The sequence below is a fragment of the Vibrio sp. RE86 genome (assembly GCF_013114545.1).
Lineage (GTDB): Bacteria > Pseudomonadota > Gammaproteobacteria > Enterobacterales > Vibrionaceae > Vibrio.
Map to the genome: position 1 here is coordinate 57,672 of NZ_VTXI01000007.1, position 57,671 is coordinate 115,342.

Annotated in this window: 46 protein-coding genes, 2 tRNA genes and 1 pseudogene (2 of these 49 cut by a window edge); 24 read left to right on the forward strand and 25 right to left on the reverse strand. The window is 44.9% G+C overall.

What is annotated here, in order from left to right; translation table 11 throughout:
* Positions 1 to 93, reverse strand: the beginning of a protein-coding gene (locus tag F0231_RS08890; protein WP_171759373.1) for a LysR family transcriptional regulator. The gene continues 810 nt to the left of window position 1, outside the view; the window shows 93 of its 903 coding nt (coding positions 1-93); the start codon lies at positions 91 to 93; its stop codon lies beyond the left edge, outside the window.
* A gap of 84 nt (positions 94 to 177) precedes the next feature.
* On the opposite strand from F0231_RS08890, the gene F0231_RS08895 reads away from it, so the two are divergent.
* The 3 genes and pseudogenes from F0231_RS08895 to F0231_RS08905 all read left to right on the forward strand — a co-directional run bounded on the left by F0231_RS08895 (position 178) and on the right by F0231_RS08905 (position 1,515).
* Positions 178 to 651 (forward strand): luciferase family protein, encoded by a 474-nt coding sequence (locus F0231_RS08895; RefSeq protein WP_171759374.1) that lies wholly within the window; start codon positions 178 to 180, stop codon positions 649 to 651.
* Positions 652 to 793: 142 nt separating this feature from the next.
* A pseudogene (locus tag F0231_RS08900) lies at positions 794 to 919 on the forward strand (HupE/UreJ family protein); the annotation flags it as partial.
* 293 nt (positions 920 to 1,212) lie between these two features.
* Positions 1,213 to 1,515, forward strand: a complete 303-nt coding sequence (locus tag F0231_RS08905) for a Fis family transcriptional regulator (RefSeq protein WP_171759375.1) — start codon at positions 1,213 to 1,215, stop codon at positions 1,513 to 1,515.
* A gap of 134 nt (positions 1,516 to 1,649) precedes the next feature.
* Here the strand turns inward: F0231_RS08905 and F0231_RS08910 are convergent, their stop codons facing one another.
* Positions 1,650 to 2,630: a hypothetical protein gene (locus F0231_RS08910; protein ID WP_171759493.1), complete on the reverse strand. Its 981-nt coding sequence runs from the start codon at positions 2,628 to 2,630 to the stop codon at positions 1,650 to 1,652.
* 405 nt (positions 2,631 to 3,035) lie between these two features.
* On the opposite strand from F0231_RS08910, the gene F0231_RS08915 reads away from it, so the two are divergent.
* On the forward strand, positions 3,036 to 3,995 hold the full coding sequence (locus tag F0231_RS08915) for a hypothetical protein (RefSeq protein WP_253825761.1): 960 nt from the start codon (positions 3,036 to 3,038) through the stop codon (positions 3,993 to 3,995).
* A 65-nt stretch (positions 3,996 to 4,060) separates the two neighbouring features.
* Here F0231_RS08915 and F0231_RS08920 read toward each other — a convergent pair whose 3' ends face one another.
* Positions 4,061 to 4,249, reverse strand: coding sequence for a hypothetical protein (locus tag F0231_RS08920; RefSeq protein ID WP_171759376.1), 189 nt, complete (start codon positions 4,247 to 4,249; stop codon positions 4,061 to 4,063).
* A 41-nt stretch (positions 4,250 to 4,290) separates the two neighbouring features.
* Positions 4,291 to 6,648 carry a fatty acid cis/trans isomerase gene (locus tag F0231_RS08925; protein WP_171759377.1) on the reverse strand — a complete coding sequence of 786 codons (2,358 nt, stop codon included), beginning with the start codon at positions 6,646 to 6,648 and terminating at the stop codon, positions 4,291 to 4,293.
* 189 nt (positions 6,649 to 6,837) lie between these two features.
* Here F0231_RS08925 and F0231_RS08930 point away from each other — a divergent pair, with 189 nt between their 5' ends.
* A complete protein-coding gene (locus tag F0231_RS08930; RefSeq protein ID WP_171759378.1) occupies positions 6,838 to 7,491 on the forward strand; it encodes a M23 family metallopeptidase in 654 nt (217 codons plus the stop codon).
* A 27-nt stretch (positions 7,492 to 7,518) separates the two neighbouring features.
* Here F0231_RS08930 and F0231_RS08935 read toward each other — a convergent pair whose 3' ends face one another.
* The 8 genes from F0231_RS08935 to F0231_RS08970 form a co-directional block, all read right to left on the reverse strand.
* Positions 7,519 to 8,427, reverse strand: a complete 909-nt coding sequence (locus F0231_RS08935) for a siderophore ABC transporter substrate-binding protein (RefSeq protein WP_171759379.1) — start codon at positions 8,425 to 8,427, stop codon at positions 7,519 to 7,521.
* Between the two features lie 14 nt (positions 8,428 to 8,441).
* Positions 8,442 to 10,376: a TonB-dependent receptor gene (locus tag F0231_RS08940; protein WP_171759380.1), complete on the reverse strand. Its 1,935-nt coding sequence runs from the start codon at positions 10,374 to 10,376 to the stop codon at positions 8,442 to 8,444.
* Between the two features lie 171 nt (positions 10,377 to 10,547).
* Positions 10,548 to 11,882, reverse strand: coding sequence for a sensor histidine kinase (locus F0231_RS08945; RefSeq protein ID WP_171759381.1), 1,335 nt, complete (start codon positions 11,880 to 11,882; stop codon positions 10,548 to 10,550).
* Positions 11,879 to 12,631 carry a response regulator transcription factor gene (locus tag F0231_RS08950; RefSeq protein WP_171759382.1) on the reverse strand — a complete coding sequence of 251 codons (753 nt, stop codon included), beginning with the start codon at positions 12,629 to 12,631 and terminating at the stop codon, positions 11,879 to 11,881. The genes F0231_RS08945 and F0231_RS08950 overlap by 4 nt, the downstream gene beginning before the upstream one ends.
* A 95-nt stretch (positions 12,632 to 12,726) precedes the next feature.
* Positions 12,727 to 14,538 carry a diguanylate cyclase gene (locus F0231_RS08955; protein ID WP_171759383.1) on the reverse strand — a complete coding sequence of 604 codons (1,812 nt, stop codon included), beginning with the start codon at positions 14,536 to 14,538 and terminating at the stop codon, positions 12,727 to 12,729.
* 145 nt (positions 14,539 to 14,683) lie between these two features.
* On the reverse strand, positions 14,684 to 16,297 hold the full coding sequence (locus F0231_RS08960) for a VRR-NUC domain-containing protein (RefSeq protein WP_171759384.1): 1,614 nt from the start codon (positions 16,295 to 16,297) through the stop codon (positions 14,684 to 14,686).
* A 71-nt stretch (positions 16,298 to 16,368) separates the two neighbouring features.
* A complete protein-coding gene (locus F0231_RS08965; RefSeq protein WP_171759385.1) occupies positions 16,369 to 17,601 on the reverse strand; it encodes an OFA family MFS transporter in 1,233 nt (410 codons plus the stop codon).
* Positions 17,602 to 17,895: 294 nt separating this feature from the next.
* Entirely contained in the window at positions 17,896 to 19,554 is a 1,659-nt protein-coding gene (locus F0231_RS08970; protein WP_171759386.1) for an electron transfer flavoprotein-ubiquinone oxidoreductase, read from the reverse strand.
* Between the two features lie 106 nt (positions 19,555 to 19,660).
* Here F0231_RS08970 and F0231_RS08975 point away from each other — a divergent pair, with 106 nt between their 5' ends.
* Together F0231_RS08975 and F0231_RS08980 are read left to right on the forward strand one after the other, a co-directional pair.
* Positions 19,661 to 20,413, forward strand: a complete 753-nt coding sequence (locus F0231_RS08975; RefSeq protein ID WP_171759387.1) for an electron transfer flavoprotein subunit beta/FixA family protein — start codon at positions 19,661 to 19,663, stop codon at positions 20,411 to 20,413.
* Positions 20,414 to 20,424: 11 nt separating this feature from the next.
* Positions 20,425 to 21,381, forward strand: coding sequence for an electron transfer flavoprotein subunit alpha/FixB family protein (locus F0231_RS08980; RefSeq protein ID WP_171759388.1), 957 nt, complete (start codon positions 20,425 to 20,427; stop codon positions 21,379 to 21,381).
* 75 nt (positions 21,382 to 21,456) lie between these two features.
* Here the strand turns inward: F0231_RS08980 and F0231_RS08985 are convergent, their stop codons facing one another.
* The 4 genes from F0231_RS08985 to F0231_RS09000 all read right to left on the reverse strand — a co-directional run bounded on the left by F0231_RS08985 (position 21,457) and on the right by F0231_RS09000 (position 26,717).
* Positions 21,457 to 22,602 carry a dihydrolipoamide acetyltransferase family protein gene (locus F0231_RS08985; RefSeq protein WP_171759389.1) on the reverse strand — a complete coding sequence of 382 codons (1,146 nt, stop codon included), beginning with the start codon at positions 22,600 to 22,602 and terminating at the stop codon, positions 21,457 to 21,459.
* A complete protein-coding gene (locus F0231_RS08990; protein WP_171759390.1) occupies positions 22,599 to 23,582 on the reverse strand; it encodes an alpha-ketoacid dehydrogenase subunit beta in 984 nt (327 codons plus the stop codon). The genes F0231_RS08985 and F0231_RS08990 overlap by 4 nt, the downstream gene beginning before the upstream one ends.
* Positions 23,575 to 24,696 carry a pyruvate dehydrogenase (acetyl-transferring) E1 component subunit alpha gene (gene pdhA / locus F0231_RS08995; RefSeq protein ID WP_171759391.1) on the reverse strand — a complete coding sequence of 374 codons (1,122 nt, stop codon included), beginning with the start codon at positions 24,694 to 24,696 and terminating at the stop codon, positions 23,575 to 23,577. The genes F0231_RS08990 and pdhA overlap by 8 nt, the downstream gene beginning before the upstream one ends.
* Positions 24,697 to 25,169: 473 nt before the next feature.
* A complete protein-coding gene (locus F0231_RS09000) occupies positions 25,170 to 26,717 on the reverse strand; it encodes a sodium:alanine symporter family protein (protein ID WP_171759392.1) in 1,548 nt (515 codons plus the stop codon).
* A 559-nt stretch (positions 26,718 to 27,276) separates the two neighbouring features.
* Between F0231_RS09000 and F0231_RS09005 the strand changes: the two genes are divergently transcribed.
* On the forward strand, positions 27,277 to 27,816 hold the full coding sequence (locus tag F0231_RS09005) for a DUF3332 domain-containing protein (RefSeq protein WP_171759393.1): 540 nt from the start codon (positions 27,277 to 27,279) through the stop codon (positions 27,814 to 27,816).
* A 170-nt stretch (positions 27,817 to 27,986) separates the two neighbouring features.
* Positions 27,987 to 29,987, forward strand: coding sequence for a methyl-accepting chemotaxis protein (locus F0231_RS09010; protein WP_171759394.1), 2,001 nt, complete (start codon positions 27,987 to 27,989; stop codon positions 29,985 to 29,987).
* A 73-nt stretch (positions 29,988 to 30,060) separates the two neighbouring features.
* Here the strand turns inward: F0231_RS09010 and F0231_RS09015 are convergent, their stop codons facing one another.
* Together F0231_RS09015 and F0231_RS09020 are read right to left on the reverse strand one after the other, a co-directional pair.
* A complete protein-coding gene (locus tag F0231_RS09015; RefSeq protein WP_171759395.1) occupies positions 30,061 to 31,674 on the reverse strand; it encodes a polysaccharide lyase 6 family protein in 1,614 nt (537 codons plus the stop codon).
* Positions 31,675 to 31,752: 78 nt separating this feature from the next.
* Entirely contained in the window at positions 31,753 to 33,537 is a 1,785-nt protein-coding gene (locus F0231_RS09020) for a sodium:solute symporter family protein (RefSeq protein WP_171759396.1), read from the reverse strand.
* A gap of 476 nt (positions 33,538 to 34,013) precedes the next feature.
* Between F0231_RS09020 and F0231_RS09025 the strand changes: the two genes are divergently transcribed.
* Positions 34,014 to 34,262 carry a hypothetical protein gene (locus F0231_RS09025; RefSeq protein ID WP_171759397.1) on the forward strand — a complete coding sequence of 83 codons (249 nt, stop codon included), beginning with the start codon at positions 34,014 to 34,016 and terminating at the stop codon, positions 34,260 to 34,262.
* Between the two features lie 297 nt (positions 34,263 to 34,559).
* Positions 34,560 to 35,240 carry an oligogalacturonate-specific porin KdgM family protein gene (locus F0231_RS09030; RefSeq protein ID WP_171759398.1) on the forward strand — a complete coding sequence of 227 codons (681 nt, stop codon included), beginning with the start codon at positions 34,560 to 34,562 and terminating at the stop codon, positions 35,238 to 35,240.
* Between the two features lie 54 nt (positions 35,241 to 35,294).
* On the opposite strand, the gene F0231_RS09035 is transcribed toward F0231_RS09030, so the two are convergent.
* The 3 genes from F0231_RS09035 to F0231_RS09045 all read right to left on the reverse strand — a co-directional run bounded on the left by F0231_RS09035 (position 35,295) and on the right by F0231_RS09045 (position 38,729).
* Positions 35,295 to 36,011, reverse strand: coding sequence for a 3'-5' exonuclease (locus F0231_RS09035; protein ID WP_171759399.1), 717 nt, complete (start codon positions 36,009 to 36,011; stop codon positions 35,295 to 35,297).
* On the reverse strand, positions 36,011 to 37,873 hold the full coding sequence (locus F0231_RS09040; RefSeq protein ID WP_171759400.1) for a putative nucleotidyltransferase substrate binding domain-containing protein: 1,863 nt from the start codon (positions 37,871 to 37,873) through the stop codon (positions 36,011 to 36,013). The genes F0231_RS09035 and F0231_RS09040 overlap by 1 nt, the downstream gene beginning before the upstream one ends.
* A 139-nt stretch (positions 37,874 to 38,012) precedes the next feature.
* Entirely contained in the window at positions 38,013 to 38,729 is a 717-nt protein-coding gene (locus F0231_RS09045) for a FadR/GntR family transcriptional regulator (protein ID WP_171382034.1), read from the reverse strand.
* 316 nt (positions 38,730 to 39,045) lie between these two features.
* Here F0231_RS09045 and F0231_RS09050 point away from each other — a divergent pair, with 316 nt between their 5' ends.
* From F0231_RS09050 to F0231_RS09060, 3 genes are all read left to right on the forward strand, one after another.
* On the forward strand, positions 39,046 to 39,762 hold the full coding sequence (locus F0231_RS09050) for a FadR/GntR family transcriptional regulator (protein WP_171759401.1): 717 nt from the start codon (positions 39,046 to 39,048) through the stop codon (positions 39,760 to 39,762).
* Positions 39,763 to 39,843: 81 nt separating this feature from the next.
* A complete protein-coding gene (locus tag F0231_RS09055; RefSeq protein ID WP_171759402.1) occupies positions 39,844 to 41,202 on the forward strand; it encodes an MATE family efflux transporter in 1,359 nt (452 codons plus the stop codon).
* 187 nt (positions 41,203 to 41,389) lie between these two features.
* Positions 41,390 to 42,418 carry a metal-dependent hydrolase gene (locus tag F0231_RS09060; protein ID WP_171759403.1) on the forward strand — a complete coding sequence of 343 codons (1,029 nt, stop codon included), beginning with the start codon at positions 41,390 to 41,392 and terminating at the stop codon, positions 42,416 to 42,418.
* Between the two features lie 79 nt (positions 42,419 to 42,497).
* On the opposite strand, the gene F0231_RS09065 is transcribed toward F0231_RS09060, so the two are convergent.
* Positions 42,498 to 44,648 carry a heparinase II/III family protein gene (locus F0231_RS09065; protein ID WP_171759404.1) on the reverse strand — a complete coding sequence of 717 codons (2,151 nt, stop codon included), beginning with the start codon at positions 44,646 to 44,648 and terminating at the stop codon, positions 42,498 to 42,500.
* 2 nt (positions 44,649 to 44,650) lie between these two features.
* Entirely contained in the window at positions 44,651 to 46,816 is a 2,166-nt protein-coding gene (locus F0231_RS09070) for a heparinase II/III family protein (protein WP_171759405.1), read from the reverse strand.
* Between the two features lie 332 nt (positions 46,817 to 47,148).
* On the opposite strand from F0231_RS09070, the gene F0231_RS09075 reads away from it, so the two are divergent.
* The 7 genes from F0231_RS09075 (at position 47,149) to F0231_RS09105 (ending at position 52,958) form a co-directional block, all read left to right on the forward strand.
* Positions 47,149 to 47,484, forward strand: a complete 336-nt coding sequence (locus F0231_RS09075; protein WP_005450851.1) for a cupin domain-containing protein — start codon at positions 47,149 to 47,151, stop codon at positions 47,482 to 47,484.
* 34 nt (positions 47,485 to 47,518) lie between these two features.
* Positions 47,519 to 48,451, forward strand: a complete 933-nt coding sequence (locus F0231_RS09080; protein ID WP_171759406.1) for a sugar kinase — start codon at positions 47,519 to 47,521, stop codon at positions 48,449 to 48,451.
* Between the two features lie 48 nt (positions 48,452 to 48,499).
* A complete protein-coding gene (locus F0231_RS09085) occupies positions 48,500 to 49,123 on the forward strand; it encodes a bifunctional 4-hydroxy-2-oxoglutarate aldolase/2-dehydro-3-deoxy-phosphogluconate aldolase (protein ID WP_171382028.1) in 624 nt (207 codons plus the stop codon).
* Between the two features lie 328 nt (positions 49,124 to 49,451).
* A complete protein-coding gene (locus F0231_RS09090; RefSeq protein WP_171759407.1) occupies positions 49,452 to 51,203 on the forward strand; it encodes a transporter in 1,752 nt (583 codons plus the stop codon).
* Between the two features lie 299 nt (positions 51,204 to 51,502).
* Positions 51,503 to 52,390 (forward strand): NAD(P)-dependent oxidoreductase, encoded by an 888-nt coding sequence (locus F0231_RS09095; protein ID WP_171759408.1) that lies wholly within the window; start codon positions 51,503 to 51,505, stop codon positions 52,388 to 52,390.
* 392 nt (positions 52,391 to 52,782) lie between these two features.
* Positions 52,783 to 52,857: transfer RNA gene (locus tag F0231_RS09100), tRNA-Gly, on the forward strand.
* A 26-nt stretch (positions 52,858 to 52,883) separates the two neighbouring features.
* Positions 52,884 to 52,958: transfer RNA gene (locus F0231_RS09105), tRNA-Gly, on the forward strand.
* A gap of 55 nt (positions 52,959 to 53,013) precedes the next feature.
* On the opposite strand, the gene F0231_RS09110 is transcribed toward F0231_RS09105, so the two are convergent.
* Together F0231_RS09110 and F0231_RS09115 are read right to left on the reverse strand one after the other, a co-directional pair.
* Positions 53,014 to 54,144: a LapD/MoxY N-terminal periplasmic domain-containing protein gene (locus tag F0231_RS09110; protein WP_171759409.1), complete on the reverse strand. Its 1,131-nt coding sequence runs from the start codon at positions 54,142 to 54,144 to the stop codon at positions 53,014 to 53,016.
* Positions 54,141 to 54,875, reverse strand: coding sequence for a transglutaminase-like cysteine peptidase (locus F0231_RS09115; RefSeq protein WP_171759410.1), 735 nt, complete (start codon positions 54,873 to 54,875; stop codon positions 54,141 to 54,143). The genes F0231_RS09110 and F0231_RS09115 overlap by 4 nt, the downstream gene beginning before the upstream one ends.
* Before the next feature lie 324 nt (positions 54,876 to 55,199).
* On the opposite strand from F0231_RS09115, the gene F0231_RS09120 reads away from it, so the two are divergent.
* The 3 genes from F0231_RS09120 to F0231_RS09130 form a co-directional block, all read left to right on the forward strand.
* The gene (locus F0231_RS09120) at positions 55,200 to 56,615 is read left to right on the forward strand and encodes an undecaprenyl-phosphate glucose phosphotransferase (protein WP_171759411.1); all 1,416 of its coding nucleotides are present in this window, start codon (positions 55,200 to 55,202) and stop codon (positions 56,613 to 56,615) included.
* Between the two features lie 106 nt (positions 56,616 to 56,721).
* Positions 56,722 to 57,255: a polysaccharide biosynthesis/export family protein gene (locus F0231_RS09125; protein ID WP_171759412.1), complete on the forward strand. Its 534-nt coding sequence runs from the start codon at positions 56,722 to 56,724 to the stop codon at positions 57,253 to 57,255.
* 84 nt (positions 57,256 to 57,339) lie between these two features.
* Positions 57,340 to 57,671, forward strand: the beginning of a protein-coding gene (locus F0231_RS09130) for a polysaccharide biosynthesis tyrosine autokinase (RefSeq protein ID WP_171759413.1). Its footprint extends 1,891 nt past the window's final position; the window shows 332 of its 2,223 coding nt (coding positions 1-332); it begins with the start codon at positions 57,340 to 57,342; the stop codon falls past the right edge of the window.

Genomic DNA, 57,671 nt, shown 5'->3' on the forward strand with positions numbered 1-57,671 from the left:
ATTCATTTGTCTCGCTGCTTTGGTCAAACTTCCTGATTCACATACAGAAAGAACGAACGGTATATCACTCCATTCAATACAATTTGCGTTCATGCAAACCTCCTTTGCAAAAACATACTAACCCTCCAGCGAAACTAGCAGCTACTCTAGATTCGTTCAATAAGTAAAGGTGGAAAAATGACTCAACTATTACAACTGCCACAAAGAAGTGGTGAAAAGCCGATGACAACTCAACACATACCTCACTCGCAGCTTAATCAACATGGCCCAGATGATGTCGTCGAGAAACTACACGACTTCTGTTTTTCACTCTCGAATGTTCTTAATGAAGCAAGTGGAATCTCTGTACCGGGAGCTAGAGCTTTAGTCATGCACTCAAATTCAGAATGCAACCACGAAGCTTTCATGATTGGTCGTGAGTTTGCACATATTCATCCTCACCCAGATAGTGGCAGTATGCACCTGAAGCTGAATATTGAAGATGCGAATGAAGTGATCGAAAAAGGATGGGGGGAAAACCATTTTCTTGTTACCAAGGGTATCTTAGCGCCTGGCTTGATTATGGTTTTTTCGCCACGTTCAGAAGAGGAACTAGAAACCATTAAGTCCATAATTCAGTCTTCATATGAATTTGCACTGGGTGCTAATTAAGCAAAATCTATAAAACGTTTTTGTCCAAAAATGAGTTATGAGAGCGAGTCACACACTGCCACCCTCTTTTGACATTGATTTGGATGTATATTGAAGGGCAAGGTCAGGAAAGCTTGCCATTCATGCTTACTATACCTTTTGGTATGTGAGCCTTTTCGCATTGGGGCATTCGTCTACCATGCTGCTTGATGTGTACTTCAACATTGGCATTAACAGTTACATTATCGATGCCATTATCGGGTTATCTGTCGTCTACAAGGCAATGGAAACTCGATTAGCTACGAAAAAGGTCGAGGAGTTCCGAATGATGAAGGTGAATTGGTAGCGGCGTTCACCGGAAACCACGGTTGGTTTTTCCGTAACCGTAACGATAAAACCGTTATGGTTATCCTTAAAACCAATGGCAACTATGCAGAGATGAAGCGTGTTCTGTAATTAAGATGAGCCTAGCCCCTACGAACCCAAGTTACGTAGGGGCTAGTTCTTCATGTTACTTTGTATTTGAAGCAGTCATAATCCCCAATATCGTTTAAGACAATATTGTCCTAGAGAATTAGCTTAATGCGTAAATCAGATAAGAAAATAGAAAACCAAATTAGAGAAGTGTTAACTGACGTGTGCGAAGATACATTAAAAGGCTACGATGGTTTCCTTTGGGTGACCCACACTGTTAAACATTCAGACTATCCACAGAGCTTGAAGATCATCTGCGTATTCGACACCAACCAAGACAGGGCAAGCTTCTTAACGGGTGACGGCCCACAGCATGTACCCGTAACTATCCAAAAGGCGTTCAGTAAGGTTGGAGTACAGCTGAAGAACGTAAACAAGTTGATCAGTTACGATGTTCAGAACCATCGGTAGGGCGACCATCAAAGAGAGCTAACTGAATAAATCGGCAATACAAGGCTTTATATTACGAGTTTCGATATAAAGCCTGTACACAAATGCTCGCCCTTTGGATGAGGCATAACTACTTTTGAGGTGAGAAGTTATCGCTACTTAACTTCGTATCTCAGTAAAACTTCATTATCCAACACAACGTTTGTTGACCATATGAAGCTTGCTCCGGCACCACTGAATTTTTCAATGAAGTTCATGTAAGATTTTTTGTTGTTCACACCTATTTCATCTTCTGAGTACTCCGTCGCTTTCGGCCATGAGGCTGCATTGAAGTCTTGTTCCATCCAGTTAAGTGGGGTCTCCCAGTGAGCGGCATAGGCATTTTCACCGTTGTCTGTACCTTCAGTCGTGCAGTCTTCTGATAAACGCTTACCATCAACTTCATTCAAGCAGCTCAAATCATAGATTGGCGCAGTATAAAATGTCTGTGCTTGCCAGTCTGAGCTTGTGACCGTGCCATCGCTAAAGCTTGCGATAAAACCGCCATCACCTGGGTGGAATGCCTTACCACGGTTATCTTCTGTACCCAGACCTAGGTTTTCTTCCCAGTCAATGACCTTTACAGCAATAGTATAAGGCTTGTTCACTTTGAATTTTACGATACTAGAGTTAAATGGCGTGAAAGGAACAGTGTCTACCGCGATGAGCTGACCATTAATATATAGCTCGAAATAGTTGTCAGCAAAGATGTAACCCGTGACTTCTTCACCATCTTCATCAATAACGGCAACTGGCACTGACTCTTGAGCGACATCGGCAATACTATTAGGCGTGATATTGGCGCATCCTTCATAAAGATCGACCGCTTTTGGCGCTGTGGTGAAATGGTTATTGGCGGGAACTGTCCATACCTTTCCATCAGCGTCAGCAATTTCACCTACTCCCGCAATACGGCTTCGACCGTTCGCACATTCAAAAAGGTTGTCTTCGACTGTTTTTGCAAGACCTTGTGTGATGCTAGCTGAACCTTTGTAATCACTGATTTCTCCGCTAACCGTTGGTTCGGAGGATAGAGAGCAGCCAGCGAGCAACAAAGCGATAGGCGAAAGAGCAAATACTTGCTTATTTATAGTCATCATTAATAAAAACCCAAGAGTAAGTATGAAGCTTAAGTGTAGTAATTAAGCCCAATAGATCAATATGTTGTGCCAATTTGATTATTGAGGCGTATAGTAGGCTGTATAATGTAAATAAACGTAAACGATGTGCAATTTCCGGTAAAGGGCTGTTGCCTTTGATGTTCACGGATAGCGTTTATCTCATTTCGTGCGTTGTGAATTTCTAATTTTAGTAAATGAGTTAAATTGGTCATTCTCCTAGTTTTTGTTTTTAACTTTACTTTATTAATTATTCATCTGGGTTATTTCACGCTTCAAACACTTAACCCCTTTAAATGCTAAGTTGTTTTTTTTAGAATCTCATACTTAAAAAATGGCATACGCCAAATAATTACTGATTTTATAGAGTTAGTGGTGCTAGGAATGAAAAAAACAATATTTGCAGTTACATTGGCTGCGTTCTTACTTACTGGTTGTTCGGTGAGGCACGATAGAGATGCGATGGTGGATAACACCAAACAGGCATCAGAACTTGATATCTATCAACATGATAACTACGACCAGTACAGCCAAGCGATGCAGATCATGTATGTTTACATGGAGCGTGAGCCTACTAGCTTAGGTAATGCCGACGTTCTAGCGGAAGATTACTACGATAAAGTTGCGACTAAAAACATGATCAGCACTACTGGTACAGCGGTCATGTTAATAGGCAATTTGGCATCAAACCTAGACATCGCAACCTTCTTCTTCGGTACTCAAACTACAGATAAACTCCCTTATCCTTACAAGCGTCAGCACAATATTGCTATTGAGCCTATAGCCGATGATGTCACTTACGACTCTATTTATCGTGAAGACTTAGATCGCTTGAAAACAATGATGAAGCAAAAGTATCCTCAAGCGGAAATTTTTGAGTTTGAACAAGACTTTCTCAATGTGCGCAACACCAGTGTTAGTGCGATGGACTTGAGCAAACCAGAATGTGTTGAGTTTCGACAGTCGCCTGAATTTAATCCTGATACTACTTTCGTTGAGGACGAGTTAGATCATTGTTTTGTTGCGAAGCACAAACCGAACTATTTCAAGAAGATTGTAGAAGGTGAGATTGATTTCATTGAAGGAGTACCACAAGCAAAGCGTTACCTTGTATATTCAGTGTCTGATGAAATGATGGCGACATACGAGGACCAAAGCCATTTTTACCGTTATGTTCCTTACTACGGCTGGATGAGTTCGACCTTACAGAAAATGTATGAAGCTGACCCTGATAAATTTAAGCGTGACGTAGAAGCGATGATGACATCACCGTACCCATATCTGTACCGTTACTCAGATAATAAGGTGTTACTTTTCAAAACGCTTGAAGAAACAGAATCATAATGTGACAAAAAAAGAGCCTCAATTGAGGCTCTTTTTGTTTTTGATGGGAGCATGAAAGGCTACAGCTAGTACCAATCATCTTCAGGAAAAAGCTTTCCTTCTGGAGCGTATGGATCGTCATTAAACGGGTGTTCCGCTTTGGTTCGCAAACTATCCAGTTGATGCTCTAGCATTTTGACCGTGTCATAGTCACCTTCTGAACACGCGACGTAAATCTGTTGTTCTAAGGCTTTGATGCTATCGTTGATACCCATAGTGTGTCCTCCGTATGCGTTGCCTACGCAGTTTAACGGTTCTACCTATTCTCAAATCTATTGTAGTCAAGCAAACCAAATTCGATAGGTTGATTTTCTTGATACCAAGCGTGAACACGGTCGCTGAAAGGCCAAAACTCATCAGAGCTACGACGAATCGCAAAGGTATCCAACAACTTAACGTAGTCCGTTTCAGTTCGAATATTTTTCAACATTTCGACCAACTGCGGTACCTGATCTTCGGTTAGAGATAGGTACGCAGCAGGGTAGCTGCCGATCACTCCACGTACTAAGGTAAGGTCATCATTTTGAGGATCTCGATTGCTCTCTTCATCAAACAAGCTAGAGATATTGGTGTGAGCGTTGTTGTGAAGTAGAGTAAACAGTTGGTCTTCACCTTGCTTTGATTCAATCATAAGCATCATGATCTGAGGTACATAGATCAGACCTTCGCCCTTAATGTCATCGATGCTGCGAAGTATCGCCTCATTTTCTGCACTGAATCCTGTCTGTTCTATCTTAAAGCGGTTGTTTAAAATCGGAGCCATCTGAGTTTTTATAATGTCATAAAGCTCTGACTTAGGATCATCCGTTTGGTAAGGCACTTGGGTTGGTTGATCAAACGGCTTAACGTTACGTTGTAAGAAGTCACTAAGCTGTTTGCTCTGGTCTTGGTACCAACTTGAATGTTCGATATGACGAACATCTTCTGGCAGAAGAGCGATAAAGTTAGTTTCACCTTCTAAGCGTAAAAAGTCCATGAACATTCGGGTAATTAACTGGTGACCAAAGTTACCGTAAACATCAAAGCCCGCGACCAACAAGTAGTGAATACGTTCCAAAAGCGCGTAATCGAGAATCCAAGCTGTTTTAGGCGGTTTACCTACCATACCTTGTACCACGGATGCACTATCAAAGTGCCTAAACACAGTCAGTGCCGCATTCGGGTTGGTGCCATTACCTGTCCAAAGGACGTCGGTAGTGAGGTATTTGCCGCCCTCAAACCATTTATTGATGAACTCTGATTTAGCTTCTAGGTAACGGGCTTGCTGACGAGAGTAAGAGACCCAGTTTGAGACAGGAAGCGTGTTACTCTCAAGTTCGCCTGGCAGCTTTAAGTTGTCCGCTTGCGAGCGGTAAAACTCGTTAACTTCGGGAATGTCTGATGTTTCAGGATCGATGAAGAAGACCCAGAAGCGATCATTGATCACATTGAGTGCTAGCTGGCCACGACAAACAGGGCCTTTAATGTAGGCCATAATGGTGTTCTGCGCATTATCCAACATAAAATTGAAACGCGCTTTGACTGGTAGCTCAATGAAAGCAGTCATTGGGTTGGCAGCGACTTCTGGTTTGTAGCTTGGCAGTTTGGCGACCGTGTAGTCAGCGTCAATAAACCAAGCTTTCCAGTTATTCATGCGCTCTTCGTTTAGAGCAAATGGCATGTGTGTTTTATCCACAATGGTGCCTTGCTCTGGAATTAAACGGTAGTAGACACGATCGACGCCTGGATCATCGTAAGGTCTGCGTGTCGAGATACGTTTAACTGGCTGCCCAGGAGGCGTGCTTGAACGCACTAACGTGAAGAAACGCGGTGTGGCTTCATTTAATTCCGAGAAGTATAGATGTGATAAAAACAGGTGCTCATAGATGTAGCGAGCGGTGAGCTGCACTTTACGAGGGCTCTTGTTGAGTAACGTTTCGTATTGCTCAACCAGATCTAATTGTTCCACCGTTAGTGGGAGCGGGGCATTCATTTTTGCGCCGTCTTGAAGCCAGCTGATCAGAGTAGAATATTCACCCGCATCAAGATTTGGCATTCCGTAAGGCATCCCCCAAGTCGGGTAATCTTGGAGATATTGGTCGTACTCTTCAATTGTTGGACAAACTTGACTGCGATCGACCGCAAAATCAAACCCTTCAAGCTGTTTTTGATCAGGCAGAGGATGAGACTCTTTTTGCATCAGCATACGTGCAATCAAGCCCGCTTCTAGGTTCGCTGTCGGCGTTTGAATACGTTCGTTGAGAACAGGGCTAAAGCCAAGTTCACGCCACTCTTGGGTGGTTTGAGCATCTTCAAACAAGCGGTGCGGCGTAGCAGCGGTCAAGCGCGTGCCTTGATAAATCAACTCTTTACTTGAGCCACGGTCGATACCTTCAACGGAAGACATTTTTAACTGACAGGGTGCATCGTAACAGGCGTGACAAACGACACATCGATTATCGATGATCGGCTTAACTTCCGTTAAGAAAAAGTCGTTTTCGATGCTGTCGATATCGGTTGTTCGCTGCTGAACGTTTGCTTCGCCAAAAAGCTGATCATAGTTCAGCCCCGCATAAGTGGCACAACCTGCAAACATTGTCACGATCACCAACATAAAAAAGGTGCGTAAGTTCATAATGTAATAGCTCATTTTTTATAGTCTTATCATTGCATTGAAAGAATAGCCGTTTAGAAAATAAAACACCATTCAGAACATGATTTTACTGCTATCCGTCTCGCATCTAAACTCGGGTTTACTTGATTTATTAAAGCAAGTGCATAGCGTGAGAGGGTAATCCTAGCGACCCATTTCTAAGGAGCAGTCATGCAGGCAAAAGGGAAAGTTCTCGGTACGGTTGTCATTGTCGTTCTCACGTTAGCTTGGGCTAAATGGGATGCTCAAAGAAAAAGCGCGCAGCATCAAGCAGAAAATGATCGTATGGAGCCTGAGATAGCGGAAGTCATTGCCAAAACGGATGAAGCGTATGAGTTGCCGATGAAAAAATCGGGACTGATTCAAGACTACGCAGAGTTTGGTAAAGTGAAACGGTTTGCGAATCTCTATCATACGGCAGCTGACTACTATGCATTGCCCGGTGATGAAGTTTATGCCGTCGCGGATGGAACTGTCTATTTCTCGGGTCACAATGATGCTTATGGTGGTCTGGTCGTCGTAAATCATGCTGATCATGGCATTTACTCTCTCTATGGCCATGTATCTGCTCGTAGGTGGTTAGTAGAGCGAGGTGTTGAAGTAAAGAAAGGGGAGTTGATTGGTTACATCGCTGATACGGATGAAGGCTATGGAATTGGAGCGATTCCCCATTTGCACTTCTCTATGAGGTTGGGTAACCCGGAAGATTACCCTCGTTCAGGTAAAGGAAACTGGATGACCGGCTATACACCGACCCACCCAGCTTTCAATCGTTTCGTAGACCCTAACCGATTTATTGCCCGCTCAAAGCTACATCATAAGTAATGCCACTTGAGCAGCGATAATGTGGTTTTATTGGGTCACGCCTTTTAAATCATCAATAATAAATTGAGTCGCTTTAATCCCGCTAGCAGAGATGTACCAAGCGGTTGGGTTGAGGTAGTGAATACTGCCTGCTTTCGCCGCTTTGGTTGTCGCAATAATTGGGTTATCGAGCTTTTCAAATGCCTCACCAGACGGGCGGCCAATCGCTTGGTCTCTATCTAAGATCAGAATATGCTCCGGATTGACCTCGGCAATGTACTCGAAACTGATCAAGTCACCATGATTTTTATTCTCTTGATTTGATTTTGCGGCCTTAAAACCAAATAGGTTGTAAATTGCGCTGTAGCGTGAATTCTCCCCAAAAGTCGCCACCTTTCCACCGTTGGTCATCACCATCATCACTTGTGGTTTATTTGCCTCGGTGAAAGCGGCGATGGCATCGATCTGCTTTTGTTGATGCTTGATCACTTTTTCAATGTGGTCTTGCTTCTCAAAAATCTCGCCAACCATGCGCCAAGCCGATTGAGTGGTTTCCCAGTAGTTTTTCGCATCAGCCATAAACACGACCGTTGGGGCTATTTTTGACAACTCTTCATAAGAGGTAGAGCTACGATTACTCGCGATGATTAAGTCTGGTTTCAGCGAATAAATGGTTTCGAAATCAGGCTCAAACAGTGAACCAACCGAAACGTATTTATCATCTTGGTATTTGTTCAAGTATTGAGGCATAGGAGCTTTCACGACCCCAATTGGTTCGATGTTCAGGCTGTCTAACACATCAAGTGTATCCATGCCGAGAACAATGACGCGTTCAGGGTTGGTTTCTAATGTGGTTTTGCCCAGTGGGTGCTCTACTGTGATGCTTTGTGCTGTTGTAACTGCGCTCATGGTCAAGAGAGCAAGGGCTAACATCATTCGGTTCAATTTAGATAACATGATGACTCCTTCTCTTAGAATGCGTAGCTAACATTGAATCGCACATCACGGCCTGCACTTGCATAACCTTGAGCGACTGGACTACCGATGTACTCCATGTATGAAGCATGGTCGAAGTAGTATTTATCAAATAGGTTTTTCACTGACAGGGTTAACGCTAGATCCTGCTCTGTAAGCGGAACCCATTGTGCGTAAATGTCATGTACGCCATAGCCTGGTTTCTCTGGGTGAACGGTCGGGTCAGCAACGTCGGTCAGGCGCTCAACAAATCGAGCATTCCAGCCAAACTCCAGTTCATCGCTAGCAATGTAGTTGACGTCTAGCACCCATGTATCCCCGATTGACGTACCCAGTTTCATGGTGTCATCACTCAAAGGCGTGCCATTAATTTCTGGACGAGATTGGTTGTAGCTTAAGCGCGCACTAATGGACTCGATTGAATAGCCTACGTAGGCGGTGATACCTTTATTGGTCAGTTCACCAACGTTGGTGTAAGCCGTGCCATCATAGCCGACAACATCTTCTATTTTACTGTCAAATAGCGTGATACCAGCGTAGAGGTCATGATTGCTATACTTAGCACCGAACTCAGTGTTTTTCGCTCGCTCAGGGCCTCTGTCTACGGCGTTCGCAGCATAGTCTAAGATGAACAGTTCTTTGGTTTGTTGACCACGAAATGCTTCCGCATAGCTAGCGAATAGCTCAAGGCCGTTAACCACTTGGTAGTTGATGCCAATATTGGGGCTAAAGCCACTCGATTCGAAATCTTGATTCAGGTTGTCTTTGAGTTCATACCAATCGTAGCGAGCACCTGCGCTGAGCAGGAGATCTTCAGAAAGCTGCCAATCGTCTTGAACATAAATACCATAGACAGTGCCGTCTTCCGTCACCGTAGGGGAGCCCGATGAGCTATTGTCGAACTTAGCTTCATCATCTTTGTAGTCAGCACCAAGGATCAGTGTGTGTTGTCCTAACTGGGCGGTATTGAAAATCTTAGCGCCAACTGTATCAATCGTACCATCACTGGTTCCCCAACGTGGATGATCTAAATGTGCAATTCGGTTCGCTGTTGTGTAAAGCGTCGTATCAATATTAACGACATCACTACCAGCAAAATGATGATTCGCTGTGATGGTTTGACGATCGGCCTCTTGCTCTAAAGGTTCATTTTTAAAACTTGGTTGGAAGTGAGGGCGATTAAGTCGAGTGCCGTCATCGCTGCGATAGTCATAGCTCAATGAGATGTAGTTACGATCGTTCAAATCGCCAGACAACTTAAGTAGGGCAACTTGCTGCTCTAGTGCTGTATAAAGCTGCTCTTCACCGTTGCCATCTTCAATGTTGTCACCGTCGATGTAGCCAAATGAGGCGAGTAAACCAAGCCCTTCAGTCACTTCACCGTATAGGCTGGTAGAGACTTTATAGCCGTTATTGTTGGTGTAGTAACCGCCTTTGACTTGCGCACCAAATTTATCGCCTGGTGCAAGTAGGTCGTGCGCGTCTTTAGTCTTGAACTGGATGGCACCGCCTAATGCACCAGGGCCATTGGTCGCGCGGCCCGCACCTGCTGACACATCAACTTGTTTTAGAAGCTCTGGCTCGATAGAGAGGCGACCTTGGTGGTGGAACAGGTTGCCGGATTGTTCGGCACCATCAATAGAGATGTTGAGCATAGTATCTTCTAAACCACGCACGTAGATCTTTTGCGAAATACCCGCTGATCCGCCAACACTCACTTCCGCATTGTCACGGAAAATGTCATTGAGATCCTGCGCCTGTTTCTTTTCAAGATCGTCGGCAGTAATGCTCGCATCGATCCCTACCATTTGGTGGCCAAGTACTTCCATGGTTTCATGAGAGTGCGCGGCTTCGTGAGAGTCTTGAGCGGCAATTGCAGCATTAGTAACAAGAAAGAGTGCGATGGGGCTTAACTTAAAAACGGTATCCATATGACCGAAATCTCCAATATTAATGAGAATTATTATCGGTTGTGGATTTTGGTGTTTGTTGGTTGCTGAGTAAATCAGTTTTACAACTGTTACAAATGGTTCTTATTCATAAAACTAATAGAGCCGCATAATCAGCAGCTCTATTCATTGCATCGCTTAAATATGAGAAAACTAAATCGGAAGTCGTATGATCATATCTAATCCACGTCCTGGGTTATTTTGTGCGGTGATCGACCCTTTGACGGCTTCAATGTGACGTTTAGCCAGTGCTAGTCCGACACCAAAGCCTTTCCGCGAACCAACTTGGTTGTCGGCTTTAAAGAACGGTCTGAAGATGGTTTGAGTCTTTGTAGGATCCAACCCTGGGCCAGTATCTGAAATGATCAGTTTGACGCTACTGCTTGTTTGTAATGCAGTGATGGCTAGCGACTTGCCTTTGGGGGTATAGCGCAGCCCATTGCGAACAATATTCTCGATAGCTTGTGCAAGTGCTCGCTGATTTGAATTGGTTAGTATGAGTGTTTCGGGCAAGTGAACATCAATGCTTCGGTCAGGGTACTCAAACTGCGCATCTTCTAGTATGGCATCGATAAGTTCCGCTAAATCAAAAGATTCATTGGCGAGCTTCGGCCTTTCATTTTCTAACCACGCAAGGGTCAATGTGTCTTCGGCCATTTGGCGCATTGCCGCCACTTCAGTTCGAATCCGCTGCACCATTGATCTTGTGTCTATCTGGCTTTCAACACAGTCTGTCGCCATTTCTATTCGGGCTAAAGGTGTACGAATCTCGTGGGACATTTCCGCAATGAGATTTCGATTATGCGCAATGACGTTAGCGGTGCGTTCCGCCATGGTGTCGAATGTTTTCGCCACTTGGCTAAACTCATCGTTACCCAAGGTTAAATGTTCACTGATGCGCGCGTCATAGTTACCTTGACTGAACTCTTTCGTTGCTCGGTGAAAGTGATGCAGAGGCTTCATGACATACCGATAGAGGTAGACAGTGAGTGCGAGCAGGGCGCTAAAGGGCAGAATGACTCTGAAAAACCAAAAAGCGTGCGACATATACGTGCCCGGCCTCATTCGAGCAGGAAGTTTGACCAAAAAGTGATGATTAGAAGGGGTAAGCGCGACTTCCATTATTGGGTTTTCGGGGAAGTATAAGTGGATCTTCCACGCGACATTTCGACCGATACCATACCCATCCCAAAATCGTTTATTGAGAGGGTTGCCACTGATGACGTCAATTTGCGAGCGAACGACGGTAGCCCACGTATCTTCATCGATAGCCAGTTGATTAAGCCAGTTATTCATCTCGTCATATTTGCCTTGAGAGAGCAGATCTTGAACATGGGCTCCCCAATCTAAAATCTCTTGTTGATGAGCCTCATCGATGTAGCTCATCTTCTCGTTGGATAGAATGGCCGCACTGTGTAGCAAAGAGAAAAAGATCACACCGCCAAGCGATAGAACAACAAACAGACGCCAAAAAAGCAGTTTTTTCATCGAACTAAGTACCCCTTACCATGAATTGTTTGAATTCGGTCTTGTGGGACACCTAAATTCACTAAGCTTTTGCGGATTCGACTTAAATGCATATCAAGGCTGCGGTCGTAGGGGCTGAATTCACGCTCTAAAACCATCTGGTACAGGTAAGGTTTACTTTGCACAGAGCCAAAGTTCTGCACCAATGTCCAAAGGAGTTTGAATTGGATTGGGGTTAGAGTGACTTTGACGCCACCATTGACCGTCACCTCATACTCGTGGCGATCGAGTTTGAGCTCATGATGTTCTAAGAATCGGTTAGAGGCGGCGATTGGATTAAAGCCGGTACGACGAAGAATGGCTTCGATACGCAGGCTGACTTCTTCAAAATTACATGGCTTGCTGATGTAGTCGTCGGCACCATAACGCAAACCGCGAATTCGATGTTCTTCAGCACCGTAAGCGGTCAGCATAATGACGGGGGTATCAGAATGAGCACGAACGTAATTGAGTAGGCCAAATCCGTCCACCTCAGGGAGGTTGATATCAAGAATGATTAAATCAAACCTTTGTTCACTCAGTACCTCAAGCGCTTTGGCTCCGCACTCAAGGTTAGTCACTTGATGGTCATGGCTTTTGAGCAAAGCGGTCAGTTGGTGGTTGAGTAAAGCATCATCTTCAACCAGTAAAATATTAGGGGCAACTGAGCCGGATGAGGTTGTTACTTCTCTGTGCTCGAAGTACGCGGGGCCGTAGCTACTTTCCAACATAGAAAAATCCTTTTATTGATAATAGTTGTCATTATCAATAAAAGGATTGTTGCTTTCAATCTATAGCGGGTAATTGTTACAAAATATAGAGTAATTTATAAGTTTGCTTGCTCATTTGGTTGAAAAAGATGAATTTGGTTTCTACCTGACTGCTTGGCTTTATACAGGGCTTGATCGGCATAATCGAGCGTTTGATCTAGGTTCGTTGTGAGCTTAGATACACCAATGCTAACAGTCACTGAGAGTTCAACATTCGTTGATGTCATGATCTTTTCTTGTTCTAGGGAGGTTCTTAACTCTTCTAGCCGCTCCATAAATTTTGAGAGATCGGATGATTGATATAGGACGCAAAACTCTTCTCCACCATATCGTGCGCAAATTGCTGGTTGATGGGCGAAGCACTGGCGTATTAGCTGACTCGTCCTTGCAATGACTTCATCACCAGTTAGGTGACCATAGGTGTCATTGACACGTTTAAAGTGATCTAAATCGAGAAACGCTAGGTAGCTCGTGGTTTCAGTGAGGATTGACTCCCTGATCTTGGTTCTTAAATGATTACGATTAAACAGCTTTGTTGCAGGATCTGTTGTCGAAATCTGCTCAGTGAGAGTGAGATTCTCATGGATGTAGTTAAAGTAGCTGCACAGCATTGAAACGGCCGTCTTAAAGATCGAACTGCACTCAATGAAGATCACGCCTCCAACGTTACCGTGGCTCGAAAGAGGGGAGACAAAGTAACCACTCTCTATTTGAAGAGTCTCATAGAGTAAGCAGTTGGTAGACTGTGTCTTCTGGTACGAAGGTTTATAAGTCAAAAAGTAACTTTCGAGCTCTTTTCGTGTCAGTTTTAGGTTCTTCCTACCGTTAAACTCCGTTGATTTTAAAAAATAGCTATCGCTTGTCGCTTCGTAACTAATAACGTGAATCCTACGAGCATTGCAGTAGTCTTCTACGACAGGCTTGATGAACGGAACAAAGGCTTTAGTCGATAATGGCAATGAGGTGCTATGTAATCGTTTCTTTAATCGGCTATGCAGATAGAAACGGCCTGAAGTAAAACCAAGCAATAAGATCAACATTAAACTGACATAACCAAACTCAAAACTGTATTTCATGACGTCAGATTGATTGGTTCCGGCAAGATACACCCAACCTGTCACGGTGTCGTAGGAGTAATTGGCGAACTTCAGATGAGAATCATATTGATAGTTGATGATGCCGTCGTGTTTTCCTTTCAATATCCCGCGAATCGTATCTGAAGATACTGATATAGATTGTGTGCCAACACGCGAAGAGTCAGGGTGAAAGACGAGTTGTCGGCTGTTAATGTCGGTGATGAACAGGTACCCCGAATCAAGAATACTGCTGGTCAGGCTTTTATCAAAAAAACGACTTGGGCAGAAAGTCACCTCCAAATAAGTGATTGAATTTGATTCAGGCAGCTCTATTTGTAGAGACACCATCCATTTTTGGTTGTCAGTTAAAAACGGTTCTGAAACTCGGTAAGTGACCCCTTGAGAATACTGCGTGTGCCACGAAACTGGTCGAGTATTGGCAAAGTTTTGATTCGAGTTGTTCGATAAGTGCAGTGTGTTTGACTGGGTGTGATAGACACCTGTTGCTTTAATCTCAGACGCAGCAGCGGCGAATTTATCTAGTTTAGTCAGTACTTGAGCCTCGTCGATTTGTCCTGAGGCATCTGCAATGGCATCCAGTGCCAGTATCCATGTTGTAAGCCGGGTATTAACAAGGTCTTGGGCGGTATAAATTTGATGCTTACTTTGGAAAATTGCTTGTTCTTTAGCTGAGTAAAACTTATAGCTAAACATCACTAAAAGTGCGAGCAAACTGGTTGCGATAAGTATCCGACACCAGAAAAACAGCATACTTGGACGAAATCTAAACATATAAATCCTTTAAGGGATGGCATACATAGAGAATATCGTTTGTTTACCGTTCTTTGTATAGTTAAATATAATATTGTAAATATGACTGTAATAAATGATAAATAGCTCAATCTATGAGTTGGACTAATGCAACTGTTACATTGATTTAAACAGCACGTACAAAGCAGATCTTAAAGTTGACGTCTAACTCAATAAATCTATTTATCCACCGCCACTGGTTATCTTGCAGTTTGTCGCCAGGCCCTTTTACCTCAACCCATTGGTACTGGCCGTCTTTGAACAAAATCAGATCAGGCATGCCATTTCTATACAGTTTTAAGTCGGTCAACATCACTTTGAATAGCTCAGTGATAAGTGAAGCAGGGAAGTGTGTAATCGCTGCTACGAGTAACTCTTCACTGAGATAGGACCACTGAACAAACGGGTTACTTGTGCCCCATTTTCTACGATAGGTATCGATGAGACCTGCTAAGCCGTTTGTCGCGATTGAATTAAAGACATCATTGATGGCTTGGATTCGCTTCTGCTTGAAATCTGAGTGGTAAAGATCCAATGGGCGATGTTGGTACTGGTTAATGAAAGCGCCTTCTACGGGAGCGAACACCACATCCCAGAAAGCAAGGCCAAACAAACCGTTGAGTAGTGTGTTTTCACTATAGAAGACTTGATACCCCTGTTTCTCGAAATGCGCTTTAACCGCCAGTTCAACTCGCTGAGCGGAGAGGTCGAGATCCAGATGGTATTCCTGCAACTTAGGCTTCACTTGTCTAGGAACTCGGGCTCCTAGCTTGCGTTTTAATCGCTGTTCCAACTTCACAGCCACTTCATACTCGGCTAGGTCGATAGGGTGAGATAACATTTCAGTGACGTTGTCACTCATCTTGCTTGTGTCATCAAGTTTGTCATAGATCCGCGCAAGCCGTTCTCTGGCTGGTGGCAGCTTTGTGGTTCTAAACCATCGGATGCTTTCTTGATACAAACAGAGGCGCTCAAGATCTCGGGCGATGTCATTGATCAAATGCTGACGCCGACGATCAACATATGAGTGCTCGATATCTGTTGGAATCTGTTCTAGCAATTCAATTAACTGATCACCATTTTTCCTATTTGAATCTAGGTAACGGCGATGAATATCGGTCAGTGTCAGTAGCTGTGATACTTGCTGGCGAGAAGTGAAGAAGCGCCGTGTTTTACTCAGTTGATACGATTCGAATTTATGTAAGCCGAGATCATCTAACACGAATTGGCTCAAATCCTGATGCGTGTTGGCAAAAAACAGCGTGAGCAGTAGGTCGATAATATGCGGGTTGAGTAATTCAATAACGTTGAAATTGAGTTCTTCAAAGTGCTCGAAAGTTGACTCAGTGAGTTCATTCACCAATTGTTCTTTCCGCTGCGAGCGGTTAGGAACCGAAAACAGCGAACAAAGCTCAACCTTAGTGAGGAGCGTTTCAGCCAGTTGCCGATGCGAAATCCTTGAGTTAAGGGCAATCAACCCCTGTTGGTCGAGCTCTTTGAGTGCCGCGGAAAGATCGCCAATCTCTTGGTAAGCAAGTTTATCGGAACGAAACCAGTGGCCTTTGCGAGAGAATAGGCGCACAAGCAGACACTGTGCATCGTGAGACAGCGCAGAGAACGTTGTAAGCCACTGCTGCTCTTGCTCGGTGAGAAAGTCTGAGTACCAATCAACAGTGTGTTGGGTGAGCTTATTAAAGTTATCTAGATAGTAATCAGGGGCGAGTTCGACAGGGTTTTCCATGAATGACACATACAAAAAAGGCTTAACCACAAGGTTAAGCCTTTTAAAAGATTTACGCTAGAACATACATGTTATGCGTTCTTTAGTTCAGCAACTTTTGCTTCTGAAAGAGGCTTAGTTACGAATGCTAGGACAATACATACTGCCATCATTGCTGCTGATACTGTGTACGCTAGGCCGTAACCTTCGCCAGCTGTCATTGAGAAACCAACAATTGCTGTACCGATAGCACCACCAATACCCCATGCCGTGTATAGCACGCCGTAGTTAGTACCGTAGTTTTTCAGACCGTAGAACTCAGCAGTCAGAGTTGGGAATACCGCTAGTAGAGTACCGTAACCAACCGCTGCAATTGCAGTACCGATGATTAGTGTGAATTCTGTTTTGAACGTCGCGAACAGAGCCATGTTGATGCCTTGTAGAACGAACGCTAGAAGAAGAGTACGTACACCACCGATTTTGTCTGCAAGCATACCTGCTGCAACACGACCGCCTGAGTTGAATACCGCTAGGATAGACGCTAGGTAAACCGCGTTTGGTAGGTTCGCTTGAACGCTTGCGATTGTTGTGATGTTACCGATGATCATTAGACCAACAGAAGCAGCAAATGCGTACATGATCCATAGAGAGTAGAACTGAGGAGTTTTCAGCATTACTTTCCAAGTTAGGTCTTCAGATTTCTTAACTGCTTTAGGTGCTTGACCTTCTTTAACCTTAGGTTCAGCTGGCGTGTAACCTGCTGGTGGGTTAGTGATTGTAGCAGCTAGAGGAACCGCGATTGCTAGTACACCAGCACCTAGGATCTTAAAGCTTGTTTGGATGCCCATGCTTTCGATAAGCATTGATGTAAGAGGTGCTAGGTAAATAGCTGCAAGACCAAAGCCCGCTGCGATTAGACCGTTTACCATACCTTTCTTCGAAGGGTGGAACCACTTCATTGCAGAAGGAGAAAGACAAGCGTAACCAAAACCGATACCAGCACCCGCAACCATACCAAACGTGATGTTTAGCATTAGTGGTGATGTCGCAAAACCAGATGCGATCATGCCGATACCCGTTAGAGCAGTACCAAGGATAAGGATCATGCGAGGACCCATACGGTCCTGAAGGATACCTGCAACAAGAAGACAGATAGAGAATGTGATAGTTGCAGTTGCGTAAGGTGCAGATGCTTCAGCTGCACTCCAACCTTGTTCGGTGACTAGTGCTTTGTTGAATACACTCCAAGCATACAGGATGCCAAGACAAAGGTTGATACTGAATCCTGCTAGAAGGATGCGCATTGCTTTATCAATCTTGCTCATTTTTCTTCTCGTTTGTCCTCTAAAAAAGAGGATGGGTTAGTGGCGATTTTTTCAAATTAAGTTTGCGTTTATCAACATAAAGCGCAATGGGCGCGAATTATAACCAATCTAAATGTGATTGGAATCTCTTTTTTATCGAAAAGCGGAATTATTTTAAGATGTTAAAGAAGTGTATTTTTATGTTGTTTTTAGGTAGCAATAAACAGCCGTCATACACCACACTAAACGCTAGGTGATTGTTCTGGCTGAGAGTGGTTAAATAATAAGCTGGTTTAAAATTGAACGATTTTAAAGTCACATATTCTGATAACTTGGGCCTCCGCCCTCAGGGGGCATCCAGGTAATGTTCTGTGACGGATCTTTTATGTCACAAGTTTTGCAGTGAAGGCAATTCGCGGCGTTAATTTGAAATTGGCGTTTTCCATCTAGTTCGATCACTTCATAAACACCCGCAGGGCAGTATCGTTGGCTTGGTTCATCAAACAAGGTCTGATGGTGAGTTATTGGCAACGAAGCGTCGGTAAGAATAAGGTGACAGGGCTGATTCTCTTCGTGATACGTGGAAGACAAATAAACCGAAGAGGTTTTGTCAAAACTCAGCACACCATCAGGCTTCTCGTAATGGATTGGCTGGCAACGTGATTTGGCATGCAGCGCCACATAGTCCGCTTGCGGGTCTCGTAAAGTCCAAGGCACAGAGCTATCAGTGAACCGCTGCCAAACATTTTGCTCAAACACAGAGAGCGCCCCGCCAATCAGCGAGCCGTAATTATGGATGGCAGCAGGAAAGTTTTGGTGCAGCTTGAGTTCTTGGTAGAGCCATGAGCTCGCAAACAGTGAGTCATAGTCAGGTTCAGTGAAGTTGTTTGCCAGTGCTTCAAACGTAGCCTCTGCGGCAAGCATACCCGACTTCATCGCAGTGTGACTGCCCTTAATTTTGGCTGGGTTGAGTGTTCCCGCATCACAACCAATCAAAAGACCGCCCGGGAACTGTTGCTTAGGCAATGAGAGCAGCCCACCTTTGGCTATGGCTCTCGCTCCATAGGCAATCCTTTCTGCGCCTTTCAATACTTCACTAAAAGCAGGGTGATGCTTCAAGCGCTGAAACTCTTCGAAAGGGCTTAAATAGGGATTGTGGTAATTCAAGTCTGTTATCAATCCGACAGCGACCATGTTCTCTTCGAGATGATAGAGAAAGCCACCCCCTGTCGCGGAAGACTCACTGAGTGGCCAGCCCGCTGAATGCACAACGGTTCCCGGTTGGTAGGTTGGATGGTTATCAGGCAGTTTCCACATCTCTTTGATACCAAGCGCGTAGTGTTGAGGTTGTGATTCTTGGTCTAAATCGAAATGTTTCACGAGCTGTTTACCTAAGTGGCCTCGGGCACCCTCAGCGAAGATCGTCACTTTGCCATTGAGCTGTATGCCTGCTTGAAAGCTCTCTTTAGGTGCGCCGTGTTTATCGAGTCCCATATCAGCGGTGATAATTCCAGTGACGTTGCCACAATCGTCATAACCGATCTGACTTGCCGGAAACCCAGGAAATATCTCAACGCCGAGCTGCTCAGCTTGCTCTGCTAACCAGCGGCACAGGTTACCCAAGCTAATCACGTAGTGACTGTCGTTGTTACGCATCGCGTTGGGGGTTAGAAAATGAGGGATGGAAATATGATTTTGTTTGGTCGTTAGGTAGAGAAAGTTATCTTGAGTGACTGCGGTTGTAACAGGGGCTTGTCGCGTTTTCCAGTCAGGAAACAACTCATCAAGTGCACGAGTCTCAAATATCGCGCCAGACAGAATATGCGCTCCGACTTCTGGTGCTTTCTCGACGACACAGATGGAAACGGATTGTTGATGCTCTTTCGACAACTGCGCCAGTCTGCATGCCGCGCTGAGTCCTGCGGGGCCTGCACCGACGATCACGACATCAAAATCCATGCTTTCTCGTTCCATCTTAACGTCCTCTACGTAAGAAGAATATGAGATAACTATAGTTACAGTTGACGTAAACGTAAACTTTACTAAGCTCAAAAAAAGACCTTGTTTCTAGGAGCGAGTGATGAAAGTACTAGTAGCGATTAAGCGTGTGATTGACCCTTACACCAAGATACGGATTAAACCTGATAACAGTGGTGTAGAGACAGATCACGTTAAAATGACCATCAACCCTTTCTGTGAAATAGCGGTTGAAGAGGCGATAAGAATGCGTGAAGCGGGCGTCGTCAGTGAAGTGATTGCTACTTCTATTGGGTCGTCAGTTTGCCAAGAGCAGCTTCGTGGCGCTTTAGCATTAGGGGCAGACAGAGCGATACATGTCGAAGCAGAACAAGAGTGTCAGCCCTTGGCCGTGGCAAAGTTGTTGAAAGCTGTCGCGATAGAGCAAGGCGCTGATTTAGTTCTGTTAGGTAAGCAGTCAATCGATAATGACAATAATCAGGTCAGTCAAATGTTGGCTGCAGTATTGGACTGGCCGCAGGCGTCATTTGCGTCAAACATTGAAGTGCAAGAGCAGAAAGCGATAGTGACTCGCGAAGTGGATGGCGGTCTTGAGACGCTCCAGTTGACGTTACCTGCTGTTATCAGTACTGATCTAAGGCTCAACGAACCTCGATATGCGTCGCTACCTAACATTATGAAAGCGAAGAAAAAACCAATGGAGGTCGTTGCAGCGTCAAGTTTGGGTGTTGATTTGGAGCCGACTCAAACGATCTTAGAGGTGTTTGCTCCACCAACTCGACAAGCAGGCGTTAAGGTCGAGAACGTTTCAGAACTCGTAAATAAGCTTCGCAATGAAGCAAAAGTGATTGAGTAGAGGGAAGGGGCATGAGTGAAACTAAAATACTGGTCATTGCACAGCATGATTCTGGGACACTAGCGGTTGAGACCCTCTCTACACTGACGGCGGCGAAAGAGCTCTCTGACCAGAGTAACGCTGCGTCGATTGACGTTTTAATCATGGGGAGTGAATGGCAACAAATTGCAACCCAATTAAAGGGATGTGGCTTGATCAATGGACTACTGGTCGCTGCTGACGCAGTTTACGACAGTCAACTGGCGGAGAACTGCGCGCAGCTTATATCCTCATGCGCCCAAGGTTACAGTCACGTGTTGGCTCCAGCGTCTACTTTCGGTAAAGATCTCATGCCAAGAGTTGCAGCACTGCTCAACGTAGGGATGCTATCTGACATCGTTGCTATTGAGTCGTTAGATACCATCGTTCGCCCAATTTATGCCGGAAACGCGCTAGCCAAAGTGCAAAGTCATGATCCAATTAAAGTCATGACGGTGCGTTCTACTGCCTTTGAAAGAGCCATTTTGAGTGAGAACCAAACGGTACAAGAGGTTCAGGTTGATTCGTTATTTAATGCCGACAACACTCAGTTAGTCAGTCGTGAACAGGTTAAGAGTGAACGACCGGAGCTGGCGAATGCGGATGTGGTGATTTCAGGGGGGCGTGGACTCGGCAGCAAAGAGAACTTTGCTTTAGTCGAACAGCTTGCCGATAAGCTTGGTGGAGCGATAGGGGCGTCACGCGCGGCGGTCGATGCGGGATTTGTCACTAACGATCTGCAAGTCGGTCAGACAGGCAAGATCGTGGCGCCAAGATTGTATATCGCGATCGGTATTTCAGGTGCAATCCAACACCTTGCTGGTATGAAGGATTCGAGTGTGATTGTCGCCATCAATAGCGACCCAGATGCGCCTATTTTTGAGGTAGCGGATTATGGGTTAGTCGGGGATCTTTTCCAGCTACTTCCAGAGTTAATTGATGCTGTTTAAGTAACCGTTAAACTTTTCCGAAATAAAAAAGGAGCATGTATTTGCTCCTTTTTGAGGTTTAATGCCTTGCTTGTTTTAGTGCTCAGACTTTTCCAAGTGTTCAACCAACTTCTTGGTGAATCGAGCGGCTTCTCCCCCTGTACAAGCTCGGTGATCAAAGGTGATCGAAAGGGGCATTACTTTTGTCGCCACGGGCTTATCACCTTGCATTACGACACGATCAATAATACGTCCAGCGCCGACAATGGCGACTTGTGGTGGTGACACGACAGGCGTGGCGAATATCCCTGCGATTGCCCCAAAGTTAGACAGGGTAATCGTGCCGTTTTGTAGGCTCTCTCTGCCTATTTTACGTGCTCTTATCCCTTGGACTGTCTCGTTCAACCAAGCTCGAATTTCGTTGTCCCGATACTTATCAGCGTGTTTCAACACCGGAACGTAAAGGCCGTGACTGCTATCGACTGCTATACCGATATTAACGCTACTGTGCACGCATCGAGTCATGGTTTCTGCGTCAAACCATGCGTTCAGTGCAGGCTCTTGTTGGCAAGCGTAAACGACTGCTCGGATTAATCGCCCAGAGATGTCTTCGTCTGCTTGCCAATGCACTAAAGAGGCTTCTTCTGTGATGGTGACGGCGGCAACATGGTGGTGAGATTCAGACATGGTGGAGACCATTGTTCGTCTCGCACCTTTGAGCACTTCGGTCCCTGGTTTTTGCTTACTGGCCTCACAGTAGATATCGGCATCAGTGATCATCCCATTCGCTCCGCTCCCTTTGATGGTGAGTAGATCGACGCCAAGCTTTTTCGCTAAAAGCCGAGCAGAGGGCAGTGCGGTGATCAAGTCGTCGTTCGATGGGTTGTGGGTGCTACCAATCCAAAAATCATCGACATTCACTTGATGCGTTGTTTGTGACACATTACCGACGACGGTCGCTGCATCAGACTGAGCCTTCTTACTGACTTCAGTGCCAACAAGCTCTGGCTGTTCTTCAATTTCAAGCAGCAGAGCGCCTATATTGATTACATCGCCCGCTTCTCCGTGACGACTCACGACCACGCCCGAATAGGGAGCCGGTACTTCCACGACGGCTTTGGCGGTCTCCACCGTTAACACAACTTGATCGAGTTCGACACTGTCGCCGACCTTTATGTGCCATTCAACAATTTCGGATTCGGCGAGTCCTTCGCCAAGATCGGGTAATAAGAATGTTTTCATTTCCAACCCTCCACAAGTTCTCTTGCTGCAAGCGTGACGTCCTGTTCTTGAATCATGAAATAGTCTTCATTGCGATAGTAAGGCATGACCGTATCCATACCTGTGATGCGTTTAGGTGGCGCTTTCAGCAAGCACATGGCACTCTCTGCAACTCTCGCGAGCAGCTCTGCACCGACACCACAAGTTCGGCTTGCTTCATGGACAACAAGCAGTCTGCCCGTTTTTTCTAAAGAGCGAAGTATGGTGTCCATATCAATTGGTTTGATTGATGCAAGGTCTATGACTTCTGCTTCAATGCCTTGGGCGGATAACGTTTGTGCCGCTTGGAGAGATTCGACTACACACGCTCCCCAAGTGACGAGGGTGATGTCTCGTCCCTTACGTAATGTAAAGCAAGTGTCTAACGGCAGGGCTTCACCATTGTCGATGACTTCCGATTTGACAGTGCGATAGATACGTTTGGGTTCAAAAAACATGATTGGGTCGTTGCTGCGGATAGAAGCGAGTAGCAACCCATAAGCGCGTTGTGGCGATGAGGGGATCACAACCTTAAAACCGGGGATATGAGCAAACAATGCCTCGACACTTTCAGAGTGGTGCTCTGGCGCATGAATGCCGCCACCAAAGGGTGCTCTGAATACTGCAGGGCAGGTGAGTCGTCCTCTGGTTCTGTTGCGCATTCTGGCGGCGTGACAGATCAAATGCTCCATGGCTGGAAAGACAAAACCTTGGAATTGAAATTCCGCGACAGGTCTTAGTCCTTGGCTCGCCATACCCACAGCAACACCGCCAATCAACGCCTCTGCTAGAGGGGAGTCGATAACTCGTCTTAAACCGTATTTCTCTTTCAGACCGACAGTCGCGCGGAACACACCGCCGTTATCGCCCACATCTTCCCCTAAAACGATCACATTGGGATCGACGTTCATCTCATGGTGTAAGGCAAGATTGACCGCCTCAACTAATGTCAGTTCAGCCATGTTTGCCTCCTTGCATGCGCATCGCTTTATTGATCAAATAATCTCGCTGCGGGTTTAGCTCAGTCGGAGCATGTTCGTAAAGGTAATCAAACGCGGTTTCAGGGGCTTGTGGAGGTAAATTCGTGTAGTGATCGACAGCGGTTTCGACATGTTGCTTACACTCTGCGAGCCACGCTTCCTCTTGTTGGTTGTCCCATGAGTTGTGCGAGACGAGGTACTTTTTCAGGCGCAAAATGGGTTCAAATTGCCAAGCTTGGTTGAGCTCATCATCACTTCTATAACGACTGGCATCATCGGCGGTCGTGTGGTCACTTAATCGATAACTGATTGCTTCAATAAGGGTGGAGCCCTTACCTTTTCTAGCGCGATCTAAGGCTGCAAGAACGCAATCGTGCATAGCGACCACGTCATTGCCATCAACGGTAACGCCAACAATGCCGGCGCCTTTTGCTTTATCCGAGAGAAACTCAGCGGCCGATTGAAGTGTACGAGGGACTGAAATGGCCCATTGGTTGTTATTAACCACAAAGACCAACGGAAGGTTCCAAGCCCCAGCGCAGTTAATACTTTCAAGAAAATCGCCTTTGGATGTTGCGCCATCACCACAAGTTACCAGCGCGGCATGGTGTTGGCTCTCTATTTTTAAGGCAGACGCCACACCAACAGCGTGAGTGCACTGAGTGGCAATAGGCACACAAAATGGTAGGTCACGACAGTGCTCAGGTGATGCGCTGTTTGAATGCAGACCTTGTGATGGGATGGTATGAAAATCACTGCCACGTTCATCACCTCCCCAATATTGGAGGTTCTTCTCCATCGGAATACCACGAACCCACATGGCAGGCATATCGCGATAATAGGGGATGAATACATCTCGCGGGTGCATGGCATGGCCAATCCCGATCCCAAAGGCTTCCGCACCAAGATGAGAGGGATAGGTGCCAAGTTTGCCAGTTCGTTGTAGAGCAACGGCCTTGTTGTCGTAGGTTCGGGCGAGAACCATATCTTTGTAAAAGCGAGTTAGGGTGTCTAAATCGGCCCAAGCGGGAAGTTGGTCAACCGACTCTCCTTGATAATCGATAAACCGGAGCATTGGGAGTGTCTGAACATTCATTACTATCTCCTTGTTGTTACTTAGGTGGATCGCACCAAAAGTAACGTCCTATGACTCACTTATCATGTTTCGACAGTGCGCCAAGATAGATACTTAAACTTCATACCTCAGTCTCTAACCGTGAAATAACCTGCTACATGACACCGTTAATACGTATGTTTTAGCTAAGGATACTCATTTCTTCAGAGAACAATTTCATCGGTTATGAATAGTATTAAGTGTAATCAAAATGTTAAAAAGTGCATAAGTCGCCCGATTGAGTGGCAGTAAAGCTAAGCTGACACTTTTTGATGAGCTGGTGGATCGTATTGGATTGAAAAATCATCGCCGTTTAAAACTAGAGGGATCGTCTTTGATTTGAAATGGAACTGAAATAAATGTTTGTGGAGGGAATTTGAACGTTTTCGGGTAAGAAAAGAAAAACAGCAGACCGAAGCCTGCTGTTTAATAAGTTAACAGGGGAGGATGTTAACTTAATCTGGTTGCTGAGTGTAGTTCTTCTGCTGCTGAACTTTGTACACTTTACCTGCGTTGAAACGCTCTAGGTAATCCGCCAAATCACGCTTCACTTCAGGTACAAGGATGTATAGACCTACGATGTTCACAAGCGCCATCGCGAAGATCATTGCATCTGAGAAGTCGATAACTGGGCCAAGGTTCATCGCTGCACCAATCACAACGAAGACACAGAACTTAACCTTGAAGATGATTTCTGCTGTTTTACTCTCACCGAATAGGTAAGTCCAAGCTTTTAGACCGTAGTAAGACCAAGAGATCATCGTAGAGAAAGCGAATAGAACAACGGCGATAGCAAGCACATATGGGAACCAGCTAATTGCGCTACCGAATGCAGCAGAGGTTAGCTCTACACCAGCAAGACCTGTATCTGTGTCTAGGTAACCAGTAATGATGATAACAAGCGCTGTCATCGTACAGATCACGACAGTGTCAATGAAAGGTTCAAGTAGAGAAACAAAACCTTCTGACATTGGCTCTTTGGTTTTTACTGCTGAGTGAGCAATCGCCGCTGAACCAACACCCGCTTCGTTCGAGAACGCAGCACGTTTGAAACCTTGGATAAGCACACCAATCACACCACCTGCAACACCTTCGCCTGTAAACGCGCCGTTGAAGATTGCGGCAAACGCATCATCAATACGGTCATAGTTCATCGCGATGATAACCACAGCTGCACCAACGTAGATTGTTGCCATGAAAGGAACCACTTTTTCGGTTACTTTCGCGATAGACTTGATACCGCCAATGATCACGATACCAACAATCACAGCTAAGATAAGGCCAAACAACCAGCCTTTGTCTGCGAAGAATGACGCATCGCCACCGGTCACGCCAACAACTTGCTTGAACGCTTGGTTTGCTTGGAACATGTTACCGCCACCCAGTGCGCCGCCAATCGCGAACACGGAGAACAGTACCGCAAGCGTGCGACCAAGAGCTGCATTGCCGCGCTGTGCTAGGCCTTTGCTCAAGTAGTACATAGGGCCGCCCGAAACAGAACCATCAGGGTTCGTGTTACGGTATTTCACACCTAGCGCACACTCAACAAATTTACTCGACATACCAAGTAAACCCGCAAGGATCATCCAGAATGTTGCACCAGCACCACCAATTGATACGGCCACAGCCACACCAGCGATGTTACCTAAACCAACAGTGCCAGATAGCGCCGTTGTCAGTGCTTGGAAGTGAGAAACCTCACCATCTTCTTTTGCTTTAGGATCAGAGAACTTACCTGAAACCAATTGAACCGCGTGCTTAAAGCCACGGAAGTTAATGAAGCCTAGATAGAAAGTAAAGAAGCTAGCTGCAACCACTAACCAAAGAACAATCCACGGCACCTGTACGTCTGTAAAAGGGAAAGGAATAGTCGAGAAGATCATTCCTACAAATGGGTTAACGATGGGTGCGACGACTTCGTTTATCTTGTCATCCAAACTGGATGCTGCAGTGCTACCTGCAAATAGACTTGCCAAAACGGCCAGCGAAATACGCTTTGTCATGCTTTTCCTGCCTGTAAATAGGTGTTTATATGAATAATATTTATATGATGTTGTGTTTTGTTACATTTGTGTAACTTCTGACTATTATTCATTTTATAAATGAGTAAGCAAAATCATTGACCAAAAATATGATCCAGCAAACAATTCTGATTTTTGCTATCTAAGTAGCGATAAATTGAACTTACTTGCTGCTTTTGTTTTTGATGTTGGTTTTTTGTATGGCTCCAATGCGGTTTGTTTGGTTGTATATATCGTCAATTATTGCCAAATATAAAACTGCTTGATTAGAAAATGTCCAATAGAACACGATGGAATACGGAATAAAACCAGTGAAACATGATGCATTTGTCGCTCAAGGGAAAGCCAAGCCATGTTCCCAGAAAAATGTAGATGAAAAACGCAGTGTGGCTAAGTGTTAATCACTCTTCGTGTAGGAAATATCCGAGCTCAAAACACAACGCTAACACAGTGAATTTTCTGTAAATTATCAATCACTTCCATGGATTTATAACAAGCGAGGAGTAAGATGCCCGCCATCTCAAATAAGTGGTGGTAAATTATGAAATCAAATGTGTTAAAAGTTGCGATTGTCGCTGGCCTTGGTCTTACGTCATTAACAGGTTGTATGGGTCAAATGGCAACAACGGGTATTGTTTCTAAGTTCAACTTAGAAGTGGTAGACAACCGTTACGGTCGTGAAGGTATGTTCTTACTGCTTTCTCCTGTTTACGCTATTGCTGGTAGTGCTGACCTTTTCATTATTAACGCAATCGAGTTCTGGACAGGTACGAACCCAATCACAGGTAAGTCACCAGCCGTCGTTGATACCCCAACGAAAAACTACATTAAAGTGAACGATAAGCTAGACAGCTCGCTAAAAGACGTTCCACTTTCAAACAATGCGAACATCGAGAAGGCGACAATGCAGCAGATCGATGAAAACACAATGCAGATGGACATCACTTACATCGATGGTACGCAAAAAGTACTACGCGGTGAGAAAGTAGAAGACAGCGTAGCTTTCTACCTAAACGATGAGTACATCACAACAGTATCAAACGATGAACTAACAGATTACGTGGCTTCATCACACGGCTAGTTGAGCTCTTAATTCCATCAAAGCCCTAGTCTAGTTTTAGATTGGGGCTTTTATATATGTGCGTCAGTTAAAGCTCTAATTCGAAAGTTTATCTAATTTTCTATACATATATTTAACAATAATTCGTAAAACGCTATAGTACTGGATGGGCTTACTATAGGAGTTTACGGATGAAACTCACGATATCAGGGAAGTTACAGCTAAGTTTTCTGTCGCTTGCAGTACTTTTTATCGTTTCGGCATTTTTCACTTTTCGCAGCGTCAGTACGGTCGAAACCCATACTGCGTCGCTACTTAATCGAGATCTACCCACAGTTGATGCGGGGCGATCCATTCAGCAATCCATTCACGCTACGGTCTCTTCACTACGAGCTTATATGTTGCTGGGTGGCGATGAGTCGTCACAACCCGTTCAGCAAGCAAACTTAGATGCGTCTATTGCTCAAGTTGAAAGTGTGCTTCCTCAACTTGAATCTTTGTTGAGTGAGGAAAACTATCAACAAGTTTTGAGTCAGTGGGAAAGTGTTCGTCTGTCACTCAATGAGATAGCGGAACTTAGCCATTCCGACGAGAACCTTCCAGCTCACTCTCTTTTCATTAATGAAGCGGCCCCGATTGCGGAAGTGGCGCTCGATCAACTGCAAGGTTTGATTAATGATGAAGCCAGTAACTCAGAGGGTGGCGAACGTAAACGTCTATTCAGACTGTATGCCGATAGCTATACCTCGCTTGCCAACGCTTTATCATCGTTACGAGACTTCCTGCTATACGGCAAGCAAGAGCACTTGGAGAAGTATCAAGATCTTCTAAAGGCTCACGCTAAACCTGTCGCAGAAATTGATTCTAAAGTCGATCTACTATCGAGCAGTGATCAAAGCCTTTGGTCACTGTTTAAAGATATGCAGCAGCTCTATTTCCCGTTAGCAGACCAAGTGATTGCATTGCGTCAGTCAAACGATTGGAACATCGCGAATCAGAAAATGGCGAACGAACTTGTCCCGTCAGTCACGCAGCTTAATGACAGCTTAGAGTCTCTTATTACTCAGCAGCAAGCGCTAGCCGATGCGTCAGGGCAAGGGATCTTTAATTCGGTGTCGAATTTGGTTTCGTTATTGATTGCCTCAATCGCTATCGTGGTAGTTGCCTCTATTAGCATTGCGCACTTTATGGGTAAGAACATAGGGCGTCGTGTCGCGACAATTTCTAAACGCGCAGAATCTATCTCTGATGGTGATGTTTCTCAGCCTCCACTTGCTATCGAAGGTAGTGATGAGTTGGCGAGTTTGACGCGCTCAATCAACAAGATGAATGATGAGCTTGCCGCGATCGTTAAAGGTGTCAGTGAGAAAGCGAGTACTGTTGATGCCAGCATGGGCGAGCTTATCAGAGCAAACAACGACACGGCTAGCCAAGTTGATCAGCAAAAATCGAACATGGAATTGGTTGGCCAACAGGTGAGTGAAGTTAGCCAGTCAGCGAATGGTACCGCGATGCAAGCTGAACAATCGGTGAGTACTTTAGCGCAGTCTAAAGCTCAGATTGAACAAGGTTCTAAAGCGCTTGATCAAAATAGGCAGACGATCAGTTTGCTCCATGCAACGATTGAGAAAGCGAGTGAACAAGTCGATGCACTGAGTAAAGAGAGTGAAGCCATTGGCAGAGTGACAGAGGTTATCGAAGGCCTTGCTGAACAAACGAATTTATTAGCCCTGAATGCGGCGATTGAGGCGGCGCGTGCTGGCGAGTATGGACGAGGCTTTGCGGTTGTTGCTGATGAAGTGCGTATGCTCGCGACTCGCACGACAGAATCGACCACTGAGATCAACAATATCGTTAATGCGATTCAATCTTCAACCAAAGCCGTAGTTAACGAGATTGAAAAGAGCTCCTCGCTAGCGGAAGAAGGTGCGAACCATACCGAGAACGCGCATGGAACGTTAAATTCGACGACGGATCAGATTGAGCAGCTTAACCAGCAGATGCAAGATCTTCTTAGCTCGGCGCAGCAACAGTCTCAGGCAACCGATGAGATTCAAGCATTGATGGGGCAGGTGATTGATTCGGTTGAAGGCGTGGCGGATATCTCCAACTCTTCTGCTGAGATTTCTAGCCAAGTTCGTGAGCAGGTTGAAGAGCTAAACGGAGAAATGGCTCAGTTTAAAACCTCATAGCGGTGTTTGACTTAAGAACCCGAAGAAAAGGGCTGTCGTTTGACAGCCCTTATTGATTTTATTCCGGTTGATATTACTGAACGGTACCTGTTAGCTCATAATCAGGGCCTGCGGTATTGGCCGTAATCACTGAGAGGCGAGAGACGTCAGCACCAACATCCTGGTATTGAGTGAAAGCCCCGAATTGCTCAAACCGCGGCAGTTTTGCACTGTAGTTGCCGATTTGTTCTGAGTGCGTGACGGTTCCTAGGTACGTGTCATTGCCATAGCTTGGGCTAACTAGTGGATGGTCAGCTGTCGCACGAACACTGACATACTCAGGCGATTGGGTGTTATCGACGATATTATGATCGAACTTAATATCGACGCCAGTGTAGATGGTTTCTACTTCGCTGTTGTCAAATAAGCTCACACGGTGCGTTTGGTTGCCATAGACGATTCCCCATTCTGTATCGACAAGGGTATTGTTGCGAATGGTGATGTTCTTAGGTGTCCATTGCTTGTTGAGCTCTTTTCCTTTTACAGATTGGTCTAGTGTCTCGCCGTTTGCTACATCAATAATACCTGTGTTGATAACGATGCCGCCACGGAGATCCGCATTTCCTTCGATCTTACCATCTCGACCGCGCGTGCCAGTGATGTAGTTATTCTCAATCACGTGGTCTTCATCATAAATACGCATACCGCCCGTTAGCAGTTTTTCGTTCCCCAGAATGACGTTGTCACTAACCGTATTCGCTTTACCGTGACGAAGCGAAATCAGCGACGCGCTTTCAAATATGGTGTTGCCAGAGATCTCGTTGCCGCCTGATTTAATCGAGATGAGCTCGCGTTCACCATCCATATCAATCATCAGGTTATTGGTGAACTTAGAATTGGACTCCCATTGAGAAGACTTTGAATCACCAATTCGAATCGCTTCCCAACTGTTGCCGTTGTAACGGATCGCTTCTTTGATATCGAACTCATTAAATTGGTTCGGCTTTTGATCAAGGAAGATGTTGTTTGCGATAAGGTGATTGTCTGGTGTGTCATCTTTTTGCACACCAATCAAGGTGCCGCGCTTTTGCTTGCCTTCAAAGCGATTGTTGATCACTTTGCCATCTTTCCCCCATAGCGAAACCCAAAGGTATTTAGGGTACTCAGCACGACGTTCATCCGGGAGGTACTCGTAATCATGGTTAAAGTAGTAGAAAGTAGAATTAGACAGAACGTTGCGATCGCCCATCATTCTCACTCCGCCAAAACGCTCAGCAGGGCCGCCTTCAGTAAAAACTAAGCTGTCTAGGGTAATGTCGTCACCCGTCAGTTTGAGTTGCACTAGGCCTGTTAACCAAACCGCTCCTGCTTGCTCTGCTTGTATCGTGATGTTGTTTGCACTGACTTCAACAACGCCCAAGTTACTGTACTTACCGCTTGGGAGGGTAATTGTAGCGCCATCTTGTGCGTTTTCTAACTCGCTCTTTAACGCTTGAACAGTAGCATCGTCGACCACTTCGAGATTCTCGCCTGAAACGGTGCTCAGACGATCTGTGGCTAGTAGGTAGTCACGAGTAATATCACTTACTTGAACCTCAGTCGCTTGAGTAACAGCAGGCTCTTGGGGTGAAGAAGCCGTTGAACATCCAGAAAAGGCAACAACGGATAAAGAAGCAGCGATAACGCTAGATATAAGGGTTTTATTCATAATGGAGTTCTTATTATTAACAGTGGAAATCACAAATAAAAAAGCGGCTGCGTGAACAGCCGCGTAGGGTAGGCGAGGTTAGTTTTGAACGACCTCTTTGTTGTTATTCTTTTCTTCGACACTCTCATCGACTGCTTTGACTAGCAGCAAGCCGACAGCGAGGACAATGGCACCACACAACACGAAGATCATGCGTCCCCATAGTGGGTTTGGTAGTAGGAACATCGCCATGACGCCCACACCCGCGACAGAGATGAGTGAACCCAACATACGGCGCTGTTTGTTATCCAATTTCTTCTGCTCTGTAGATTCAGCGACTAATGGCGTTGCTAGGTTTTCAAAGAATTTATCTACGTTCTTCTGACGCTCTTCCGACAATGGCTTGTAGAACAAGGTTGATAGTAGGAAGAATCCGCCAGTAAAGACTAGGTGACCGATTAGACCAATAGCGACTTTTAGATCCGACCATTCGCGGCCTGTTAACGGTTCTAGGTTGAACCAGTTCTGTACCATTTCTGGTGTAATAACGAAGCCAACAAAGTAAGAGACGATACCACCGACGACGAGGGTTCCCCAGCCAGCCCAATCTGGTGTTTTCTTAATAAAGAAGCCACAGAATGCCGGAATGGTCATTGGGAAGCCAATAAGAGCGCCAACGTACATCATGGTGTCAAATAGGCTTAGGCCTTTTAACGAGTTGATAAACAGTGCAACGAGGATGATTGAAATGCCAAAGAAAGTAGACGTCAGTTTAGAGACAACCACTAGCTCTTTTTCAGTGGCATTTGGACGTAGGATTGGCTCGTAGAAGTTCTTAACAAAAATACCAGAGTTGCGGTTAAGACCAGAATCCATTGATGACATCGTGGCTGCGAACATCGCTGCAATCAGTAGGCCGACCATACCTGCTGGCATGTACTCTTGAACAAAGTAAAGGTAAGCAAAGTCACCTGCTTTAGATCCCGCATCTGGGTATTGAGCGGCTAAATCGATACCTTGACCCGCAATGAACCATGATGGCATAAACCAAATCAGTGGGCCCATTGTCATCAGTACACAAGCGAGCAGTGCGGCTTTCTTGGCGTTTTTCGAGTCTTTTGCCGCTAGGTAACGGTATGAGTTAAGCATGTTGTTGGTGATGCTGAACTGTTTGAAGAAGATAAAGAATGCCCAGATACCAAAAATGCTTAAGTAGTTAAGGTTGTTACCTGAAACAAATGATGCGCCTTCTTGTACTGGGAAATTATTAACGATCTCACCAACGCCACCGCCTTGAATAATGGCTACCACGGCACACGTTACCGTTACTGCCATGATGATTACCATCTGCATAAAGTCAGAAGCGATAACAGCCCACGAGCCACCGGTAACCGACATCACCAACACCACAAGACCTGTGATAATAATGGTCGTTGTCATATCAAAGCCAAAGATGCCTGATGCAATAATAGCAAGGCCATTTAGCCAAATACCGGCAGAGATAACACTGTTTGGCATACCCGACCAGGTAAATACCTGTTCGTTGAATTTACCAAAACGCATTCGAATCGCTTCAATAACCGTCACGACGCGCAGTTGGCGGAATTTAGGAGCAAAGTAGAGGTAGTTCATGAGGTAGCCAAAGGCATTGGCTAAGAAAATAACGGCAACAGCGAAACCATCGGCATACGCTTTACCCGCTGCACCAGTGAAGGTCCAGGCGCTAAACTGAGTCATAAAAGCGGTTGCGCCAACCATCCACCAAAGCATGCTACCGCCGCCTCGGAAATAGTCACTGGTTGTACTGGTAAACGTTCTGAACATCCAACCTATTGCGATAAGAAATAGGAAGTAGATGCCTACAATAAGGGTATTGAGTTCCATCTTTAGACCTTTTGATAGTTTTGTTATGTCTTCGAGTCCATAGTAACTATCGATACTCTTATTTGTAGTACAATAACTCAAAATCGTGACGAGTGTTTCAGTTGATGGGACATTAATAATCATACAAGTGATCAATATCTAAAATTGCCAAACTGGTGATGTATTGCACTAATTCTGATCAAAAAAGTATCTTAATTCCGCACTCTGGGTGCTTTTACACGCCAAATATCAGTGTGGCGAACCAATCTAAGGGAAAGTCATTGTCGGGTGTTATGGTGCTCGTTGTGAGTTTGTCGTGTTTGAAAGGGTATTTGTGTGATTTATGGCGAGAAATAAAAAACGTTCATGCGAGCCTGCCACGCATGAACGTCAACGGTGTAGGTAACCGGCCGAGTAATCCTTCTCAGCAAATATAATTATACGTTTTTAGGGACTAGAATTTTGTCACGCTCAGACAATCATCTGAGACGATTTTCATGAACCCACGTCAACATCAGTTCATGCTCATTTCCTATAACCAGTTAGCTGCAATCATGATCGGGACCGAAGTAGCCAGTAGTGCTGCACTTAATGTCATTAAGCACTGGACTAATCTCGCAAGTAAACGCAACAACATAGGTTTTCATCGTGCCCTTAAGATCATTGACTTCATCATTCTTAGCAATATGTCGAGAGTTCCTGTTCCACGAGTAACTCAAATGGTTTGCCGAAATTTGAATAGCTAACTCTATAGATAATAAAGTAATACAAATTTTTTGGTATCTCAGGTTTATAAATTTAAGGGGTGGCGCACATTTTTTAAACTTAAATAAACTGCCGAAAATAATCAATTTTCAAATAAAACAACGAATTATGTATTGGTTTTGACGTTGTAACAAATTGTTTTATGAGAAATGAAAGGGGGATTTTGATCCATTTCACAGAAAGTCTGCTTGGTCATACGTATTCTATTTGTATTATTTTAATTCAAATTAAACCTAGCGATGCCAGCTCAATGGCACACCAATAAGTGGAACTTAACAATGAAACACTATAATAAAATCTCTTTAGCCGTTGCGGCGACTCTATTTGCGGGCTCTCTTTCTGCAGCTTCTTTCGATGTTCGACACGAGTACAAACACAGTACAGAACAGCATGCGACACGTGTAAAGATGGGCGATAGTATCGATAACTTTTATTACTCTGGCGAGTTAAAGTTCAAAGGCGAAAAAGGAAAGTTCCTTGAAGACCTCAAAAACAATGGTTGGGAGCTAGACCTTGGTTATCGTTATAAGTTTGGTGAAAACAACAACTGGACGCTTCAACCGGGTATGCCAATTGAAGGTCGTGAAAGTGGTATGACGTACAAACCGCAACTTCGTCTAACGTATGATTTAGACAGTGTTGAAGGTTTAAGCTTAAGTGGCCGTTACCGTTACGATATTCGCCAGAACATCGAAGCGGATGATCAGCGCCGTCACCGATTAACAGGTAACGTGAACTACCGAATGGACGATTGGCGCTTTGGTTTTGAAGCGAACTATTACAAAGCAGATGGCTACGATATTTTCGACAATTCAGACACGAATTATGAACTGAATGCCACTGCTCGCCGTCACTTTGGTCAATGGGCACCGTACGTTGAATTTGGTGATGTAAACGTTGATTCTACATCGGATAAACGTGAACTACGTAGCCGTGTCGGTCTGACCTACAGCTTCTAATTGATTTAAACTGTCTAGTGAAAAGCCAGCGATATGCTGGCTTTTTTAGTCTCTCTAGTGGCTTAATCGATAGAGTAAACCTATGGTAACGGGTTTACTTGAGGCGAGTCGCGCTTCTTGTGCGAGTAGTAATTCTGCGGTCGCGACAGCATCCATTAAGGCATTATGCTCAATGTATTCGGGCAGTCGGTAGCGCTCTCTGGTTACGCCAAGTGATACATCAAGATCTTGATGGTTATTGATAGCCCGCGCCAATTTCTTCTCGATACAAAGCGTATCTAACCACATTAAAGGCACGGCATTTAGCTGAAAACGATACGAGAGATAACGCTGAATGAAACTGTTTTCTACCGAACAAGAGTGGGCGACCAACACTTTGCCTTGTGCAACTTCGAAAAGCGCATTCATAGCGTCGTGGATTGAGATGCCATCTTCCAGCATCTGAGGCGTGATATGGTTTATTACGGCAGTTTCTGGTTTGATCTGCGATTCGTTACTGAGGTAGAAATGCTGTGCCGTACTTAAATCAATCACACCATTTGATACTTCAACCCAGCCCATCGACAAGATGAGATCAGATTCGGCATCCAGCCCGGTGGTTTCAAGGTCGATCACTAAGTAGTCCAAGCCTTTAGCGTTAGCATCTACGGGTACTGAATCTAAGTTAAACACGCTATTTAGCTCCGCAGGCAAAGGAACTTGGCCTCTGTAGTGCGCGCGCTTACGATTAAACCTTGAAAGTGGGTGAAAAAAGTCTGTGAGTATTTTCATTAACGACTCCCAAACCTCACTTTCGCCGCTTCTTGAAGGTCGGCAATGATCCTAAACGCATCCTTCAAGTGTTTGCGTTCAAAGCTACCAAAGCTATCGGGGTTGATGTGATTATCAGGTGTATGGCCACTCTTTAATGCTTCGAGCTGGTGGCTAAATCGAAACGACAGAATGAACTCGTACGCACCAAGAATGTTTTTAAACGCATCTTCGCTCAGGACACCTTTCTCATACGCGGCTTTAAAGCGTTCATCGGTGGCAGAAACATCGGTTTCTACTGCTAAACCGTAGATTCGAGCAAGATCGATAATTAAGTTGATCGCATACTTTTTAACGTTGAGTGTCTTTTTATTTTCACCTGATTTTTCGAGTACGAGCTTGTTGAAGATGCCAAGCGGCGGATTTGTTGTCACTGCATCGTTTACAAGCATACTCAAGAATTCACGGTTGCTACGGATGTTCTCATGCAGGGCTTCTCTGAGTTGTTTTTCATAATCGCTGACACCAAACACGGTGCGAATCTCTAAGAACACACTGATATTGAGTAGGCGTTCATACTCAGGATTTGCCACCCACTTCTTGTAGTAATGCTTCCAGACACTCAGTGTTTGACACCATTTCGGCGTCGCTGCCATGAATTTGCCAGGGCAAAGTGGATAATCACAGCTAGCTAGGCCATTAGTGACCATCATCGCAAGGTGTTTAAAGTAGATACGGTCGTTTTCGGTCGCGTTATCGGCAAGTACGATTGCACTGTCTTGATCAGACAACATGTGTACTTCATTTCGCGCGTGTGAGCCTGCGACGATCCAAGAAAAGTCGCAAGGCGGGGGACCGAGTTTGTCGATGGCGATTTGGATAAGCCGTTTTGTGTAGGCATCCATAATCATTGTCATAACTTTGCCAATGACTTCAGGCGCGACATTGCCTTCAACCAGAGCCTCAAATATGGCTTGGCGTTCAGGTGTGAAACTCGATAGGGACTTCACGCTACCGGCATATTTTATCTTTTCAATCAGGAAAATAGCTTGAACGCGGTGGTTCTGAACAAGGTGAGTGGTGGTCAAAAGCCCAACCACCTTATTATCTTGCACCACAGGCAAGTTTCGGATGTTGGATTGCATCATGATGGATGCGGCGTGAAGCACCAAGTCGTCAGGCTTTACGGTTTGCGGTGAATGAGTCATCACGTCACGAATTGGGCCATCGGTTGAAGCGCCTACGGCAATCACCCGTTTGGTCATATCTCGGTCAGTGATTAAGCCGACAATCTGATTATCTTCATAGATTACGGCGCAAGGGGATCGCTGCACTAGCATGGTATGTGCGACTTCCCGTATCGACAAATCTGAGGTGACCACAGCGACTCGACCGCTAGCCACTTCATCAACTCGTTTAATGAATAAGCCTTTCTCTTTATTAGACCAAACAACGTCTAATGCTGACTTAAGCCGTACTTGTGCTTGTGACGCAAAGTGTTCAGCGCATGCAGGAAAATCTTTGAATAAAGTTTGTAGGGCAGAGTGAGGAATGATGTAAAGCAGCGTACTTTCAATTGCGATCGCCTGATACCCTTGCTCATCATTGATCTGCTTATCTAGAAAGGTAAAACCAAACAGATCTTCAGGGCCAAGCCTAGCTCGAAGCACACCATCGCTTTTTCTTTGTTCCATCGACCCAGTCCGAATGACATAGAGGGACTTCTCTTCAGGGTTATCACATGGATTGACCGTATCGCCCTTGGCTAGATAAGTGATATGAATATTCGACGCTAACTGCCTTAAGTTAGACTCAGGCACTTTATCGAACGGATCGATTTGTCGAATGAACTGGATAATATTAGGCAGTAACGGATCACTCATAGCTAACCATTGATAGAAATATAATTGTATTATTATATCTCTTATGGCATTGAGTGCATCAAAATTTGGTTAAACCTTGAGTGTTCGATACAAAAAAGCACGCTAGAGAGCGTGCTTTAGGGTTTGAAGTACCTTCCAACTAGACCGTTGCGAGGCGGTGATTCGAGTCTAGTAGGTGGTTTGCTGAAGCTTGACGGGCTTTATCACTATTGCCTGCCATGATTGCATCGTAGATTTGACGGTGTTCATTGATGCACGTGCTGCCTTCTTCTGACGAGTGCGCGATGAAATTCACAAACATGGTCGTCAGGATATTACCGAAAGGTAGGTAGAAGTCATTGCCTGTCGCATTGAAAATCAGACTATGGAATTTCGTGTCCACTTCCATCCATTTTGCATGGTCAAATTCAGGGGCTTCTGCCACTTCGACCATTCTTTGGAAAGTTTCTGATAGCTCAATACGTTGCTCCGCAGTGGCATGCTTTGCGGCTAGAGCACAGGCTTCTGGCTCAATAGCACGACGTAGGCCTAAAAATTGACCGCAGAACTGGTCAGTATCGGCTAGTCCATCCATCCATTCAATCAATTGTGGATCAAGGAAGTTCCAGTAAGCGCGATCGATAACACGAGTGCCAACTTTAGGACGAGACTCAAGCAAGCCTTTTGAGGTTAACAGTTTAACCGCTTCACGTAGTGCGGTACGACTAACACCAAATTGCTCACACAGGTCCATTTCACCAGGAAGGATAGAGCCTTGAGCCAACTTGCCAGATAAGATACCACGTGCAATTTCACGTGCTACTTGAACGTGCAGGCTGCGTTTTGAGCCTGAGATAGAGCTAAATGATCCAGTCATAATCTAACTTATAATTGATATGTATTATTTAAGTGTAATTCTAGCACTTGGACTATGGTGCACCAAGCACTCTTTTCCTAAAGGCATCTTTGATTCACAAACTTAACGTTTGGTCGGAATAAATCGCTCTGTCATTACAGGGTATACAAGGTGTTCATCCGAGTAGTATCAAGTGAATCTCATTTCTATATAAGCCCGTTAAAGCCGAATCTAATAGATCTCTCATTACCCGAATAGTGGATTATGAGATCTGGTCGATTGTTATTTAAATATGATATTGTATGATTTATTAAGCGTCTTTTTATAGGAGCCAGTTATGGCCACGTTTTCGTTGGTAGAAAACTCCAGTCGCAAGATTCACGTTCAGATAGCAAGGCAATTAGCGCGTAAGATATTGTCTAGAGAGATAGCAGAACTAGAAAAGCTACCCAGTGAACTTGAATTGTGTGAAGCATTTGGAGTCAGCCGAACCGCACTTAGAGAATCGACTAAGTTGTTGTCGGCAAAGGGGCTTATTGAATCTAAGCCTAAAGTCGGTACGACAGTGAGATCCCGTCAACACTGGCACTTTCTTGATCCTCAATTGCTAGAGTGGATACAAGATCTCGAAGATACCGCACCATTTTTGGGGCAGTTTCTTGGGTTGCGTAAAGCGATAGAGCCTGAAGCATGTGCGTTGGCGGCAACACACGCATCTGCGAGTCAACGAAAGTCACTCTCTGTGATTTTTCAGTCGATGAGCATCGCCGCGAAAAGCTACGATTATCAAGCATGGACAGAGAACGATCATCTGTTCCATCAAACCATTTTTCTTTGTACTGGTAATCAATTTTATATTCCGTTCAGCAATATTTTATCGACCATTTTTAAACAGTTCATTGATGAGTCTGCCGAGGGTGGTCGTTTTTGCTTAGAAGAGCACCAACGCATTTACAATGCCATCATGGCTGGTGACCCAAGTGAAGCGAGGATTGCTTCTCAAATATTACTTGATGACGAGAATCAAAAGTTGGCTCTAGTGGCGAACGGTTAAGCGTTTGTTCTGCTGTCACACACACAAATAGGGAGGCTTTGTTATCGGAGCCTTCTTTTAAAACACCCAAATAAGTTCACTATGTCCTCTACGCCGTATGTAAAAAAGAACCTTTCGCTTGCTTGGCCGTTGGCGCTGAATGCACTTTTGATGCAATCAATGCTGATGATCGACACGTTCTTAGTTTCTCCATTAGGTGAAATCTCCCTTGCTGCAATGGGGATCGCCTCTACGATAGTCGCCTTTGTTTTGGGTGTGCAAATGGCCTTAGCCAATGGTTCTCAATTGGTATTAAGCCGCGCCTTTGGTTCGTCCAACAGCGACAGTTTAAACCGAGGTTTTTGGGCGGGACTATCCATTAACTTGGCGATTGCGCTGCTGTTCTGGCTTGCGCTCTCTATAGGCGGCTCTGCATTAATCGGATTGTTGACGGATGATACTTCATTAATCGGTGAAACGGAGCGTTACCTTGCCGTTGCTAAATACATCATCTTATTCAATGCAACAACTCAAGTAATGATCGCACTGTTCAATGCTCTAGGCCGAACTAAGGTGCCGTTTAAAGGCTACTTGCTCGAACTCCCTGTTAATGTTGTCGCATCGTATGTGTTGATTCATGGAGCGATAGGTTACTCAGGCATGGGTGTAGAGGGCGCAGCGGCGGGCAGTTTGGTTGCAATTAGCGTTCGATTCATCTTCTTGTCACTGTGCATTAAGATGACGTCATCACTGATGTTAGATATCCGACGTTTAGACGCATCATTGAAAACAAACGTCAAAAATCACTTCAAAGAGATCTTTCCTGTTGCCGCGAATGTCACCATGCTTCAAGCGGGTGCGACCATCTACATGTTGATATTCTCTCAGCTCACGCTTTACGCCTATGTCGCAATGACGATTGTGATGCCGTGGATAAAAATGGGCACGCAATTTATTACGGCGTGGGCGCATTCATCGGCCATTACGATTAGCCAAGCGATTGGTTCACGTCAATTAGACGACCTGAGAAAAAATGTCGATGTCAGTATTGATATGGCGGTGGTTATCTCGATGGTATCGGCGCTGTTTTTCTTCGTATTAAGCTGGTTTTTACCTGACCTTTATCCAGATCTAGAAACCGATACCTATCAAGCATTGGCTGTGATTGCGCCGCTTTATATCTTTCTTCCGATCGTCAGAGGCTATAACACAGTGCATGGGCATGTGCTGCGAGCACTCGGTAAAACAACGGCGGTCTTTAAAATTAACTTCACTGGTCAATGGGTGGTGTCACTGCCACTGTGTGCGTTAGTTGTTATCGGGCTTGATGTTTCTATATTCTGGGCGTTTGCGATCCTGCCGTTTGAAGAGATGGTCAAAGCACTGCCGTTTAGACATTTAGCCAGAAAGTCACTCAATGAGTTTGACCTCACTAAAGCCGATAAGCTGATGTATGACTAACCAATGAAGCCCTCACTGTGAGGGCTTCATTGTTTCTAGGGTTTGCTTAGGACTCTCTGTTTCTCCCATTGATCCTCCATTACGTAAAAGTTCGTAAATAGCTGAGTAGAAAAGGCTGTTGCGTTTGACACTATTCGCTCAGCCGATTAGTTTTCAATGTTAGTTATTTATGAATGAAACGAAATAGATGGACTCAATTACTCAAGCTGCCTTAGGAGCCACAGTCGCAGGGGCAATCGCAGGCAAGAAGTGCAATGCTAAAGTGCTTTTAGTGGGCGCGGCCTTAGGCACATTGCCGGACTTGGATGTCATACTGGATTATGGCGATGCGGTGCAAAATACGATCAAACATCGTGGCTTTACTCACTCTTTACTTGTGTTGCCTCCTTTCGCTTTGTTGATCTCTTGGCTCTATTGCCGCTTACGACCAGATTCATTTTGGACGCTTACGCGGGTGTTTTTCCTCACTGTCAGTGTATTCGTAACTCATACTCTGTTGGATGCAATGACCACGTACGGTACTCAGTTGATCTGGCCATTTGAGGGCTATTTTGAATTGAGAAACGTGTTCATCATCGACCCTCTCTATACGTTGCCTTTGTTGTTTGCGATAGGTGTTGCGCTGTTCTCAAAAGGCAGCGGCGGGCGTTGGTGTCAAGCTGTGGTGCTGATTTCAACGCTCTATTTAGGGTGGGGGTATGCCTCTCAACAGATGATTGCTTCCAGAGTTGAACAGAACTTGAGTGCACAAAATCTACCAAACCAACAAGTTTTGATCACGCCAACGCCTTTTAATACGGTGCTATGGCGCGTTGTCGTTATGGATGAGGGTCAGTATTGGGAAGGTTTAGCCTCTGTGCTAGACGGCAGCGATAACATTGATTTTGTCTCATACCCACTGGGCAGTTGGCCGTTAAAAGAGAAACCAACCACGCTGAAAGGATTGCAGGCTTTTTCTCATGATTATCTCAATTACCGCATTGAAGATGACGCATTGATCGTGAGTGACCTTCGTTTGGGGATGGCTAACAACCTGTCGTTTGAATTTATCTTTGCTGAAAAGAGTGAAAGTGGCGAGTGGGAACTACTGGACTCCACACAGCGCTATCCGAGTGAACGTAGCTTTGAGTTAATGGGGCAGCTCTGGGAAAGGTTAAAGGGCGATCAAAGTATTGATGCGAACCTACAACCCATTAAAAAGAACGTAAGTTCATAAGTTTACGTAGAAATAAGAAAAGCCGAGCATGATGCTCGGCTTTGACTTATTTCCCGATTTTTCACATTAAACGCAGCGATTAAATCTGTGCGAATGCGCCTTCCCAAGTGTAAGACACACCGTCGAACTCAACACTGTGCGCTGCGTTCTGCTTGTCTTCGTCTAGGTTGCAGATAGCGAAATGGTAAGTGTTGCCTGTTGTTGTTTGCAGGCGAATGACTGTACCGACTTCGTTGTTACCAACGACAGTGACTGACTCAACTAAGCCACGAGCGCCAACAGATGCTTCGATAGACTCGTTGAAGTAGCCGTGTGTCTCTAGCACGGAAGCAAACACGTGGTTTTGACCTGATTGACGTAGGATCAGTGCTGGCTCGCTCTTCAAGTTGAAGTCTGGATCATTGGCGCCAGTGCGAGCGAAGAAGACTTCACCACCATTTGTTGCACTCGTAACAAGCGAGTAGTAGCTGTTGTCGTGCAACCAACTTACCAGTGAGCTGCCTTGAACTTGGCCTGAACCTACATTCCATAGGTGTTGGTATCCGTTGTTTTCACCAAGAGGGCGTAGCGTGCTTTCCACTTTGTAGTCGAAGTCAGTACGGATGATTTGACCAGAGTAGTGCACTGGCAAGTCATATTGGTGCTCTTGGTCTGCTTCAATGCGGTACACATCGATCACAAGCGGTTTTTCGAACTCTGGCAATTCGGCAAGAATGATGCTGCGCTGCATGTCTACGCCGTCATAGTAGCCAGAAATACGACCACTCATGCCTTGCAGTTTTTCATCGTCTGCTTTGAAGAAGTGCTTAGAGCCGTATCTTGATTCCGCTAGAGCCGTGTCGAAGTTGTTTTGTGTCTTTTGGTCTACGGTTACTGTGTTATGCGCGACAGTCTGTTTACAGTAAGACTTGTTCTCTGGGATGTAACGACCGCCAAATTTAGGCTCAACGTTTACCCAGCGACCAAAGCCGTAATCGTGCAGAACTTCATGGCCGCGGTTAAACACACTCAGGTGTAGACCGTCGTAGTGACCGTGGTCTAGCGCCGAGTGGTACTGGTGATCAGACCCGTGTTGACCAAACCAGATAAGCGCCATTGTATCGTCATCTTGCTCGTCGCGGTGACGAAGAATGCTTACGCCGCCTTTTTCACCTTCTGGGCCATCAGTTACAAATAGGCTGCCCCAGTTGAAGGGTTTAATGTCGTCTGCTTCTGCAACCGCGTCAGACAATGTTTTACCTGAGATATGAACCCAAACGTCTTGCTGGTGGTCTGCCATGCCAAGAAGCGTCTCAGTTTGCTCGTAACGGTGGTAACAAACAGACGTCGCCATGATTACGCCTTCATCATTGATCGAAATCGTCTTTGATGAATCATTCAGTGCTGGCAAAGTGCCATCTGGGAACGCGGTCTTAAATACTGCGTAAGACGTTGTCTTGATTACCGAGTCGTTGAACTCGTAAATACCAAGCTCAGGCTGACGACGTTCAATTGCTTCTGCGAACAGGTAGATTGGACGCAGTGAGAAACGGTGGTAGTAAGGACCTTCCATGTAGTAGCCATCTGGCGAGAATAGTTGGTCTAGCTGAGCTAGGAAGCCGCCGCTGACTTTATCCAACTTCAAGCCGTAAAGCGCTTTGTCTACTGCGTCTTGATCATTAATTGCGTAGCCACAGATACCAACTGCTGCTACTGCCCACAAACCGTGGTTGTGAACGATGTCAAAGTCATGGCCGTAAGTCACAACGAACAGCTCAATCATCTGCTTGAATAGATCGTTTTCAATCAGTGTCTTTTGTTCTTCTTCCAACGTGTGGTAAACGCAGCTGTACGCACAAGACGCGTAAAGCATCCACATGTTCTCATTCAGAGTTTGGTGGAAAATCTTACCTGGCGGGTTCGAGTCACGGCTAGTGTTGCTTTCAAGCGTAGGGTAAACCTTCGCGTAAGCCGTTAGCATCTCCACGATGTAGTCACGGTATTTCTGTTCGCCCGTGATAAGGAATAGGCGACCCGCTAAATCAATGTGAATGTAGTTCTGCTTATGACGGTTGTGTTCGTAACCGCCGCCTTCACCGTGGCCTGGTACTTCAATACCCACCTCAGCCATGTAGCTGTCAGTTTGTTTAATATCACGTGCAAGTGCGTGACCTAATAGGCTATCCGTGCCAAGTGACTTTTTAAGCTCTGCTGCTTCGTCAAAGTTCAGTAATAGTGGTTGATAGCTCATTCTTATTTCTCCTGCTCGAATTCAGTCACTTCTAGTGAGTAGAAGCCATTCCAGCTGTATGTTTTACCGTTAAGTTCTACTTGATGTGGGGTTTGGTCGTTAGCACCGAGTACATTGCTGATCATGACAGTCACCAGCGATTTCTCGGTTGTGATTTCTACGATGCTACCGACAGCGTTGTAGCCCACGACGCGGATATCTTTTACCTGACCACGAGCATTGACAGATTGCTCAAACTCTTCGTTGAAGTAACCGTGAGTCTCTAGCACAGAAGCAAACAGGGTAGATTCCCCTTTGCTGCGCAGAATGAATGCTGGTTCGCTACGTAGGTTAAAGCTTGGGTCATTGGCGCCAGTGCGAGTGAAGATTACCTCATTGTCGCCATTTTGCTTGGCGCAGCTGCTTGTGCCTAACCAAGTGTAGTAGGTGTTGTTTTGTAGCCAGCTAACCAGTGCAGTATCTTTTGCATGGCCGCTCGCGACTTTCCAAAGGTGTTGGTAACCGAAGTCTTCACCAAGGGTGCTCAGTTCACCAAAGCTTTGGTAATCGAAGTTGGTACGTACGATTTGACCATCGTACTGATGAGAGTAGTCGTACTGATGCTCGCCTTCACCTTCGATGCGGTAAAGGTCTAGTAATAGCGGTGCTTCAAGCTCATCTAGGTTAAGCATGAATACGCTGCGCTGCATGTCGGTGTTCGGGTAATGATCGTTGGCGAATGCGCTCATACCATTGATCTCTTTACCTTCTACTTTGAAGAAGTGAGGTAGCCCATGTACGGAGTCTGCGCGATCGACATCGAAACCATTCTGGCATTGCTCATCAATTGTTACCGCGTTGTGTGCGATAGTTTGACGTGCGTACGATTTGTTTTCATCAAGGTAACGACCGCCAAATTTAGGCTCTACGTTTACCCAACGACAGAAGCCGTATTCACGCAGCACTTCTTGACCACGATTGAAGAAGGTAATGCCAAGCGTATCGAAGTTACCATGCCCCATGCCATGTTGACCGTAGTTCATCACAAGCTGCGAGACGTCACCGGTTTTATCTTGCATTCGGATAAAGCCTTGTGCGCCATTATTACCTTGTGGACCTTCGTTGAGTTCCACACTTGGCCAGAAAGGCATACCAATTTCACGGTCAGCAATGGCTTCATCATAAGCTTGAGAAAGCTCTAAACCACAAGGGTGCATCCAAACCGCGTTTTGAATCTTCGCCATGCCTAGGATGTTGTCATCAAGGCCGTAGTGCTTGCTGTACACGCTTACGGCAACTTGAACGCCCATATCGGTAATGCTCATTGTGCGAGAAGCATCATTGAGGGCAGGGAACTCACCATTCGGGTAAGCCGTTGCCAACATCGCTTGTACCGTGTTGCCAATTACTTTGTCTTTGTAGTTGTAGATGTCTACTTCAGGCATGTGACGGTGTACTACTTCAGCAAATACGCAAGTTGGACGAATCGCATAACGGTGGTAGTACGGTCCTTCCATGTAGTAGCCAGACGGTGCGAACAGTTGCGAGATTTGCGCTAAGAAGCCGCCGGTATCGTCGCGGTCTTGACCGTAAACTGACATCTCTAGATATTCAGGTTTGCCAATCGCAAGGCCACAAATACCAACAGCCGCCACAGCCCAGATACCGTGGTTGTGGATACGGTCGAAATCGTGCGCGTATTTTACTGTGAACATGTCTAGCATTGGTTCGAAAATACGCTCAACGGCCGCTGTGCGCTCTTCTTCTGTCATCACTGATGCCACGCAAGAGTACGCAAGGCTAGTAAACATTAACCAACAGTGTTCATTAAGGATCTGGTGGAAAAGACGACCTGTCGGGTTAGTGTTTTTTTGTACGTGGAAATCAAAAGTAAGGTATTTTTCTGCGTAAATAGCGAGAAGATCTTTAACGAACTGTGCGTATTTTTCTTCTTGGGTGATCAAGAATAAACGGCCCGCTAAGTTCATGTAAGTGTAGTTCTGTTTGTGGCGGTTGTGTTCATAACCACCCGCTTCGCCGTGACCAGGTACGTCTAATGGTAGACGCATAAATGCTTCCAGTTCCTTGCAATTCGCTTCAATGGTTTTTCCCATCAAGCTCGGCTTTCCTACTTCCTTTCTCAAAAGCGCGATTTCAGATTCAGTCAATAAAATCGGTTGTGTCGTCATTTCAATGCCACCCTCTAGATGAAGTGTGTTGTTATCTTAAACTTTCTATAAAGTAATACAATATGAGGTTTGTTGGTAGTCTTTGTCGGCAAAAGAGAGAGTAAGGTCACGTGGTTTAATTTAAGTTATTGAATTTAAATGAGGTAGGTGGCTGGCTAGTAATGTCAACGTATTGTCATGGCTCTATTTATACGAGCCTATCTTTGACAAAAGTCACACAATTCTAGATATATTGTATGACAATTAAATTTTATAGGTTATGCTCCTTATCAATTTGATGGCGAACTGAATGTATCTGGCTCGCTTTAATAGAAATCTTTAGGAGTATGACGATGAATTCTTTCTTTGTATTAGATGAGAACCCATGGGAAGAGCTAGGCGGCGGTATCAAGCGTAAGATTGTTGCTTACACTGATGATCTTATGGCGGTTCACCTTTGCTTCGACAAAGGCGCGATTGGTGCTCCACACACACATGAAATCCACGACCAAATCGGTTACGTTGTTCGCGGTAGCTTCGAAGCTGAAATCGAAGGTGAGAAGAAAGTACTAAAAGAGGGCGATGCTTACTTCGCTCGCAAACACATGATGCACGGTGCCGTTGCTCTAGAACAAGACAGCATTCTTTTAGATATCTTCAACCCAGCTCGTGAAGACTTCTTGAAGTAACGTATAGCGCAACCTCAGTTGCTAAGGTGACAATATGAAATCATTAAATATCGCGATCATTGGCGAGTGTATGGTTGAGCTACAGAAGAAGGAAGGTCAGCTTCAACAATCATTTGGTGGTGACACGCTAAATACCGCACTTTACTTATCACGCCTAACTAAATCACATGACATCAAGACGAGTTATGTTACGGCGCTAGGCTCGGATCCTTTCAGCCAAGAGATGCTAACAAGCTGGCAGGAAGAGGGGATTGATACGGATCTCGTGATGACGGTGTCGGGTCGTCAACCGGGTATCTACGCTATCGAAACCGACGACACGGGTGAGCGTAGTTTCTACTACTGGCGTAATGAATCGGCGGCTAAGTTCATGTTTGAACAGCCACAATCTCAAGCCGTGCTGGACAAGCTGTACCAATACGATGCCGTTTATTTGAGCGGCATTACTCTGGCGATTTTGACCCCTGCTGGCCGCGAAAAATTGTTTGAGTTTCTTCACCAGTACAAAGCGCAAGGTGGTAAGGTATTCTTTGATAATAATTACCGCCCACAGTTATGGGCAGACAAGCAGCAAGCTGTAGAGTGTTATCTTAAAATGCTGGCATTAACAGATACGGCGCTGCTTACGTTTGAAGATGACCAAGAACTCTATGGCGACGTTGATGTCGAACAGTGTATCGAGAGAACAGCCAGTGCTGGTGTGCAGGAGATCATCATTAAGCGTGGCGCAAAAGATTGCCTAGTTGTGGTTGGTGAGAGCGCAAACTTTGTCGCTCCTGACCCTGTTGACAAGGTGATTGACACCACTGCTGCAGGTGACTCATTCAGCGCGGGTTTCTTAGCCAAGCGCATTACAGGCGGCAGCGCGCAAGACGCAGCGTACACCGGCCATTGTGTTGCAGGCACCGTTATTCAACACAAAGGGGCAATCATCCCACGTGATGCAATGCCTGACTTATTAATCTAATTCTAAACGGTCTTCAACAGAGGGCCTTATTAAAGCGAGTAAGTATTCATGACTACATTAAATGAACAGCTAGCAAACCTGAAAGTCGTTCCTGTTATTGCGATCAACAAAGTGGAAGATGCGGTGCCGCTTGGCCGTACTTTGGTTGAAAACGGTATGCCTTGTGCTGAAATTACATTCCGTACTGAGTGTGCAGCGGAAGCGATTGCAGCGATGCGTGCTGAGTTCCCAGAAATGCTGATTGGCGCGGGTACGGTTTTAACTAACGAGCAAGTTGATCAAGCAATCGAAGCGGGTGTGGATTTTATCGTGAGCCCAGGCTTTAACCCTCGTACGGTTCAATACTGTTTAGATAAAGGTGTTGCGATTGTACCTGGCGTGAACAACCCAAGCCTTGTTGAACAAGCGATGGAAATGGGTCTACGCACATTGAAGTTCTTCCCTGCAGAGCCATCAGGTGGCGTGGGTATGCTTAAAGCGCTGACGGCGGTTTACCCAGTGAAATTTATGCCGACAGGTGGTGTAAGCCTAGGCAATGTTGATGACTATCTGTCGATTCCGTCAGTATTGGCGTGTGGCGGTACTTGGATGGTTCCAACCAAGCTGATTGATGAAGGTAAATGGGATGAGCTAGGTACTTTGGTTCGTGATGCGGTTGCACACGTAGCGTAAGTGCCATACTTCCCCGATTAGAGTAGCGAATAATTTGAAGCGAGCCGCGTGGCTCGCTTTTTTTATCATTGGACAAAGCCAAAACCTCGAAACTATTCCATACTTTTATAAGTCCTCAACTCCATATTTGTATTACAATTATTTATCGAAACACTAAGGTTTATCGGGTGTTTAGCCAATAAATAGCCGTTTTTAAGGTTTTTGGGGCGATTTTAGAGATCAAAATAGTTATGTTTTAGATCACAATAAAAGCATATTGTAGTACAAATAAAATCTAACTGGAGTAATCTAGGAGTCAGTTAATGATGATACTTAAAAGGCTGAAAAAATGACTATTGATACTCTTGTTGTTCTTGCCTACTTCTTCTTTTTAATCGCAATTGGTTGGATGTTCCGAAAGTTCACTACATCGACCAGTGATTACTTCCGAGGGGGCGGTAAGATGTTGTGGTGGATGGTAGGTGCTACCGCCTTCATGACGCAATTTTCAGCATGGACGTTTACAGGTGCCGCAGGACGCGCGTTCAACGACGGTTTCGTTGTTGTAATCCTATTCTTAGCCAACGCATTTGGCTACTTTATGAACTACCTCTACTTCGCTCCGAAGTTCCGTCAACTGCGTGTTGTGACGGCAATTGAAGCGATTCGCCAACGTTTTGGTAAAACGTCAGAGCAGTTCTTCACTTGGGCTGGTATGCCAGACAGTTTGATCTCTGCGGGTATTTGGCTAAACGGTTTGGCTATCTTTGTTGCAGCGGTATTCAACATCCCAATGGAAGCGACCATCGTAGTAACGGGCTTAGTTCTAATGCTGATGGCGGTTACAGGCGGTTCTTGGGCGGTTGTTGCGTCTGACTTTATGCAGATGCTAGTCATCATGGCAGTAACTATTACCTGTGCGGTCGCGGCTTACTTCCACGGTGGTGGTATCGGCAACATCGTGTCGAACTTCCACGGCGACTTTATGCTGGGTAACAACCTGAACTACGTCAGTATCTTTATCCTTTGGGTCGTGTTCATCTTTGTTAAGCAGTTCGGTGTAATGAACAACAGCATCAACGCTTACCGCTACCTATGTGCAAAAGACAGTGAAAACGCGCGTAAAGCGGCAGGCCTAGCGTGCGTGCTAATGATTGTTGGTCCTATTATTTGGTTCCTTCCACCTTGGTACGTAGCGGCGTTTATGCCTGACTTCGCAGAGCAATATGGCTCAGTGGGTGGTGATGCAGCTTACCTCGCGTTCGTACAAAACGTTATGCCAGCAGGTATGGTTGGTCTACTGATGTCAGCGATGTTTGCGGCGACTATGTCTTCGATGGACTCAGGTCTAAACCGTAACGCAGGTATCTTCGTGATGAACTTCTACAGCCCGATTGTACGCCCTCAAGCGTCACAAAAAGAGCTGGTTATCATCAGTAAGCTAACCACTATCATGATGGGTCTTATCATCATCGGTATCGGTCTATTTATTAACTCTCTGCGCCACCTAAGTCTGTTCGACATCGTACTGAACGTGGGCGCACTGATTGGCTTCCCAATGCTGATTCCAGTACTGCTAGGTATGTGGATTCGTAAAACACCAGACTGGGCAGGTTGGGCAACATTGATTGTGGGTGGTTTTGTTTCTTACATCTTCGGTATCTCACTACAAGCGGAAGACGTAGAACGCTTCTTCGGTCTTGAGCAAGCGCTGAGTGGCCGTGAGTGGGCTGACCTTAAAGTTGGCTTGAGCTTAGCAGCACACGTTGTCTTTACTGGTGGCTTCTTCTTACTGACAACTCGCTTCTACAAAGGCCTAACGCCAGAGCGTGAGAAAGAAGTAGACCAGCTTTTCAAGAACTGGAACACACCAATCGTGGCAGACAGCGAAGAACAGCAGAACCTAGATACAAAACAGCGTGGCATGCTTGGCAAACTTATCAGCGTAGCGGGCTTTGGTATCTTGGCAATGGCTCTGATTCCAAACGAGCCAACAGGGCGACTACTGTTCCTACTGTGTGGTTCTATGGTTCTAACGGTTGGGGTATTGCTAGTGAATGCGGCAAACAACCCAAAGCAACAACTGGCTAGTCAGGAGTAACCTGCGCTCGTCATTCAACTCTAAAGCCAGTCACGGAGACTGACTGGCTTTCCATCTAATGTTTTGATTATGGATTTGGCTAAGATACCACTATATGTATGACTTAATAGCCAAGCCAAAAAGAAAGTTTCAAAAACATTTTTAATAAGAGATGACCATAAACAAAGGAATGAGCGACGTTTTTGATCACAAAAAGGCGCTCTATTGTCTATCTCGACCTATTTTATGATTGATCTAATGGCTATATAACAATATTATTCTGGTTATATAATCATACAATAATGCATTTGGAGACAAAGATGACTAAACCTACTATCGGCTTTATCGGTCTGGGCCTTATGGGCGGCAACATGGTTGAGAACCTACAAAAACGTGGTTACCAACTAAACGTGATGGATCTAAACAAAGATGCAGTAGCGGTATGTGTTGAGCGTGGCGCGAAAGCAGTAAGCACAGGTAAAGAGCTAGCAGAAAACAGCGATATCGTGATGCTATGTCTGACTACATCTGCAGTTGTTGAGAAAGTGGTTTACGGCGACGAAGGTATCCTGGCGGGTATGTCTGAAGGCAAAACGCTGATCGACTTTGGTACTTCTATCCCAGCTTCAACTAAGAAGATTGGCGAAGACCTAGCTCAGAAAGGCGCTGGTATGATTGACGCTCCTCTTGGCCGTACTCCAGCACACGCCAAAGATGGTCTATTAAACATCATGGCAGCGGGCGACATCGATACATTCAACAAAGTGAAGCCAGTTCTAGAAGAGCAGGGTGAAAACGTATTCCACCTAGGCGCACTTGGTGCAGGTCACACGACTAAGCTTGTAAACAACTTCATGGGTATGACAACAGTGGCAGCAATGTCTCAAGCATTTGCAGTAGCAAAACTTGCAGGTGTTGATGGCCAGCAACTGTTCGACATTATGTCTGCAGGCCCATCTAACTCACCATTCATGCAGTTCTGTAAGTTCTACGCGGTAGACGGTGAAGAGAAGCTAGGTTTCTCAATTGCTAACGCAAACAAAGATCTTGGCTACTTCCTAGAGATGGTTTCTGACCTAGGTACACAATCTCTAATCGCAGAAGGCACTTCTAAGAGCCTACAAGCCGCGGTAGATTCTGGTCTTGCTAACAACGACGTACCAGTGATTTTTGATTACTTCCTAAAACTTGAAGCTGAAGCGAAATAACGCCAGTTTCAAATAAGCGAAGCGATTAACAAGAATAGGAAGAGAGCAAGTGGTGCAAGCCGCTTGCTCTTTTTCTTTGTGGAAGAAAGATAAATCCGACAACGCTGTAATACCAACCAGAATAAATATCTGGTCATTCTTGCTGGTTAAAATCGCTGATAGCATCGTTATAGCTTTTGTAGGTAGGTCAACTAGCTAGCTGCAATCTATGCCTTGCTCTAAGCGATTTTTCCTGCGCAATTATCTGATCACCTATTTATCCCGATTGGTATTAGGCATTTATCACACTTTTCGTCCATTTTGATTCAAGATTGACCAAACGCACTCGAAGAGGAAGAAAAGGCTTTTCTTTTCAGTCAGCTGTGGCATATTGAATCTGTCTTCACGATGATGCGTGCATCGTATAATGGCTATTACCTCAGCCTTCCAAGCTGATGATGCGGGTTCGATTCCCGCTGCACGCTCCAAGCTTTCTAGCTTTCTAGCTTACCTTGCGTACTTCGTATAATGGCTATTACCTCAGCCTTCCAAGCTGATGATGCGGGTTCGATTCCCGCAGTACGCTCCAAATTTCCCCAAAAACTCCGATTTCGCGCTTATGTTCGTAAGCACCTTTCTAAAGTTTAACCTAGGCCAGACTTAATTTTCTTATTGAGGTCAGTAAGAAGTGTCTTGACGGAAGCGTAGTCATCCACTTTGATCGTCACTTGTACAAAATCACTTCCATATGAACGCTTCAGACTATTACTGGCCTGTTGAGCAAATTCTTCGTATTCGTCGTTGTTTGCTTTCGTACCTAAAAAAGCAAATTCTGCATCGGACAGTCTGGCGACGGTGATGTTGCTCAAATCAAGTTGGGATAGAGTAGCAGCGATACGTCGCCCTTCGTCGTTGAGCTCTCTAAATCGACGTTCATGCTTGAGCTTAGATAATTCAGGAAAATGATAAACAACAATATTAGTGGAAGTGTTGCTCATTATAGACCGGGTTATCGAGTCAATAAGATACTGTCGATTTGAAATACCGGTTTCATTGTCAAAATAGGCGGTATCAAATAAGGCTTTCGAATCGCGTTTTAGTTCTTCAATGACCTCAGAAATATTTCTAGCCATCGTATTGTATGCGTTTACTAGCGTGAGAACTTCACGGGTATTAGGTTGTTTTAAAGGGGTAAATATAACGTTGACCGAATTTGATACCACATGATCTTTAAGCTCATTCAATGGTGCAAGACTTCGTTTCAAGAAGAGATGAAAGATTATGATAGCGATTAAATTAAACCCAGTGCCAATTATAGTGAAACCCAGCGTTGTGTTCCAAAGGCGTATATAGGTGAAAGTGAGATTACTTTGGGTAGTTAAAACCGCTTCAACCGTCCAGTCTGAGGAAATCGAAGTACTTTTGCTAATTGGCGCGATAGGGACGGCCTCAATAAACCATTGTGGTACAGGCAGCGCTTCTTGAGGGTAAATGCGCTTAATGGCTGGCCTACCGTCGTTGAATGTGAGAACAGCTTGCTTATACAGGGTGCTATCAAACAATGAATTCATCATCGTTTCGATGTGGCTTCTTGATGGTGACGTAATGACAGGGGTTAATGCAAATCCTAAGGCTCGACTAGTATTGTGTAGTTCTATCGTTTGCTGATCTACTAGGTGTCGCTGTGTGGCTTTGAACGTTATGGCAATGGTCAATATAGTCAGAGAGATAAGAATAATAGAAAAGAGGGTAATCAGTTTTCTATGCAGCGTCATTGTATCGGAGCCTTGTCTAAGTTGAGAACAGGAGTTGCCATTTTCAGTGCTCGAGTCGATTCCATTACTCGAACCCAAGGTTTTATCTTGGTCGCTTTGCCGATTAATTGTCCTTGGCCGAGCTGTTTAGTGAGCCATATTTCTTCAACGCTGAATGCGTATATTGGTTCTAAGTCTGTTCGTTGGGAGGCGGGTAACACGCGCTTTTCAATGTTGTCCAAGATCAGAGGTTCATTATTGGGTGTTTCTTGATACGTTAGTACCATGTGCGCTTCTTGGTACTCAATGGCGTTTACATAAGTCATTTGAAGTTGGTTCGGGTCAACACCTAAGAACACAAGGGTATAAAACTTGGCTAATGTGAAATCTTCGCAATCTCCTCCTCCAGCACCAATGAATTCAGCCAAGCTAGCCCAGTAGTCGTCTTTACCCCAGAGTTTTGCATCATCGATAAATGTCATTTCGTTAAAGAAATCGTTTACCAAATTGATCTGTGTATTGAGGTCTTGATTGCGAGAAGTGTCAACCAGCTCGATCCAATCATTTGCGCGTCGATAAGCGCTATCACCGTATAGCATCTTTATTTTGGATACAAGATCTGGAATCTCTTTTACGTTGAAGGCGACAGAGGCAAGAGGAGAAGGTGAGAACAAGAATGCAAGACAAATACTAGAGACAAGCGCGAAGTATCTTAACGCTGATATTCGTTGTTGTGCTCGCGGACTTTCCATGTCGTCGATTTACCGTGCGTTATTCGCTAGTAAATTAAACTTAATACATAGCTAACAACTCCGTCAATAAAGGTGTGATAGAAATATCAAAATAATGTAAGGCTATATTTGGTATGACTGGTATCAAATTTTTTATGCAAGACATTGACTAAGAAATCAAGTGCATAAAATTCTGTTTACTTGAGTTCACCTTTACTTTAGCATCCCCGCTCAATGCATTTAGCGTACGCATTATGGATAGGACCTTCATGGATGAAGTGAATTTCATTAACCAAGTACCTTAACAAAAAGATTCGTTAGGGACCCAAACACACTTAGGTTGCGATGAAAAGTTACAACAACATCCGGTTAGGCGAGCAAGAATCCATCACACTTTATCGAATCGTCGATTGTGTGATCATTTTTTCAGTTTTGCTTTTAGTGTCTTTATTATATCTGGGGCACTTTACTCACACGTATTACTTCGCGGGAACCTTTGCAGCCTTGCTGTTTGTTTTTTTTGGCGAAAATAACGGTCTCTATAAAGGTACAAGCTCGTACTCGACAAGTGAACACTTGTCTCGCATTGGCGCTTCTTGGATCAAATCAATTTTGTGTATCTTACTGTTGGCTTTCTTTTCTAAGTGGAGTCATGTGCACTCACGCGTTGTGATTACGATGTGGATGGTTGCGGTACCTTTGGCATTATTGGGTGTGCGTGTACTTTCCAGAAACCTAGTCAAGTTGCACTACAAAAAGTACTCGTATAAGCAAAAGGCGATCATTGTCGGTCAAACATCAGCAGGGGTTAAGCTCGCTCTGGATATACAACAAACACAGAGCAATATTCAAAAAATAATAGGCTTTTATGATGATAGGACCGCGGCGCGCAATGTAGATGTTGATCAACTAAGAGCAACTGGTCTCAAACTAGAAGGCACTATCGCACAGGCCCTAGAGCTGGCTAAAACGCGCAAAGTTAAGCATGTATATATTGCTATCTCGACATGGCAATCTGAGCGTGTACAAAATATTGTGAGACAGTTTTCTGATACAACGGCACATGTTTATCTGGTACCTGACATCAATACTTTTGAGCCGATGCAGGCTCGTTGGAGAAGTATTGGAGGTAGTCCGACTATTAGTATTCAAGACACTCCTTTTTATGGCTTCTCAAGCATCGTAAAACGTGTACAAGATATCGTTCTATCTTCGATTATCATTACCCTTATTTCACCAGTACTGGTTTTAGTTGCATTCGGGGTGAGGCTCTCAAGCCCAGGGCCTATTATCTTCAAGCAGAATAGATATGGCCTGGATGGAAAAGAGATCAAAGTATGGAAGTTTCGTTCAATGTCAGTGATGGATAACGGCGCAGTGGTTAAACAAGCAACCAAAAACGATGCTCGAGTCACCAAGTTTGGACGATTCATCCGCAAAACTTCTCTTGATGAATTACCGCAGTTTATCAACGTTTTACAGGGAAGAATGTCTATTGTTGGGCCGCGTCCACATGCGGTTGCTCATAATGAAGAATATCGCCAAATTGTTGATAAATATATGCTTCGCCATAAGGTAAAACCAGGCATAACCGGCCTTGCTCAAATTAGCGGTTACCGTGGTGAAATTGACACGTTAGAGAAAATGGAAAAGCGTATAGAGTATGACTTGAAGTACATTCAGCACTGGAGCTTGTTTCTCGATATTAAAATTGTCTTTCTAACTATCTTTAAAGGTTTCGTTAGTAAAACAGCTTATTAGAGTCACGCAGAGCATCTTACTCGCATGGCCTACATCTTTACTCAATATCATTCAACAGTACTAATCAACTATGTTTAAACGCACCATATTACTTATGCTCGCTCTTGTGAGTAGCACGTTTAGTGTTCTTGCTGCTGATAGCGAAGACTATATCCTTGCACCAGGCGACACAATCAATGTCACTGTATACGGTGAAGAAGACTTAACCATTGAAGAGCGCCGTATTGACACGCGTGAGCTACTTGAATACCCATACTTGGGTAAAATCTCAACCAAAGATAAGTCACTGAGTGACCTACAAGGTGAGATTGTAAAAGGGTTAAAAGGTCGAGTGCTAATTAACCCACGTGTCAGTGTTAGCATTTTCAAATACCGGAACTTCTACATTAACGGGGTAGTACATAAGCCAGGCAACTATGAATATGAGCCAGGGCTAACGGTAGAACAAGCGGTTTCGATCGCTGGTGGATTTATCGCTAAATTCCGTCATACCAAAGGGATTTATATCATTCGTTCCGAAGAAACCAAGTACATGGATGGCGACCAGCTTGAAGCTTACTTAAAGGATCAAGACGAGTCGCGTATGTCTGACCGTGTGAACCCAGGTGACACGGTTTACATTATCTCAAGCTTGTTCTAGCGAAAGCTTACTTAAACCCATTGAAATTATTGTACGTGGAAAAACTCGTACAGTTGTTAACACATTAATCGCCGAGTAGTTCAGATGCAATTAATAGCAAAAGACCAAAACATGAACAATGAAGAGGTCATAGATTTAGGCAAGTACCTAATTTTACTTCAAAAGAGTTGGTTAAGGATTGCCATGTTTACCATTTTGGTGATGGCATTAACTACTCTGATTGTTTTTTCTATCACACCTAAATACGAGGCAACGTCTACTCTTTTGATTGAAGCTCAGGCTCAAAAAGCAGTCTCAATTGAGGAAGTAGTAGGTATCGACTCTAACCAAAAAGAGTATTACCTAACTCAGTTTGAGATTCTGAAATCCAATCAGATCGCAGAGCGCGTTATCGAAACACTAAAACTTGAAGAGCG

Bases quoted from the DNA above. Each gene is read 5' to 3' on its own strand.
- F0231_RS08895 (WP_171759374.1), top strand. From the start codon at position 178: ATGACTCAACTATTACAACTGCCACAAAGAAGTGGTGAAAAGCCGATG.
- F0231_RS08905 (WP_171759375.1), top strand. From the start codon at position 1,213: ATGCGTAAATCAGATAAGAAAATAGAAAACCAAATTAGAGAAGTGTTA.
- F0231_RS08910 (WP_171759493.1), bottom strand. From the start codon at position 2,630: ATGACTATAAATAAGCAAGTATTTGCTCTTTCGCCTATCGCTTTGTTG.
- F0231_RS08915 (WP_253825761.1), top strand. From the start codon at position 3,036: ATGAAAAAAACAATATTTGCAGTTACATTGGCTGCGTTCTTACTTACT.
- F0231_RS08920 (WP_171759376.1), bottom strand. From the start codon at position 4,249: ATGGGTATCAACGATAGCATCAAAGCCTTAGAACAACAGATTTACGTC.
- F0231_RS08925 (WP_171759377.1), bottom strand. From the start codon at position 6,648: ATGAACTTACGCACCTTTTTTATGTTGGTGATCGTGACAATGTTTGCA.
- F0231_RS08930 (WP_171759378.1), top strand. From the start codon at position 6,838: ATGCAGGCAAAAGGGAAAGTTCTCGGTACGGTTGTCATTGTCGTTCTC.
- F0231_RS08935 (WP_171759379.1), bottom strand. From the start codon at position 8,427: ATGTTATCTAAATTGAACCGAATGATGTTAGCCCTTGCTCTCTTGACC.
- F0231_RS08940 (WP_171759380.1), bottom strand. From the start codon at position 10,376: ATGGATACCGTTTTTAAGTTAAGCCCCATCGCACTCTTTCTTGTTACT.
- F0231_RS08945 (WP_171759381.1), bottom strand. From the start codon at position 11,882: ATGAAAAAACTGCTTTTTTGGCGTCTGTTTGTTGTTCTATCGCTTGGC.
- F0231_RS08950 (WP_171759382.1), bottom strand. From the start codon at position 12,631: ATGTTGGAAAGTAGCTACGGCCCCGCGTACTTCGAGCACAGAGAAGTA.
- F0231_RS08955 (WP_171759383.1), bottom strand. From the start codon at position 14,538: ATGTTTAGATTTCGTCCAAGTATGCTGTTTTTCTGGTGTCGGATACTT.
- F0231_RS08960 (WP_171759384.1), bottom strand. From the start codon at position 16,297: ATGGAAAACCCTGTCGAACTCGCCCCTGATTACTATCTAGATAACTTT.
- F0231_RS08965 (WP_171759385.1), bottom strand. From the start codon at position 17,601: ATGAGCAAGATTGATAAAGCAATGCGCATCCTTCTAGCAGGATTCAGT.
- F0231_RS08970 (WP_171759386.1), bottom strand. From the start codon at position 19,554: ATGGAACGAGAAAGCATGGATTTTGATGTCGTGATCGTCGGTGCAGGC.
- F0231_RS08975 (WP_171759387.1), top strand. From the start codon at position 19,661: ATGAAAGTACTAGTAGCGATTAAGCGTGTGATTGACCCTTACACCAAG.
- F0231_RS08980 (WP_171759388.1), top strand. From the start codon at position 20,425: ATGAGTGAAACTAAAATACTGGTCATTGCACAGCATGATTCTGGGACA.
- F0231_RS08985 (WP_171759389.1), bottom strand. From the start codon at position 22,602: ATGAAAACATTCTTATTACCCGATCTTGGCGAAGGACTCGCCGAATCC.
- F0231_RS08990 (WP_171759390.1), bottom strand. From the start codon at position 23,582: ATGGCTGAACTGACATTAGTTGAGGCGGTCAATCTTGCCTTACACCAT.
- pdhA (WP_171759391.1), bottom strand. From the start codon at position 24,696: ATGAATGTTCAGACACTCCCAATGCTCCGGTTTATCGATTATCAAGGA.
- F0231_RS09000 (WP_171759392.1), bottom strand. From the start codon at position 26,717: ATGACAAAGCGTATTTCGCTGGCCGTTTTGGCAAGTCTATTTGCAGGT.
- F0231_RS09005 (WP_171759393.1), top strand. From the start codon at position 27,277: ATGAAATCAAATGTGTTAAAAGTTGCGATTGTCGCTGGCCTTGGTCTT.
- F0231_RS09010 (WP_171759394.1), top strand. From the start codon at position 27,987: ATGAAACTCACGATATCAGGGAAGTTACAGCTAAGTTTTCTGTCGCTT.
- F0231_RS09015 (WP_171759395.1), bottom strand. From the start codon at position 31,674: ATGAATAAAACCCTTATATCTAGCGTTATCGCTGCTTCTTTATCCGTT.
- F0231_RS09020 (WP_171759396.1), bottom strand. From the start codon at position 33,537: ATGGAACTCAATACCCTTATTGTAGGCATCTACTTCCTATTTCTTATC.
- F0231_RS09025 (WP_171759397.1), top strand. From the start codon at position 34,014: ATGAACCCACGTCAACATCAGTTCATGCTCATTTCCTATAACCAGTTA.
- F0231_RS09030 (WP_171759398.1), top strand. From the start codon at position 34,560: ATGAAACACTATAATAAAATCTCTTTAGCCGTTGCGGCGACTCTATTT.
- F0231_RS09035 (WP_171759399.1), bottom strand. From the start codon at position 36,011: ATGAAAATACTCACAGACTTTTTTCACCCACTTTCAAGGTTTAATCGT.
- F0231_RS09040 (WP_171759400.1), bottom strand. From the start codon at position 37,873: ATGAGTGATCCGTTACTGCCTAATATTATCCAGTTCATTCGACAAATC.
- F0231_RS09045 (WP_171382034.1), bottom strand. From the start codon at position 38,729: ATGACTGGATCATTTAGCTCTATCTCAGGCTCAAAACGCAGCCTGCAC.
- F0231_RS09050 (WP_171759401.1), top strand. From the start codon at position 39,046: ATGGCCACGTTTTCGTTGGTAGAAAACTCCAGTCGCAAGATTCACGTT.
- F0231_RS09055 (WP_171759402.1), top strand. From the start codon at position 39,844: ATGTCCTCTACGCCGTATGTAAAAAAGAACCTTTCGCTTGCTTGGCCG.
- F0231_RS09060 (WP_171759403.1), top strand. From the start codon at position 41,390: ATGGACTCAATTACTCAAGCTGCCTTAGGAGCCACAGTCGCAGGGGCA.
- F0231_RS09065 (WP_171759404.1), bottom strand. From the start codon at position 44,648: ATGAGCTATCAACCACTATTACTGAACTTTGACGAAGCAGCAGAGCTT.
- F0231_RS09070 (WP_171759405.1), bottom strand. From the start codon at position 46,816: ATGACGACACAACCGATTTTATTGACTGAATCTGAAATCGCGCTTTTG.
- F0231_RS09075 (WP_005450851.1), top strand. From the start codon at position 47,149: ATGAATTCTTTCTTTGTATTAGATGAGAACCCATGGGAAGAGCTAGGC.
- F0231_RS09080 (WP_171759406.1), top strand. From the start codon at position 47,519: ATGAAATCATTAAATATCGCGATCATTGGCGAGTGTATGGTTGAGCTA.
- F0231_RS09085 (WP_171382028.1), top strand. From the start codon at position 48,500: ATGACTACATTAAATGAACAGCTAGCAAACCTGAAAGTCGTTCCTGTT.
- F0231_RS09090 (WP_171759407.1), top strand. From the start codon at position 49,452: ATGACTATTGATACTCTTGTTGTTCTTGCCTACTTCTTCTTTTTAATC.
- F0231_RS09095 (WP_171759408.1), top strand. From the start codon at position 51,503: ATGACTAAACCTACTATCGGCTTTATCGGTCTGGGCCTTATGGGCGGC.
- F0231_RS09110 (WP_171759409.1), bottom strand. From the start codon at position 54,144: ATGACGCTGCATAGAAAACTGATTACCCTCTTTTCTATTATTCTTATC.
- F0231_RS09115 (WP_171759410.1), bottom strand. From the start codon at position 54,875: ATGGAAAGTCCGCGAGCACAACAACGAATATCAGCGTTAAGATACTTC.
- F0231_RS09120 (WP_171759411.1), top strand. From the start codon at position 55,200: ATGAAAAGTTACAACAACATCCGGTTAGGCGAGCAAGAATCCATCACA.